We start from the raw sequence: 44,577 nt of genomic DNA, 5'->3' as shown, positions 1-44,577 counted from the left end.
CCGATGCGCCCATCCCGGGCTGGGGCGCGCGCTCCAGCACCACCACGCGGGCACCGCGCCGGGCGCATCCCCAGGCGACCGCGGCGCCGGCGATCCCCGCCCCCACCACGGCGACGTCCCAGCTCGGCATGGGCAGAGCCTAGCCCCGCGTCAGCGCAGAGCGTCCGGGTCGAGGGGGAGGGTGAGCGCGAAGGTGTTGCCGCGGCCGCCGGTGTCCTCCTGGACCAGCCAGACCCGGCCGCCCATCCGCTCGACCAGCTGGCGGGTGAGGTAGAGGCCGACCCCGCAGCCGCCGCGCTGGCGCTGGAGCGGCGCCTCCACCTGGTAGAAGGAGGCGAAGATCCGCTCCGCCTGGTCGGCGGGGATGCTGCGTCCCTGGTCGACGCACTCGATGTGCATCAGCGTCCCCTCTCGCCGGGCGTCGAGCCGCACCGGCGTGCCCTCCGGTGAGAACTTCAGCGCGTTGTCGACAAGGCAGGCCAGAACCAGCACGAGGCGGTCGCGGTCGGCGAGCACGTCGCGTTCGGAGGCGTCGGGGACGCAGCTGAGCCGTCCCCGCTCACGGGGGTCACCGAAGAGCGTTGCGACCTGCACGAACACCTCGTCGAGCCGCACCGGCGCGGTCTTCAGCCGGATCTCGCCGGCCTCGAGCTGGGCGATGCAGAGCAGGTTGTCGGTGAGCCGGGCCAGGTGCTCGGTCTCGCTGCGCAGCACCTCGATGCCCTCGCGCTGCGCCTCCGGCGGCAGCCGGTCACCGGCGTCCTGCATCAGCGCCAGCCAGCCCTTCACCTTGGCGAGGGGGGTGCGCAGCTCGTGCGAGGCGAGCATGATGAACTCGGTCTTGACCCGGTCGACCTCGCGCAGCTCGAGGAGCGCGGCGTGCTCGAGCTTCAGGGTGTGGGCCATCTGCCGGGCCCGGGCGCTGACCAGCTCGCTGCTCACCATCGTGCTGGTGACCGCGACGAGCAGGCAGAGCAGCAGGTGGGAGAGGAAGAGGTCGATGGTCGCGGGGGTGACCGAGCCCGCGGCGGCGGCCCCGGCGCCGAGGAAGAGGCTGCTGACCACCCCGGCGCAGAGCAGCGAGCCCCACAGCCCGAAGCGGAGGCTGCCGGCGATCACCACGGCGTAGAAGGTCAGCCCGAAGCCGGAGCTCACCCCGCCGTCGAGGTAGACGAGCGCGGTGGCCACGGTCATGTCCACCGCGGTCATCGCGTACTGGGTGCGCCGCCCCGGGAGATGGCGCGCGACCAGGCACACGGTGAGCGCGAGGTTGAAGAGCGCCCAGGCGCCCAGGATGAGGTTGACGGCCCCGGCATCCCGTGAGGGCGAGGGGAAGTTGAAGCTGGCGGCGGCGAGGATGAGAACCAGCCAGCGGCCGAGCTCGATGACCCGCTCCACCGCCGCGCGGCGGTCGTGCTCGACCGCCGAACGGAGCTCGACGGGCATGGCCCGGAGCGTGGTCGCAGGCGACGACCCGTCCTCGGGCCCCCGAAAGGCAGCCAGCACGCGCGATCTCCCCAGCAGCACCGGGGTCAGGCTACGGCCCCCGGCGCGCGGTGCCGCAGACGCTTGTGCAACGGCAGGGTCGCAGAGCTCCGCCCTGCCTATACTGCCCGCCGAGGGGAGGGCCGTCACCGCTGCCGCGGTGGTGGCCCGGGGGAGTCCTCTCGCGCCGGGGGGCGCGTCTGCGCCCACAGGAGAAACGACGTGCCACGCGCCCTGATCCTCGGCAACGGCAGCCTGCAGGTCAACCTCGACGAGGGCTGCCGGCTCCGCGACCTCTACTACCCCTGGGTGGGCCACGAGTCGCACGCGGGCGCGCCCAGCCTGCTGGGCTTCTGGGTCGACGGCACCTTCGCCTGGTTCGACGCCTTCGAGCGCCGCACCGCCTACGAGGACGAGACCCTGGTGGGCGACACCACGGGTCACCACGGCGGGCTCGGTGTCGAGGTGCGCATCCGCGACGCCGTCGACCTCGAGAGCGACGTCCTGGTCCGTCAGATCGAGGTGAGCGACCTCGCCGGCCGCGCCCGCGAGGCGCGCATCTTCCTCCACCACGATCTCAGCATCGGCGGCGGCGAGGGTGGCGACACCGTGTACTACGACCCCGAGCTGCACTGCATCGTCCAGTACCGGGGCAACCGCTGGTTCCTCGTCGACGGCCGGGTCGAGGGCCGCAGCGGGGTGCACATGTTCACCTGCGGGCGCGCCGGCTTCCACGGCTTCGCCGGCACCTGGGCCGACGCCGAGGACGGCGAGCTCGGCGGCCAGCCGATCGAGCAGGGAGCCGTCGACTCCTGCGCCGGCTTCAACCTCACCCTCCCCGCGGGTCGGTCGGCGACCCTTCACGCCTGGCTGTGCGCGGGGACCGACCAGCGCTCGGTGGTCGCGCTCGACGCCATGGTCCGGCAGACCGGCCCGGAGCGGCTGCTGGAGCGCACCCGCCGCTACTGGCGCAGCTGGGCGGCCACCGCCGCCCCCGCCGCCGCCGCGCTGCCGGTGCCGCTGCGCCGGCTCTTCATCCGCAGCCTGCTCACCGCGCGAGCGCTCTGCGACCGCGGCGGCGGGGTGATCGCCTCCACCGACCGCGACATCCTCGAGCACGCCCGCGACACCTACTGCTACGTCTGGCCGCGCGACGCCGCGCTCACCGTCGGCGCGCTCGCCCGCGCCGGCTATCCCGAGCCGCTGCGCGGCCTCCTCGACTTCTGCGCCGGGCGGCTCGACGGCGCCCGCGGGTTCCTGCTCCACAAGTACCTCCCCGACGGCGCTCTGGGCTCCTCCTGGCATCCCTGGTACAGCGACGGCGAGGCCCAGCTGCCGATCCAGGAGGACGAGACCGCGCTGGTGGTCTGGGCCCTGGGCGAGCACCACCGCCGCGCCGGCGACCGCGAGCTGCTCCGCGAGATGTACCGCCGGGTGGTCGAGCCCGCCGCCGATTTCATGGCGTCGTTCCGCGACTGGCGCACCGGGCTGCCGCTGCCCGGGTGGGACCTCTGGGAGGAGCGCCGCGGCGTCCACGCCTTCACCGTCGCCGCGGTCTGGGGCGCGCTCGACGCCGCCGCGCGGATGGCGGCCGAGTTCGGCGACGACACCAAGGGCACCCTGTACGCCGGCGCCGCCGCCGAGGTGCGCCGGGGCGCCGACGAGCACCTCTGGGACCCCACCGCCGGCCGCTTCGCGCGCCGGCTCGCCCCCCGCCCCGACCGCTCCGGCTACGACCGCGACCTCACCCTCGACGCCAGCGTCTGGGGGCTGTTCGCCTTCGGGATGTACCGCGCCGGCGACCCCCGGGTGGCGGCCACCATGGAGGCGGTCCGGGAGCGGCTCTGGGTGCGCGCCGGGGACGGCGGCCTCGCCCGCTACCAGCGCGATTACTACCACTGCGTCGAGCTGTCCGACGACGTCCCCGGCAACCCGTGGGTGATCTGCACCCTGTGGCTCGCCGACTGGCGGGTGCGCACCGCCGGCAGCGTCGCCGAGCTCGAGGAGACGGTGCTGCCGCTGCTGGAGTGGGTCGAGCGCCACGCCTCCGCCGCCGGCCTGCTCCCCGAGCAGGTCAACCCGTTCACCGGCACCCCGCTGTCGGTGGCGCCGCTGAGCTGGAGCCACGCCGCCTACGTCGACGTCTGCCTCGGCTACTGCCAGGCCCTGGCAGCGCTGAGGACAGACGCCGGCGCGACGGCGGAGCCCCGTTCGGCGCTCGGCTAACCGCCGAGGAGGCTGGAGAGGCCCAGGCCGCCGAGGGGCAGGCCCCCGGTGAGGCCGCCGACCGGGAGGCCGTTGAGCAGGCCGCCGATGGGCAGGCCGCCGGCGAGGCCGGTGAGGCTTCCGATGGGCAGGCCGCCGGCGAGGCCGGTGAGGCTCCCGATGGGCAGGCCGCCGGCGAGGCCGGTGAGCCCGCCGAGCCCGCCGCCACCGACGATGGGGAGGCCCCCGGTGAGTCCGCCGAGGCCGCTGGTGGGCAGCCCGCCGGCGATGCCGCCGACCACGGGCAGCCCGCTCACCACCGGCAGGCCGCCGGCGCAGGTGGGCATCGAGGGCGCGGTGTGCTTGGTCTTCTTCGTCTTGCTCTTCCTGGTGGCCGTGGCCGGGTGCTGGAGCACCGGCACGTTGGCCATCACGCCGCAGTTGAGGACGTAGCCGGGCAGCCCGGTGACCGACCCGAGGACGCCGCTGATCGGGTCGCTCGACCCGCTGAGGCCGGGCAGGCTGCCGACCACGGGCAGGCCGCTGCCCCCGCCGACGATGGGCAGCGGAAGCCCGGCGGCGTGGCTGGTGGTGACGATCGCGGTGGCGCCGATCCCGGCGGCGGCGAGCATGGCGGCGGCGATGCCGATACGGCGCATGTTTCTCTCCCGTGGGCCCGGTCTCGGGCGGTTGCACGGTTCCCTACGTTCGGGAGGTGCAGAACCCTGCGGGAGCTCCCCAACTACCGGTGCGGCCGCGCTGGCGGCGGCGCGGGCGGGGGGGTCACGGTGGGCGGGAGGCCCTTCTGGGTGAACCCCCAGTCGAGGAGGAGGCGCATGTCGCTGTAGAGGTGGGGGGCGCCGAGGAGGACGGCGACGAGGCGGTGGTTCTCGCGGACCGCCTCGGCCACCAGGCAGGGGCCGGCGTTGCCGGTGTAGCCGGGCTTGACCCCGACCGTGGGCGGGTAGAGCGACAGCAGCCGGTTGAGGTTGTGCAGCTGGAAGCCCGGGTGGCCGCTGCCCGCCGGCAGCTGCATGTCGATTGTGGACACGAGCCGCTGAAACTGGGGGAACATCTCGCCGGTCACGGTCGCCACCGCGGCGAGGTCGTAGGCGGAGGACAGCTGGGCGGGATCGTCGAGCCCCACCGGCGTGGTGAAGTGGGAGTCGTGCAGCCCCAGCGCCCCCATCTGCGCGTTCATGGCGGCGACGAAGCCGTCCATGCCGACGGTGTCGACCGCCATCGCGGTGGCGGCGTCGTTGCCGCTGATCAACAGCATGCCGGCGAGCAGGTCGCTGACCGTGTAGGTCTCGCCGGCGTGGATCCCCATCACCGTCTCGTCGCCGGCCTGGTGGAGGGCGTCGGGGGTGATCGTCACCTGCCGGTCGGGGCCGAAGTTCTCGAGCGCGACCAGGGTGCTGACCAGCTTGGTGGTGCTGGCGGGGGCGTGGGAGGTGTGGGGGTTGCGCTCCCAGAGGATGGTGCGGGTGTCGAGGTCGACGAGGATGCCGGTGTCGGCGGCCACCGCCGGGGCACCGGGGTGCGATGCCGAACCGTCGGCGAACTCGATGCGGCGCTGCAGGGTGCGCATCGGCGCCGGCGCGCTGCGGCGGTCGGTGCGGATGGTGGAGGCCGCCGACGCCGACTGGGGGTGGGTCAGCACCTCGTCGTGCGGCTGGTTCGAGACGACCACGGTGATCAGCACGGCGGCGCCCGCCGTCAGGGCGGCGGGACGCGACCGGAGCATGTCGGCAAGACGCGGATGGAGGAAACGCATGCTCGATCGGCGCCCATGGTAGCGGCGGCCGAGAGGATTGGCCAGCACCAGTGTCGGGTATCACTCGAGTGTCCCATCAGCCCACCGAAGGTATCGATCGCGCCGTGAGACTCGACCGCTTCACCGAGCGCTCGCAGGAGGCGCTCGAGGCCGCTCAGCAGGCGGCCCAGTCCCTGCAGCATCCGTCCGTCGACCCCGAGCACCTGCTCCTCGCCCTGCTCGAGCAGCCCGAGGGCCTGGTGCCCGGCGTGCTCCGCCGGCTCGAGGTACAGCCCGAGCCGCTCGCCGCCCGGCTGCACTCCACCCTCGACGCGCGCCCCAAGCAGATCGGCGCCGCCGAGCCGGGGGTCGGCCCGCCGCTGCGCGCCGTGCTGATGGCCGCCTTCGACGAGATGGGCCGGCTCAAGGACGAGTACGTCTCCACCGAGCACCTGCTCCTCGCCCTCGCCGGTCAGGACAAGGGCGAGGCGGCGCGGATGCTCACGGCCGCTGGCGTCACCCGTGAGCGCATCTACGGCATCCTCGAGGCGGTGCGCGGCTCGCAGCGGGTCACCGACCCCAACCCCGAGGCCAAGTACGAGGCGCTCGCCAAGTACGGCCGCGACCTCACCGACGCCGCCCGCGCCGGCAGGCTCGACCCGGTGATCGGCCGCGACAGCGAGATCCGGCGGGTGGTGCAGGTGCTCTCGCGCCGCACCAAGAACAACCCGGTGCTCATCGGCGAGCCCGGCGTCGGCAAGACCGCCATCGCCGAGGGGCTGGCCCAGCGGATCGCCGCCGGCGACGTCCCCGAGGGGTTGAAGGACCGGCGCGTGGTCGCCCTCGACCTCGGAGCGATGGTGGCCGGCAGCAAGTACCGCGGTGAGTTCGAGGACCGGCTCAAGGCGGTGCTCAAGGAGGTCACCGCCAGCAATGGCGAGGTGATCCTCTTCATCGACGAGATGCACACCCTGGTCGGGGCCGGCGCCGCCGAGGGCGCGATGGACGCGGGCAACATGCTCAAGCCCGCGCTCGCCCGCGGCGAGCTGCGCTGCATCGGCGCAACCACCCTCGACGAGTACCGCAAGCACATCGAGAAGGACGCCGCTCTGGAGCGCCGCTTCCAGCCGGTGATGGTCGAGCCGCCCTCGGTGGAGGACACCATCAGCATCCTCCGCGGGCTGAAGGAGCGCTACGAGGTGCACCACGGGGTGCGGATCACCGACCCCGCGATCGTTGCCGCCGCGGTGCTCAGCAACCGCTACATCACCGACCGCTTCCTGCCCGACAAGGCGATCGACCTCGTCGACGAGGCCGCATCGAGGCTGCGCATCGAGATCGACTCGCTGCCCACCGAGCTCGACACCGTGGAGCGCGAGATCCGCCAGCTGGAGATCGAGCGCGAGGCGCTGCGCAAGGAGAGCGACGCACCCTCGCGGGAGCGGCTCGAGGCGCTCGAGCGCGAGCTCGCCAACCTGCAGGAGGGCGCCACCTCGCTCCGCGAGCGCTGGCAGCAGGAGAAGACGGCGCTGGATGCGATCCGCGGCATCAAGGAGCAGATCGAGCAGCTCCGCCACGACGCCGAGCGCGCCGAGCTGTTGGCCGACTTCGCCCGCGCCGCCGAGCTGCGCTACGGCCGTCTCACCGAGCTGGAGCGGCGGCTCGCCGAGGAGGAGCAGCGGCTCCGCTCCGGTCAGGGCGACCGCCCGCTGCTCAAGGAGGAGGTCGACGAGGAGGACATCGCCGAGGTCGTCGCCACCTGGACCCGGGTGCCGGTTCGCCGCATGCTCGAGGGCGAGATGCACAAGCTGCTGCGCATGGAGCAGGGGCTGCACGAGCGTGTCGTCGGCCAGGACGACGCCATCACCGCGGTCGCCAACGCGGTGCGCCGCGGCCGCGCCGGGCTGAGCGACCCCGACCGTCCCACCGGCTCGTTCATCTTCCTCGGCCCCACCGGGGTGGGGAAGACCGAGCTCGCCCGTGCTCTCGCCGAGTTCCTCTTCGACGACGAGCGCGCCATGGTCCGGCTCGACATGAGCGAGTACATGGAGAAGCACACCGTGGCCCGGCTGATCGGGGCGCCTCCCGGCTACGTCGGCTACGACGAGGGTGGCCAGCTCACCGAGGCGGTGCGCCGGCGTCCCTACGCGGTGCTGCTCCTCGACGAGATCGAGAAGGCGCACCCCGACGTGTTCAACGTGCTCCTGCAGCTGCTCGACGACGGCCGCCTCACCGACGGCCAGGGCAGGGTGGTCGACTTCCGCAACACCCTGGTGATCATGACCAGCAACCTCGGCTCGCACCTCATCGCCGCGCTCCCCGAGAACCCCGACGAGGAGGCGCTGCGGCAGATGCGCGGCGCCGTGCTCGACGAGGTTCGCGGCCACTTCCGTCCCGAGTTCCTCAACCGGGTCGACGAGCTGATCCTCTTCAGCCGCCTCGACCGCACCCAGCTGCGGGAGATCGTCGGCATCCAGCTCCGCTCGCTGCGCGGGCGGCTGGCGGGGCGGAAGCTCCAGCTGGAGATCTCCGACGCCGCCATGGACCTGCTCGCCCGCGAGGGCTACGACCCGGTGTACGGCGCCCGGCCGCTGAAGCGGCTGATCCAGCGCCGTCTCCAGGACCCGATCGCCATGGCGATCCTCGAGGGCCGGTTTCGCGAGGGCGACACTGTCCGCGTCGACGCCGAGGGCGAGAACCTGGTCATCGGCGGCGGCCGGGTCGCCCCGGCGACCGGCGGCGAGGTGATCGACGCCGAGGTGGTCGAGGCGTAGGTCAGCCGCGCGGCGGCAGCACCGCCTGGGTCTGCACCACCTGGGCGACGCGCCTCCCGGCGCCGTCGCTCAGGTCGGTCTGGACCACGATCACGGTGCGGCCGACGTGCAGCGGAAAGCTGCCTACACCACGGCGTCGTGATCGTCGGTGGGCGCGGCCTCGCCGGCAAGCTCGGCCTCGGCACGCGCCGCCTCCGCCTCGACCTGCGCCTGCACCCCGCTGGCGCCGAGCAGGAAGCTGTCGTCGGCGGGCTCGTCGACGTCGTCGGGCCCATCGTCGAGGGCGTCGTCGAAGTCCTCGTCGGTGGGGTCGGTGGGGTCGCCGGTCATCGGGGATCCTCCTGTGATCGGTCCGCGCGCGGAGGCGGCTACGACGGCCCCGAGAGTACCCGGGCCAGGTCGTAGCGGACCGGCTCCTCGAGCTGGGTGTAGGTGCAGGACCCTGGCTCGCGGTCGGGGCGCCAGCGCCGGAACTGGGCGACGTGGCGGAAGCGGGTGCCCTCCATGTGGTCGTAGCCGACCTCGCAGACCAGCTCGGGCCGCAGCGGCACCCAGGAGAGGTTCTTGTCGGCGTTCCAGCGGCTGGTCGCGCCGGGCAGCCTGCCCGCCTGGTGCGCCTCGGCCTCCGCCCACTCTCGCCAGGGGTGGTCGGAGAGGTCGTCGACGGCGTAGGGGGCGAGCTCCTCGACCAGCTCGGCGCGGCGCTTCATCGAGAAGGCGGCGGCGACCCCGACGTGCTGCAGCCTCCCCTCCCCGTCGAAGAGGCCGAGGAGGAGCGAGCCGACCACCGGGCCCGACTTGTGCCTGCGGTAGCCGGCGACCACGCAGTCGGCGGTGCGCTCGTGCTTGATCTTGAACATCACTCGCTGGTCCTGCCGGTAGGCGATGTCGAAGGGCTTCGCGACCACGCCGTCGAGCCCCGCCCCCTCGAACTCCCGGAACCAGCTCTCGGCCACCTCCACGGAGGTGGTCGCGGCGGCCACGTGCACCGGCGGCGCCGCCGGTGCCAGGGCCTCCACCAGCCGCTCGCGGCGCACCCGGAAGGGCTGCTCGAGGAGGGAGTCGTCGCCGAGGGCGAGCAGGTCGAACGCGATGAAGGACGCCGGGGTCTCGCGGGCCAGCATGTTCACCCGCGAGGCGGCGGGGTGGATGCGGTTGAGCAGCGCCTCGAAGTCGAGCCGGTCGCGCCGCACGATCACGATCTCGCCGTCGACCACGCAGCGCTCCGGCAGGTTGGCGCGCAGCGCCTCGACCACCTCGGGGAAGTAGCGGGTCATCGGCTTCTCGTTGCGGCTGCCCAGCTCGACCTCGTCGCCGTCGCGGAAGGCGATGCAGCGGAAGCCGTCCCACTTGCCCTCGTAGGACATCCCCGGGGGGATCCGCGGCACCGACTTCGCCAGCATCGGCTTGACCGGAGGCATGACCGGGAGTCGCATGCCCGCATGATGCCAACAAACAGCCCCGCCCCCGGCGAGCGGGGACGGGGCTGGTGCAGGAGGGGAGATGTCAGGCTGCTAGGCGGCGGTCTCCGCCTCCTTCCGCGCGGGGGCGGGCAGGGTGCGGGGGGCGTCGGGGCTGACCCGCAGCAGCCGGGCCAGCCAGCCGGGGATGTACCAGTTCCAGCTGCCGAGCATGCTGATCAGGGCGGGGACGAGCAGGGCCCGGACCACGGTGGCGTCGAGCAGGATGCCGGCGCCGAGACCGGTGGCGAGCACCTTGATGTCGGTGTTCGGCGCCGAGGCGAGCGAGGCGAAGGAGAAGAAGAGGATGAGCGCCGCGCTGGTGACGAGGCGGCCGGTGCGGCCGATGCCCTCGATGACCGCGGTGTCGGTCGAGCCGGTGCGGTCGTACTCCTCACGGACACGGGCGAGGATGAAGACCTCGTAGTCCATGGAGAGGCCGAAGAGGAAGGCGAACACCATCAGCGGAAGCCAGAAGGTGATCGCGCCGGTGGCGGGGATGCCGAAGAGGGCGTTCGATCCGTGGCCGTCCTGCCAGAACCAGGTGAGCAGGCCGAAGGTGGCGGCGAGCGAGATCAGGTTCATGGCCACGGCCTTCACGGCCAGGACCAGCGAGCGGAACGCCCGGGTGAGCAGCAGCAGGGTGGCCAGCGCCACCAGGCTGAACATCAGCGGGAAGTTGCCGAAGACCGCGTGGCTGTAGTCGAGCTCGATGGCGCCGATGCCGCTGACCCCGACCACGCCCGGCTGGGAGGCCATGGCGTCGCGCACCGCGGTGACCGCGGCCAGGGTCGAGGAGTTGACGGTCTCGTCCCTGGGCAGGGCGATGAGGTCGACGAGCCCGTTGTGCGAGGACCCGGTGGGGAGGTCGGCGGTGACGATGCCGGGCACCCGGGTGAGGGTGTCGAGCGCCGCCGACGCCCGGTCGGCCTTCACCAGGACCTCGATCGGGGTGAGCACGCCGCCGGGCACGCCGCCGTCGAGCAGGGTCTGGTAGGCGGCGTGGGCGGGGCCGGTCTGGGAGAGGGCGCTGGCGCTGGTGGCGCCGACCTGGAGGTGGAAGACGGGGACGATGAGGAGGGCCAGGATGGCCACGCCGACGGTCGCCGCGATCGAGCGGTGGCGGACGATCAGGCGGGCCCAGGCGGTCCAGGCGCGGCTGGCGTGGGCCTCCTTGCGGACTCGCGGCCAGTCGACCCTGGGGCCGATGCCGCCGAGCAGGGCGGGGAGCAGGGTGAGGCTGACGGCGACGGAGACAACCGGGATGAGCATCCCGCCGATGCCCACGCTGCGCAGCCCGGGCACGGGCAGCACCACCAGGGCGATCAGGCCGATGCCGACGGTGAGGCCGCTGAGCGCGATCGCCCGGCCGGCGGTGGCCACGGCGATGGTCACGGCGGTGTGGTTGTCGGCGCCCTTGGCCCGCTCCTCGCGCCAGCGGGTGACCAGCAGCAGCGAGTAGTCGATGGCGACGCCGAGGCCGACCAGCGAGACCAGGAACTGGACGATGAAGGAGACCTCGGTCAGGGTGGTGAGGCCGAGGATGAGCAGCAGGGTGGCGAGGATGGAGACCGCGGCCACGGCCAGCGGCACCAGGGCGAGGAAGGAGGCGAACACGAGGGCGAGGACCACGAGCGCGCCGGCGCCGGCGACGAGGGTCTCCAGGAGCACGCCCGGCCCGCTGGTGTCGCCACCGGACTCGAGCGCCTGCAGGCCGGTGGTGGTGACGTGGTAGCCGGGGAGCGCGGTCGTCAGCGCGGCCTCGATCGAGGTGGCCGCGGTGTCGCCGCCGAACGAGGTGGCGGTGGGCTCGAAGAGCAGGGCGAAGGTCGAGCGGCCGTCGGAGCTGATGAAGCGCTGGTCGCCGGTGGAGGCGAGGTCGACCACGCGCACCTTCGGCTGCGCCCTGCGGGCGGCGTCGAAGCCGGCGGCGATGCTCGAGGCGTCACCCGCCACGGTCTGACCCGCGGGGACGGTGACCACCTCGATGGCGGGGGCCTGGTCTCCACCGCTGCCGAAGGTTGCGATGGTCTGCTTGGCGGTCTCGAAGCCGGGCTGGCCGGGGAGCGAGAAGTCGAAGCTGAGCCGGTTCGAGACCGCCCCGGAGGCGATCATGCCGGCGATGAAGATCACGCCCCACGCGGCCATCACCCGCTTGCGGTGATGGAGGACGAACCCGGCGAGCCGGGTCATGAACGAGGCCGCGGGGTCCGGTGCCCGTCCTCGAAGCTGGTTCTTCGCTGCCACGTCTCATCCCCTGTTCGCTAATAGTTACAGACTGGAACGATGTATAGCAGAAAGATTCCGCCCTGGTAGTATCAGTCCTGTGACGGAAGCGCCAAGCGGAGCCGACGATCCGGGGTGCGTCACCCCGGGCGCGGGGGTGGGATTCCTCATCTCCCAGCTCGGCTATGTGATCAGCGGCCGGTTCAAGGATCTCCTCGCCCCCCTCGGGCTGGAGCCCCGCCAGTTCCTGGTGCTCCGCCACGTCGCCCAGGCCCAGGGCAGCTCCCAGCAGGCTCTCGGCCAGGCGCTGCGCATCCCCCCGAGCCGGATGGTGTCGATCGTCGACTCCCTGGAGCAGCGGGGGCTGGTCGAGCGCCGGGCCAACCCCAACGACCGCCGCGCCCGCGCCCTGCACCTGACCCCCGAGGGCCGGAGCATGCTCGCCCGCACCTTCAAGGTCGCCGTCGAGCATGAGCGGGCGATCTGCGGCGACCTCTCGCCCGAGGAGCGGGAGATGCTGCTCGGGATGCTGCGCCGGCTCACCCTCGCCCGCACGCTGGTCCCGGGCGTCCATCCCGCGCTGACCAGGGAGGAGGCGGAGGCCTCGTAGCTTCCGGGTTCTGCCAGACTGCCCGGCCATGGAACCGCCCGCCGCCCCCCGCCGCCCCGTCGAGGTGGAGCGTGGTCGCGTCGACGAGTGGCACTGGCTGCGCGACCGCAAGGATCCCGCCACCATCGCCCACCTCGAGGCGGAGAACGCGCACACCGCCGCCGCCATGGCCCACACCGGGGAGCTGCAGCAGCGGCTCTACGAGGAGATCGTGGGACGGGTCGAGGAGACCGACCAGTCGGCCCCGGTGCCCTGGGCCGGCCACCTCTACTACCACCGGACCGTGGCCGGCCAGCAGTATCCGATCCACTGCCGCCGGGCGGCAGCGGACGGCGCGCCCGAGCAGGTGATCCTCGACGAGAACGCGCTCGCCGAGGGGCACGACTACCTCTCGGTGGGGTCGATGGCGCTCAGCCCCGACCACCGCCTGCTCGCCTACGCCGTCGACCACGACGGCGGCGAGGTCCACACCGTGCGGATCCGCGACCTGGAGACCGGCCACGAGCTGTCCGACGTCCTCGCGCGGACCTACTACGGGCTCGCCTTCGCCTCCGACAACCGCACCCTCTTCTACACCCGTCCCGACGAGTCGATGCGCCCGTTCCAGGTGTGGCGCCACCGTCTCGGCACCCCGGTCGAGGACGACGTCCTCGTCCTCACCGAGCCCGACGAGCGCTTCTTCGTCTCGGTGGGGCGGAGCAAGACCGGGCGCTTCATCGTGGTCCAGCTCGGCAGCCAGATCACCAGCGAGGTCCACCTCCTCGACGCCGCCGACCCCGAGGGGGCGCTGCGGGTGGTCGAGCCGCGGCGCCAGGGCATCGAGTACATGGTTGCCGACCACGGCGACCGCCTGTTCGTCGTCACCAACGACGGCGCCGAGAACTTCCGGCTGATGGAGGCCCCGGTGGCATCCCCCGGCCGCGCCGCCTGGCGCGAGCTGATCGGCGGCAGCGACGACGTCAAGCTCGACGGCGTCGACGTCTTCGCCGGCCACCTCGCCCTCTTCGAGCGCAGCGCGGGCCTGCGCCGGATCCGGGTGATGGACCTCGACGGCGGCGCGATCCACGAGATCGAGCACGACGAACCGGTGTACAGCGCCTGGGGTGGCGAGAACCCGGAGCACGACACCTCGGTGCTGCGCTTCGAGTTCTCCTCGCCGGTGACGCCGCGCTCGACCTACGACTACGACATGCGCACCCGCGAGCGGGTGCTGCGCAAGCGGGTCACCGTCCACGGCCACGACCCGGCCCGCTACCGCACCCAGCGGGTCTGGGCCACCGCCCCCGACGGGGTGCGGGTGCCGGTCTCGGTGGTCCACCGTGCCGACCTCGCCCTCGACGGCAGCGCCCCCTGCCTCCTCTACGGGTACGGGGCGTACGAGATCCCGTCCGACCCGGTGTTCTCGTCCTCGGTGATCAGCCTGCTCGACCGCGGCTTCGTCAGCGCCACCGCCCACGTGCGCGGCGGCGGCGAGATGGGCCGGCGCTGGTACGAGGACGGCAAGCTGCTGCACAAGCGCAACTCGTTCACCGACCTGTGCGCCGCCGCCGAGCACCTGGTGGCGGAGGGCTACACCCGGCCCTCCCGGCTGGCGATCCGCGGCGGCAGCGCCGGCGGCCTGCTTGTCGGCGCCGCGGCCACGATGCGCCCCGACCTCTTCGCCGCGGTGGTCGCCGAGGTGCCCTTCGTCGACGTGGTCACCACCATGCTCGACGAGTCGCTGCCGCTCACCGTGATCGAGTGGGAGGAGTGGGGCGACCCCCACCAGGACGAGTTCTACGAGTACATGCTCTCCTACTCCCCGTACGACAACATCACCGCGCGCGACTACCCGGCGATGCTGGTGACCGGCGGCCTCAACGACCCCCGGGTGGGCTTCTGGGAGCCGGCCAAGTTCGTCGCCAAGCTCCGGGCGCTGCGCACCGACGACCACCGGCTGCTCCTGAAGATGGAGATGGGCGCCGGCCACGGCGGCCCCTCCGGCCGCTACCAGCGCTGGCGTGACGAGGCCTTCGTCCAGGCCTTCCTCCTCGATACCGTGGCCCCGTCCGGGGACTGAGCACCCGCGGGTACGACCAGCCAAGCCGGGGGCGGTCCGGTTGGTGCATCCCGCCTCACTGGTCGGGTCGGTCTTTGACATCGTCCCGGCCGGGACGCCCTCCCCCGGTGGGACGTCCGGTGACGCGTGCTCCCCCCACGCATACGGTGGACGGCGTCGGTCATTGCAGGAGGTGGTCTCACCATGGGCGGAACTCGGCGCCGTCTCGTCGTCATCGGCAACGGCATGGTCGCCGCCACCCTCCTCGAGGAGCTGGCCGGCGCTGACGGGGAGAGCTTCGAGGTCACCGTCTTCGGCGCCGAGCCGCACCCGGCCTACGACCGGATCAAGCTGAGCACCGTGCTCGCCGGCACCTGCGAGCCCGAGTCGCTCACGATGCTGGACGAGGACTGGTACACCGACCACGGGGTCACCCTGCACGCCGGCTGCGAGGTGGTCGCCCTCGATCGCGAGCGGCGGTTGGTCCGCGACGCCACCGGTCGCGAGACTCCCTACGACGTCTGCGTGCTGGCGACCGGCTCCGACCCGGTCATGCCCCCGATCGAGGGCCGCCACCGTGGCGGCGTCCACACCTTCCGCACCCTCCGCGACGTCGACGACATCATCGAGGGCGGGACGAGGTCGCAGGGCGCGGTGGTCATCGGCGGCGGGCTGCTCGGCCTCGAGGCCGCCTACGGGCTCCGTCAGCGCGGCGTCGAGGTGAGCGTGATCCACCTCATGGACCGGCTGATGGAGCGGCAGCTCGACGGCGTGGGCGCCCGGGTGCTCCGCCACAAGCTGGAGCAGATGGGGATGCGGGTGGTGATGCCCGCGGAGACCGCCTCGATCATGGGCAACGGCCGGGTCGAGGCGATCGCGCTGCGCGACGGCCGGGTCCTCGACGCCGACCTGGTCGTGGTCGCCTGCGGCATCCGCCCGTCGACCGCCCTGGCCCGCGAGTCCGGGCTCACCGTGGGCCGCGGCATCGCCGTCGACGACCAGCTCCGCACCAGCGACCCGAACGTGTTCGCGGTCGGCGAGTGCACCGAGCACCGCGGGCTGCTCTACGGCATCGTCGCCCCCCTCAACCTCCAGGCCCGGGTGCTCGCCGCCCACCTCCGCGGCGACGTGACCGCGGCCTTCCTCGGCGGCATCCCGGCCACCACCCTGAAGGTCGCCGGCGTCGAGGTGTTCAGCGCCGGCGCCGTCGACGCCGACGAGCTCGACGACCTGCTCACCCTCGAGGACACCGCCGCCGGGGTCTACAAGCGGGTGCTGCTCCGCGACGACCAGCTCCGCGGCGCCATCCTGGTCGGCGACCTCAGCACCGCCCCCCAGATCACCGCGGTGATCGCCGGCGGCTCGACCCTGAACGGCAACCGGCTCTCGCTGGTCGCCGCGCCCACCGGCGAGCCGCCCACCAGCGTCGCCGCCGGCCTCGCCGACGAGGCGGTGGTCTGCGGCTGCAACGGGGTCACCAAGGCGGCGATCGTCGGCGCGATCCGCGGTCAGGGCTGCACCACCCGGGCCGAGGTGACCAGGTGCACCCGGGCGGCGGGCTCCTGCGGCTCCTGCGGCTCGATCGTCGACGCCCTGCTCGCCGGCTGCGGGGTGGAGGCCTCGGCGTCCTCCGCCGAGCCTCACGTCTGCGCCTGCGTGCCCCTCGGGCTGCACGCGCTGCGCGCCGAGATCTGGGCGCAGAACCTGCGCTCGGTGCAGGCGGTGCTCGAGACCCTCGGCAACGGCACCGGCTGCGCCAAGTGCAAGATCGCGCTCTCGTACCACCTCGACGCGTGGTGGTGCGGCGACTACGAGGAGGACCGCAGCGCCCGCTTCATCAACGACCGGGTGCACGCGAACATCCAGCGCGACGGCACCTTCTCCGTGGTCCCACGGATGTTCGGCGGCATCACCACCCCGGCCGAGCTGCGACGGATCGCGGACGTGGCCGACCGCTACGCCGTGCCCATGGTCAAGGTCACCGGCGGCCAGCGCCTCGACCTGCTGGGGGTTCGCAAGGAGGACCTCCCCGCGATCTGGCGGGACCTCGGGATCGTCTCCGGCCACGCCTACGGCAAGGCGGTGCGCACCGTGAAGACCTGCGTCGGCACCGACTTCTGCCGCTTCGGGGTCGGTGACTCGACCGCGCTGGGGATCGCATTCGAGCGGATGATCTGGGGGCTCTACACCCCCCACAAACTGAAGAGCGGTGTCACCGGCTGCCCCCGCAACTGCGCCGAGGTGACCGTCAAGGACGTCGGCCTGGTGGGCATCGCCACCGGCTGGGAGGTCTACGTCGGCGGCGCCGCCGGGATGTCGGTGCGCAAGGGCGACCTCCTCTCCACGGTGGCGACCCCGGAGGAGGCGCTGCGCCACGTCGCCCTCTTCGTGCAGCACTACCGCGAGGAGGCGCGCTACCTGGAGCGCACCTACCACTACCTCCAGCGGGTCGGCGTCGAGGCGGTCCGCGCCGCCACCATCGATGCTCCTGCGGCGGAGCAGGAGGCGCTGCTGGCGCGCTTCGCCCGGGCCAAGTCGAGGGTTCGCGAGCCCTGGTCGACGGAGGGCGCGGTGCCGCGCACCCCGCTGCAGTTCGGCGCCCTTCCCGCCGCCGGGGCGCCCGAGGAGCGCGAGCTGGTCGGCCGTGCCGCCACCCCCGCCCACCGCTCGCTCGAGGCGATGGACCGCGGCGACGCGATGCTCGCCGCCGCCGGGGTGGGCGTGCAGTGATCAGCCCCAACCCGACCCGCGTGCGCCTGGGCGCCCTCGAGGACCTGCCCCCGCGCGAGGGCAGGGCGGTGACCGTGGACGGCGAGCGGATCGCCGTCTTCCGCTGCGACGGCGGGGTGCGGGCGGTGTCCAACGCCTGCCCCCACGCCGGCGGCCCGCTCGCCGACGGCGTGGTCGCCGGCGACACCGTCACCTGCCCGCTGCACATGCGCGTCGTCGACCTGCGCACCGGCGAGGTCACCGACTGCGCCGATCGGGTGCGTGTCCACGACGTCGTGGTCGAGGGCGGCGTCATCTACCTGGTGGCGCCCGAGCCCGGGAGGCCGGCGCACGAGGCGTAGCCCGCCCGCGCACAACCCGGCGGCCGCCGCGTCTGTGCGCACCGGACGGGAGCTCGTCGGCCTCCGTCGTTTGTCCAGGGCGGCGGTGCACGGGCTGTGGCGGCGTCTGGTGACCCCGCCACATCCGCCTCGCTAGCCTGACAGCTGCGTGTGTCAGCAATCAGGCGGGAGGCGTGTCATGCCCATTCCCATTCCCGAGGCGGTCGACGAGAACGCGGCGCTGGCCCGAGCGAAGGGCGATCAGCTGCGCAAGCGGCCGATCGCCTACCTGCTCAGCGCCGTCCTCGCCGGCGGTTTCATCGGGGTCGGCGTCGTGCTCCTGGCCGCGGCCGTGGGGCCGCTGCTGGTGGGGGGCTCGATCGCCGTCAAGCTCACCTCCGGCGCGATCTTCGGCGTCGCCCTGACCCTCGTGGTGTTCGCAGGCACGAGCCTGTTCACCGGCGAGGTCATGTTCATGATCCAGGGGCTGGTCGCCGGCACCTGCAAGGTCTATGAGCTGGTCGCGGTCTGGATCGCCGCCCTGGTCGGCAACTTCATCGGCTCGTTCGCCTTCTCCTGGATGGTCTACCAGAGCGGGGTGCTCGCCACCAGGCCGAAGCCGGGCGCGGTCGCCCCGGGCTTCGCCTGGGTCACCTCGACGGTGGCCGGAAAGATCGCCGCCACCAACGGGCAGCTCTTCTGGCGCGCGGTGCTCTGCAACATGCTGGTCTGCCTGGCGCTCTGGATGGCGTCGCGGACCAAGAGCGATCCCGCCAAGCTGGTGCTGATCTGGTGGGCGCTCTTCGCCTTCATCGCCGCCGGGTTCGAGCACTCGATCGTCAACATGACCGCGTTCAGCCTGGCGATCCTCAACCACACCGCCGACTGGTCCCAGCTCGGCCGCAACCTGGCGCTCACCGTCCCCGGCAACATCGTCGGCGGCGGGATCATCGTGGGGCTCGCGTACGCCTACCTGGGGCGGACCAGGTCCGCGACGGTGAGCCTCGCCGGAGAGGCTGCGCCGCCGACCCAGGCCCCGGCGCCCGAGCCCGCCTACGCCGGCTCGAGCTGGTCGGGGGCCCGCTGACCGTCGTCTCCTGAAGCCTGGGGGCCCGGGTCGCACGGCGCGACCCGGGCCTCGCCGGGCTCGGACCGGCCGGTCCGGACGCACAACTCGCCGGGCGGCGGGCTTGTGCGTGAGCGTGCATGCCAGCTCCGACCCTGGGACCCTACGCTCACCCCTGTGAGTGAGCCTGGGAGCCGGTTCGGGCAGGCGACCCTCTGCCCGCCGGTGGCCTCCGTGGCCCACTGCCTGCGTCTGCCCGCCCTGCGGGAGGGCGAGGTGCTCAGCGGGCACGAGGGTCTCGGTGCCTCGGTCCGCTGGGTCTCGACCGCGGCGCTGACCCGGGGGTGTGCCCCCGGCGAGTTCCGCCTCCTCGCCCGCCTGCTCGGCGGCGAGGCGGTGCATGCCGCCCGCGACGGCGGTGCGGCGGCGCTGGCCGCCCCGCTGGTGTCGCCGGAGGCGGTGGCCGCGGGTGGCGTGCTCGGCCTGCCGGTGATCGGCCTCGCGCCCGGCATCGACCTCGACGAGGTGGCCGGGGCCCTGCTCGACTTCGTCATCGGCTCGCTCGACGGCGCCCTCACCCGCCTCGGCGAGGTGACCGCCCGGCTGGCCGGCACCGCCTCGAACGACCTGCGCATCCAGACCGTGGCCGACACCCTGGCCGGCGCCACCGGCACCGCGGTGCTGGTCGAGGACGCCGAGTTCCACATGCTCTGCTCCGCCGGCGACGCCGTCATCGACGACAACCGCCAGGAGACCATCCGCGCGGGCGGCACCCCGCCGGGCTTCCGGGCCTCGCCGGAGATGCGCGCGTGCTACGCCGAGATGGCGAGGACGGGCCTTCCGGTGCGCCTCCAGCCGGATCCGTCGATCGGGGTGATGCTGCCCCGGCTGGTGGCACCGGTGGTCGCCGCCGGCGAGCTGCTCGGCTACTGCAACGTCATCCTCCCCGACGACGACCTCGGCCAGCAGGTGACGGCGGTCGCCCTCGAGCAGGCCGCCCACCTCTTCGCCCTCGCCCTCGTCCACCAGCGTGCCCGCGACCTCGGCGGGCGGATGGCGCGGGTGGGGGTGCTGGTCGACGTGCTCGACGGCCGCATCCCCACCGAGCTGCTCCGGGCCCGGGCCGACCAGGTCGGCGTCGACCTCTCCGGCACCCACACCGTCGCCCTCTTCGGCGGCCCCGCCGAGCAGCGGTCCGACGCCTGGCTCCGGCACGCGCAGGGCCTGCTCCCGCCCCGCTCCGGGGAGCTGGCCGACGTGATCGCGGGCACGGTGGTGGCGCTGCTCGGCGGCCCCGACCGCGATCGGGGGGTGCGCTGGCTCACCGATCTCCGAGCCGCATGCGGCGGCGGCAGCGCGGTGCTCGGCCGCTCCGCCGACGCCGCGGGGGTGTCCGGCGCCTACCGCGAGGCTCGCCGCACCTTCGACCTGGTGGCGCGCTCGGGCGGCGCCCAGAGCGGCGTCGTCGACGTCGAGGACCTCGGCCTCCTCGGCATGCTCATCGAGGCCTCGGCCGACGGCAGCATCGACCGCTTCTGGCGGCACCGCCTGGGGCCGCTCCGCGAGTACGACGCCCGCGAGGGCACCGACCTCTGCGGCTCGGTGGCCGCCTTCCTCGAGGAGGGCGGGCTCCGCCGCGCCGCCCGCCGGCTCGGCGTCCACGCCAACTCGCTCGCCTACCGGCTGAAGCGCGCCGAGGAGATCGGCGGCTTCTCGCTGAGCAGCTCCGACGCCCGCCTCGAGCTCCAGATGGCGCTGCGGTGCCGGAGGCTGCTCGGTCCCTGACCCGGAGCGGCCGGCAGTGCAAGGGTCGGCCTGCCCCAATCGTTGATAGGGCATTCGCGGCTCCCCAGCAGGTCCCGCGAGCACAGTCCTCTGGGCTGTGGCGATTGAAGGATTCGGCCTTCGGTGGAGATGGGATCGGTTGCGCCGTCGGGCGACTCGGGTTAAGGTTGCATTAAGGCTCTCGGGGGCGGCGGCGGTGGGCCGGGGCTGATGGATCCAACAGGGAAGGGGACGGGACACTGGATGCGCAGCCCAGGATTCGGACGCTCGCGAACACTGCTGCTGACCCTGCTCGCGGCCACGCTGGCCGGCGGCTGCGGCTTCCAGGAGCCGGCGCTCCAGCCCATCACCCGTGAGTCGCTGACCCGGGTGGAGATCCCGCCGATCCACAGCCTCACCGCATCGCTCGACGAGATGGCCGTCGACCCCACCACCCAGACCCTCTACGTCGCCGAGCAGACCGATGCCAACCACCAGGGCATCGACGTCTTCGACATCTCCGCCTCGCCGGGCCGCTACGTGAAGACCATCAGGACCGGCACGACCTTCCCGAACGGGATGGTGCTCGCCGCCGACGTGAGGCGCCTCTACACCGGCAACGACGACGGCACCGTCGGGGTGGTCGACCTCGACCCCAGCTCGCCCACCTACCAGACGATGGTGACCAGCGTCCCCACCGGCGGCAGGCTCGCCGCCGACCTCATCACCTACGACACCCGCGACCACAGGGTGTACGTCGCCAATCCCGACGACGGTTTCCTCACCGCCGTCGACACCCGCACCAACAGGATCGTGGGCAGGGTCGACGGCCTCGGCCTGATCGCCCAGCCGCGCTACGACTCCGCGGACGGGATGATCTACGTCGGCGCGATCGACGACAACCTGATCATCCAGATCGACCCGCGCACCAACACGGTGGTGCGCCGCCGCAGCATCGACGTCCCCTGCATCCCCCACGGCATCGCCATCAACCCCACCACCAACCAGGGGATCATCGGCTGCGCCGACAAGGACGAGCCGGTGACCGTCGCCTGGGACTTCAAGCGCTTCGCGCCGATCCGCACCTTCGACCTCGCCGGCGCCGGCGACCTGGTCGTCTACGAGCCCACCACCGACCACTTCTACTTCGCGGCCTCGAGCTTCGCGCCCGCGGAGATGGCGATCTTCAGCGGCTCGCCGATCAGCTACCTCACCTCGGTGCCCACCAGCCACAAGAGCCACGTGGTCGCCTACGACACCGTCCACCACATGATCTACACCTACGACGGACGGCTGCGGGAGGCCGCGCTCTGGGTGTTCCCCGACCCGACCGCGTTCTGCGACGCCCAGCTCAAGCACTGCAGGGTGCCCGCATGAGGATCACCCTGATCACCGACCGGCCCGAGCACCCGGTGCTGGCGGCGATGCTCGACGAGCTGGACGCCCGCCATCAGGTCGCCGTGATCAGCGCCGAGGGCGCCGACCCCGCCGCGCTGGCGGCGCAGGAGGCACGCGCCCTCGCCGGCGTGTACCTGCTCGAGTCGCACTCCCCCGCGGCCCTCGACCTCGCCGGGCGGCTCGAGGTCTGCGGCGGCACGGTGGTGAACGGCTCGGCGGCGACCCGTGCCTGCCAGGACCGGGTGCTGATGGCCCGGCGGCTGACCGCGGCCGGTCTGCCCTGCCCGCGCACCTGGAGCGTCCCCACCCTGGGGCGGGCGCGGCGACTGCTCGCCGCGCTGCACTTCCCGCTGGTCGTCAAGAGCAGGTTCAGCCGTCCCGGCGACCTGGTCACCCAGGTGCGGAGCGCCGACGAGATGGAGGCGCTGATGCCGCGGTGGGGCGGCGAGCCCGTGATCCTCCAGCAGTACGAGGACAACGACGGCTGGGACGTGAAGCTCTGGGTGGTCGGCGGCCACGCCTTCGCCGCCCGCCGGCCCACCCCGCTGCTCGCCGGCGCCAGCCGGGAGAGCGTCCCCATCGTCGACGGCGAGCTCTCGCCCGCCTGGGTCGGGGCCACGCTGCGGGCCGGCCGCGAGTTCGACCTCAGCCTCTACGGCGTCGACCTGCTGGTGACCGCCCGCGGCCCCGCGATCGTCGATGTCAACGCGTTCCCGGGGTATCGCGGCGTGCCCGGCGCCGCAGCCGCCCTCGCGGCCTTCATCGAGGGACTGTCGATGGAGGCCAGCGCCACCGCATGACCGATCAGGGCGTGGCCTAGCCATGTGGCGCTTCCTCTACCGCAACCTCCGTGGCTACCGGGCGGTGGTCGCCGTCGCCGTCTCCATGACCTTCGTGCAGGTCGGCGCCGACATCCTCACCGCCTTCCCGCTGAAGTTCATCCTCGACAAGATCGTCCACCACGCCGACCCGGCGGTGCCGCTGATGGGCGGCCTGATCTCGAAGCTCGACCCGATCGGCACCCGCAACGGCCTCAACGACAGCGAGATCCACACCCAGATGGGGGTGGTCGCGTTCTCGACGCTGATGCTGCTGGCGCTCTCGCTGATCAGCGCGCTGCTCTCGTACATCCAGGTGCTGATCGCCGCCCGGGTGGGCTCGAGCCTGTCGGCGCGGCTGCGCACCCGGCTCTTCGAGCACCTCCAGCGCCTCTCGCTCGACTGGCACGGGCGGCAGCGCACCGGCGACCTGGTGCAGCGCATCACCGGCAACATCCTGGACGTCGAGAAGCTGGTCACCGACGGCCTCGTCGACCTGCTCGCCGGGGTGCTGACCCTGGTCGGCATCCTCATCGTCATGGTGCTGCTCAACTGGCAGTTCACCGTCCTCTGCATGGTCATCGTGCCGGCGCTCTTCCTCACCGTGCTGCGCTACACGCTGGCGATCAAGCGGGCCAACAAGGTGAAGGCCAAGGCCGCGGGGCAGGTCGCCGAGGTGGCCACCGAGGACATCGGTGCGATCACCGAGGTGAAGGCGTTCACCCTCGAGGACCGAGAGGCCGCCCACTTCCGCCGCTACAGCACCCGGCTGTGGGCGGCGAGCTGGAGGGCGGGACGGCTGCAGGCGGAGTTCACCCCGATCGTGGCGGTGCTGATCGCGATCAGCTCGGCGACGATCATCAGCGTCGGCGGCTGGATCGCCTCGGGGCACGGCCACACCTTCGGGATCGGGCCCTTCCTCATCGCCGACGGCACCCTGACCACGGGCTCGCTGACCATCTTCCTCACCTATTCGAAGCAGCTCTACCAGCCGATGCGCAACCTCTCGAAGCTGATGAACCTGGCCTCCGGCGCCTCCGCCGGCGCGGCGCGCATCGAGGAGGTGCTCGGCCAGGCGCCGGAGATCAAGGATGCGCCGGTCGCCTACACCGGCCCCGACCGGGTCCGGGGCGACATCATCTTCCGCGACGTGGTCTTCGGCTACAGCGAGGGCCAGCCGGTGCTCACCGGCATCGACCTGCGCGTGCCCCCGGGTCGCAGGGTCGCCCTGGTCGGCCTCAGCGGCAGCGGCAAGACCACCCTGGTGAAGCTGATCCCGCGCTTCTACGAGGTCTGGAGCGGCGCCATCACCATCGACGGCGTCGACGCGCGCAACTACCCGCTGGAGACGCTGCGGCGCAACGTCAGCCTGGTGCTCCAGGACTCGGTGCTCTTCGAGGGCACCATCCGCGAGAACATCGCGCTCGGCCGGGAGGACGCCTCCGACGAGGAGATCATCACCGCCGCGCGTCTCGCCCACATCCACGAGCAGATCGCCGCCCTGCCCAACGGCTACGCCTCGCAGGTGCGCGAGCAGGGCAAGAACTTCTCCAGCGGCCAGCGGCAGCGGCTCGCCATCGCCCGCGCCATCCTCCGCGACGCCCCCATCCTCATCCTCGACGAGCCCACCGCCAACCTCGACGTCGAGGCCGAGGCGGAGGTGATGCGGGCGATCGACCGGCTGGTGGTGGGTCGCACCGTGCTGATGATCTCCCACCGCCTCAGCACCCTCGGGAACGTCGACGAGATCGTGGTGCTGCAGAGGGGCCGGATCGTCGAGCGCGGGAGCTACACCTCGCTCAAGCGGGCCGGCGGCGTCTTCGCCGGGATGCTCGAGGAGCAGAGCCGGTACAGCGCCGAGCGCCTCGAACAGGGCCGGGGCCGGCTGGTGGTGGCGGCGCCGGCCCTGGCCCGGGCCGTGATCGACGCGCCCCGGCCGCCGGTGCCGGCGCCGCCCTCGCCGGACGACCAGCTCGACTCCATCCTCGGCGACCTCCGCGCCACCCTCGACCTGGCCTTCCGCCCGGGCAACGGCCACGGGAGCGGCAGGGGCAACGGTCACGGGAACGGCAGGGGCAGGGGGAACGGGAACGGGCACGGCGGCGACGACGGCCAGACCGCGGCGCGGGGCCGGCGCGGCGTGGGGCGGATCGCCGCCGAGGTCGCCGACGCCTTCAACGGTGAGGACGATCCGCCGGCCCGGATCCTTCGCGGCCGGCGTCAGCGCTGAGGGCTCAGAGCCGCCGCAGCCGCCCGTCGAGCACCTCGCAGGCGAGGAACAGCCGGGCGGTCTTGAGCGTCCGCCAGCTGTGCGCCGCCATCTGCACCAGGCTGGCGATCGCATAGGCCTCGACGCGCTCCGTCGCCACCTCGGCCCCGCCCGCGGCCGCATATGCGGCCAGCAGCCGCCCGGCGTGGCCGTCGCCGTCGGGGTCGCCCACCTTGGCCAGCCCCGTCCACAGGTAGGCGAGAAAGCGGCCGAGGTCGAAGGCCGGCTCGGCCTGGCAGACGCCGTCGAAGTCGATCACCCCGACCCCGCCGGGGTCGAGCAGCAGCTGCGAGGGAGTGAGGTCGCCGTGGGCGAGTGCCAGCGGCGCCTCCGGGCTGCGGCCGGCGGCGGCCCGTGCCCCCCGCAGCGCTCCCTCCAGCCATGCCGCCACCTCGGGAATGTAGACGGCGATCGCCGCCACCGCCGCCGCCGCCCGGGCGAGCTCGTCGCCGAGGGTGTGGGCGGGGCCGGCCGCGATCGCCGAGCTGTGCAGCGCCACCCCCACCCGGCCGGCGGCCCCCACCGCGGCCTCGCGGTCGGCGGCCACCCGCAGGTCGGGGCGGCGTCCCGGGACCCGTGAGATCAGGGTGAGGTCGAGCTCGGCGGAGCGGCCGAGGACCCGGGGGTGGGCGACCCCGCCCTCGCCGCCGCCAGGCAGCGCCTCCAGCACCGCGGTCACCAGCTCGGCGGAGGCGGCGTAGCCGGCCTTGCCGAAGACGTCGCCACCCCCGGCGCGGCGGTAGAGGAGCACCGCGCCGCCGGAGCGCCGGAGGCGGACCAGGTCGGCGGTCTCGACCGGCGAGCCCAGCACCGCGGCCACCCGAGCGGGGTCGGTGGCGGCCACCAGCGCGGGCACCTCCCCGGTCACCGGGAAGACGCTCACCGCCATCCCCAGCGTCTCCACGGCGGCGGTGGCCCGGGGGGCGGGGCACTGGGGCGCCCAGCCGGCCGCCACCGGGGCGAGCACCTCTCGCTCGTAGGCGGCGGCGGCACCCGGGGCGGGGAGCATCGTCCCGAGCACGAGCAGCTCGCGCCGGTCGCCGCCGGGATCGCGCACCCCCAGCCGGTACTGGAACGAGCAGGCGTCGCCGTCGAGCTCGGCCCGCGGCCGGCCGCAGACCTCGGCCTCGAAGCCGGTGCCGTCGAGCAGCGCACGCTGGAGGTGGGCGCCCATCGCCTCGGTGTCGAAGGCCTCGACGAGGTGGGGAAAGCGGTGGCGGAGGGGCACGCTCGGCAGCGGGTCGAAGGCCGCGCGGACGGGGCTGATCACGCGGCGCCGCTGCGGTGGTCGAAGAGCGCGGCGAGCCGGAGCGCGGCGGCCCTGCCATCGAAACGCAGGGCGCTGCGCGCCGCCGCCTCGCCGAGCCGCCGCCGCCGCCCGGCGTCGTCGAGCAGCTCCTCCAGGCCGGCGGCGATGGCGGCGACGTCGCCGGCGGGGGCGAGCAGGCCATCGGCGCCCCCGGTCACCAGCTCCGCGACCCCGCCCACCCGGGTGGCGAGCACCGGGATGCCGCAGGCCATCGCCTCGACGAGCACGTTGGGGACGCCGTCACGGTCGCCGTCGGCGGTCACCCGCGGGGTGAGCGCGACGAGGTCGGCTCGCTGGTACGCGCCGAGCAGCTCCGCCTGGGTCCGCGCCCCCAGGAAGCGCACCACCCCGGCGAGGCCGAGGCGGTCGCGCAGCGCCTCGAGCTCATCCCGGCAGGGGCCGTCGCCGTAGATCTCGCAGGCGAAGCGCCGCCCCCGGCCGGCGGCCACCGCGCAGGCGCGGAGCAGGTCGTCGAATCCCTTCTTCTCCACCAGCCGGCCCACCGAGACCAGCAGCGGCAGGTCGCGCTCGGGACGCTCCGGAAGGGGGCGGAACACACCCAGGTCGACGCCGTGGTAGACGAGCTCGACCGGGGGCCCGGCGGCGCCGACCACGGCGGCGATGTGGTCGGCGTTGGTGCGGCAGCAGGTGACCACCGCCGAGGCCTCGCGGACCCGTCCGCGAAGTGCCGCCCCGGGAATCTGGTAGAGGTCGCGGGCGTGGGCGGTGAAGCTGAAGGGCAGGCCGGTGAGGCGGTGCACGAGCAGCCCGATCAGCGCCGGGTCGTGGGCGAAGTGGGCGTGGATGTGGGTGTGGGGGGCGCCCGGCTCGGCGGCGAGGCGGGCGGCGACGAGCGCGGCGCGGTGGAAGGAGCGGGCGGCGCCGCCCTGGGTGTAGCCGCCCAGCAACCCGCGCCGGCTGAGCGCGAAACCGAGGGTGGCGAGGTAGCGGCCGGGCGAGCGCGCCGCCAGCCGGAGGTGGGCGCCGATCCCCGCCACCGGACCGGGGTCGAGGTGGTGCACCGCCGCCGCCAGCTCGGCGAGCTGAGGCTGCACCACGCTCTCGCCGGCTCGGGCCATGGCGAAGATCGTGATCCCCACCCCCAGCCGCTCCAGGGCCAGGACCTCGTTGAGGACGAAGGTCTGGGAGAGCCGCGGCCAGCTCCGCACCACGTAGGCCACCCTCACCCCGGGCACCGCAGCCCCTCCCCGAGGATCAGCCCCAGCTGCCGCTCGCGCTCGGCGCCGGCCGGCGCCGGGGCGGGTCCCCGTCCGCGGACCAGCTGGCGGGCGATCTTCAGGCAGGTGTACGCGTGGCACCAGCGGTGGCGCCGGTCGGGCGCGTACCCGGTGCGGGCGGCGTAGGCGTCGAGGAAGGCGGCCTCGAGCCCGCCGTCCGCCGTGCCCTCGCGCAGCTCGAGGAGGCGCAGGTTGGCGGCGAAGTGGGCGGCGTCGAAGGCGGGGTCGCCGGCGCGCGCCTCGTCGAGGTCGATCACCACCACGCCGGCCTCGCCGAAGCGGGTGTGCTGGTGGTGGAAGTCCTTGTGGAGCGGGGTGGCGGTCGCCAGGCGGAGGTCGCCGGCGAGGCCGTCGAGCCGCTCGAGCAGCCGCTCGACGGCGATGGCGGTGGAGGGATGGAGGGCCGCCACCTGCCGCCCCCAGCTGACCAGGTTGCGGCTCTCGCTGGCGAGGTCGAAGGTGCGGTCGAGCTCGAGGCCCGAGCCGTGCAGGGCGGCCAGCCACGCCGCCGCAGCCTCCACCCCGGCGACCCGCTCTGCGCCGCCGAGTGCGTCGAGGGTGCGGCCCGCCACGGCGGTCATCACCACCATGCCCAGCTCGGGGAGGTGGGCGACCGGACGGGGAGCGGCGATGCCGAGCTCCTCGAGGCGGCCGAGCAGCTCGTGGAGCCGGCCGGCGCGCCCCGGGTCGGCGTACACCTTGGCGATCAGCGCCGGGCCGGGGCCGGCGGCGCCGCCGGTGTCGTAGGCCACCACGGCGCGCCGCTCCGGCGCCACCGCCACCACCCGGGCGGCGAGCACCCGCAGCCCCGGGCCGGCGGGCTCGAGGAACGGCGCCAGCCGCCGCGACATCCGGTGGGGGTCGAGCGCCTCGGCGGCGCCCTGCACGAGCAGCGGGCCGCGGGAGCCGCTCATCCCGGGGTCCCGGCGGCGGCGCCGAGCCCGTCGAGCGCCGCCTCCACCAGCCGGGGGAGGTGCTCCCACTCGGCGACGGCGAGCTTCTGGAGGCAGCGCCCGGCGATCTTCAGCGACGAGGCCGCCTGGTGGAGCGCGATCCGGCCGGGGTCGACCGCCGCGCCCCACACCTCGGCGTGGCCCTCGAGCAGCGCGGCACGCACCCCGGCGAGCGAGGCCGCCGCGGCGGGCCGGCGGATCTCGCGCCAGTGGAGGTAGGCGAGCAGGTTGCCGAGGTCGCGGGCAGGCTCGGCCCAGCAGTACGAGTCGAGGTCGATGAGCGCGGGCCCGGCCTCGCCGAGGTGCACCTGGTCGAGGCGCAGCGCACCGTGGGCGGGGGCCGGTGGCTCACCGTCTCCGATCGCGGAGAGGCGGGCGGCGGCGTCGACCCAGGCCGCCGCGCTCGACGGCAGGGCGCTCTCGACGGCGGCGAGCAGCCCGCCGAGCGCGGCGGCGTCGCCGCTCAGGGTGCGGGTCTCGCCGGGCGGCCCGGAGCGGGAGTGGAGGCGGGCGAGCAGCCGTCCCGCGGCGCGCAGCTGCGCCGCCGCGCCCGGGGGCGGCGGGTCGGCGGCGAGGCTGCGCAGGCTGTGGCCGCCGGCGTCGGCCTGGGCGACCAGGCGCCATGCCGGGGCCACCCCGACCAGCGCCGGCGCGAGCTCGCCGCCGAGCGCCGTCGCGGCACCGGCCAGGATCTCGAAGACGCCCTCCGCGACCACCTTGGCGTAGACCGGGCCGGGCCCGGCGCCGAGCCGGTAGCGGAGCACGCAGCGGAGCCCCGGCCGGTAGCTCAACGGGACCACGGTGCAGGTGCCCACCGCGATCCCCAGCCGCTCCGCCAGCCAGTCCCGCATCCGCGCCGGGTCGGCGGCCGCGGCGAGCCCCTCGAGCCCGGGGTCATCCTCGTAGAGGCGGTGGCTGATCCCCTCCGGCCGCACCGTGACCACCCCGAGGGTGGGCACCGGCGACCGCGAGGTGGTGAGCAGGCACACCGCCTCGCATTCGACCCCGGGCGACCAGCGCCGGTGCTGGACGGTGCAGCCGCGGATCGCCGGGGGATCGCCCGGCGCCGGCCAGCGTCGCTGGAAGCGCAGGGCCACCGCATCCGGGTCGAGCGCGGCGCCCAGGCCGGGAAGCGCCGGGTCGAGCCCGGCGGGGAGCCGGGTCATCCGTCGACCGCGGCGGCGGCGGAGGCGAGCAGCGCGGCGGTGCGGGGGGCCCAGTCGGGGCGCCACAGCGGCACCCGCCGGGCCGCCATCCGCACCAGCAGCAGGGCGGCGTAGAGCCGTGCCCTGGCCACTCGCGGCTCCCCGCCGGCGTAGGCGGCGAGCACCGCCCGCTCGGCCCCGGCGGCGGCGGGCGAGCCCGTCACCGCCGCCCAGAAACGCAGGTCGGCGAGCATCTTGCCGAGGTCGTAGGCGGGGTCGCCGAGGGAGCAGCGATCGGTGTCGAGGACCTGGAGGCCCCCCGGGCCCCAGAGCAGGTGGTCCGCCTTCATGTCGCCGTGGAGGGTGGTGGCGGGCTCCTGCTCGAGCGCCGCGATCGCCCGCCAGGCGCGCTCCACGGTGGCCGCGGCGAGGGCGCCCAGGTCCGGCCGGAGCGCCGCCATCGCCTCGCAGGCGCGGCCGACGGTGCGCACCTCGGCGGCGAGCTCGCGACCGGGCAGGCTCGACGGCGGCGCCGGCGTCGCCGCGTGCACGGCGCGGAGCATCAGCCCCACCCGCTCGAGGTGGGCGGGGTCGGGGCGGCAGCCGGCGCCGAGGGAGCGCGAGAGCGCCGCGCCCGCGACCTCGCGGTAGACGAGGGCGTCGCCGTCGCCGAGCACGGCGGCGGGGCGGACGGCGTGGAGCCCCGGCACCCCCGACTCCTCGAGCAGCGCGGCGAGAACGCCCACCGCGCCCGCCACCGGCGCCCCCTCGCCGGGCCGGTAGAGCTTCACGAAGAGGCGGAGCCGCCGGGGGCCGAGATACTCGAGCACGTGGCGCTGCCCGGGGCGGTAGCGGAGCGGGCGGACGCCGCAGCCCGCCGCCGGCACCGCCTCCTCCCCGCACCGGGCCAGCGTCTCCGGCACCGAGGCGGGGTCGGAGAGCCGCGCCAGCGCGGGGAAGGCGGGGTCCAGCGGCGCCGCCAGGACGATCATGCCGGCGGCGCGGTCGACCGCCCAGAGGCGGGGCAGACGGGCGGGCAGGCCGGCGGCGCGCAGCGTCGCCTCGGCGGCGGCGGCGCGCTCCGCGGCCCCCTCGGGCACGCCGCCGGAGTGCCAGGTCACCACCACCGGCACCGGCCGGGGGTCGCCGGCGATGAGCACGTCGTGGTATGCGGTGAGCTTCCTGCCCGGCTTCAGCTGCGCCCGGCGCAGCCGGCAGCCGCGCACCGTGCCGGAGCCACCCGCCATCGAGTCCAGCAGCGCCCGCAGCGGGGCGCGGCCGGCGCCGAGGAGCAGACTCCGCACCGGGCGGTCGCCCCCGCGACCGGACAGCACCCCCTCCACGTCCACGCTACACGACCCGTTCGCCGACCCTGGCCGCGGCGGCCGGATGCTGGTCGGCGGTCACGGTGGCGCGCGCCGCCAGCGCCGCGGCGTGGAGCGACTCGGCGGCGCGGGCGAGGCCGCCGAGGTCGGGGGGCGGCACCGCGGGCGTCGCCGCCCCTCGATCGAGCACCTCGAGCACGGCGGCCGCCAGCCGGCCCGGCTCGAGCTCGTCGGGGTCGAGCTGCGACACCCAGCCGCGGTCGGCGAAGCGCTGCGCCCGCATTCGCTGCTCGGCGCTCGGACCCCGCCGCGGCACCAGCAGCGCCGGGGTGCCGACCCGCAGCACCTCCATCGTCGTGTTGTAGCCGGCCATGGCCACGACCATGTCGGCGGCGGCGAGATAGCGCAGCGGGTCGCCGACCATGGTCCGCAGCCGCACCGGCAGGCCGACGGCGCGGCGTTTGAGGTCGCGGCGCTGGGCGTCGGGCATGAACGGCCCGGTGACGATCACGAAGGTGCAGGCCCGGGCCGCGCAGACCTGGGGCACGGCGTCGACGAGGGTGCTCATCAGGGTGTGGGCGTCGGCGCCGCCGCCGGCCATCGCCACCACCATGCTGCCCCGCGGCTCCATGCCGATCCGGCGGGCGGGGAGGCGCCGCTGGGCCACCGGGGCGGGGGTGCAGACGTAGCCGCAGAAGCGCACCATCCGGGCCAGCTCGGCCGGCCACCCGTACTGCTCGGGAAGGTCGAAGACCTCCGACGAGCCGTACACCAGGACCTGGTCGTAGTGTTCGGCGAGGGCGTCGAAGGCGCCCTCGGCGCGCCAGCGGGCATGCACCACCGCGGGGTCGTCGATGATGTCACGCACCCCGAGCACCACCCGCGTGGGGGTGTGGCGCAGCGCCGCCAGGGTGGGCAGGAGCTCGCCGAGGGCGCCGTGGGGCATGTGGTCGACGAGCAGCACGTCGGGGCGGAACGCGGTGGCCGCCTCGAGGATCAGCCGGCTCCGCAGCCGGCGCACCTCGCCGATCTCCAGCGGCAGCGAGTGCGGCCGCCAGTCGCCCGGCCCCGCCTTCACGATCGAGGGCAGCTTGAGGTAGTCGTGGTGTGGGACATCGCGGATCAGCGAGCCCAGCGGCGAGTCGGAGATGGTGAGCACCGAGCCCTCGGCCTCACCGCGCAGGAACTCCGCCGCCACCGAGCTGGCCCGGCGCAGGTGGCCGAGCCCGAGCCCGTCCTGGGTGTAGATGAGGAGCCGGACGCCGCTCCGCCGCGCCAGCATCGCCGCGCTGACCCTGCGACCGCGGACGCGCCGCCCGGTCAGCGGCACCTCCACCTCGCCGGGGCTCTCGATGAGCGCGTGCCACCCCGGTTGTGGCTCCGCACCCTCGTCCGGCGCCGGCATCACCCTGACAGCCATCTCCCTTCCCTTTCCCTTCCTGTGGCGTCACCGCCACGCGAGGTCGCGGCCGACTCTCAGCCCGCGACGATCCTCGGCACTCCGCCGCACAGCGGAGGAGGAACGCGGCGCGGGACACCCGGCGTGGCCACCGTCAGCACTTCCTGACCCCTGTGCGGATCCGCGACGCCCGGGAATGGTCCCCGGCGCGCGACCCGCACCGCGTCCTGGACCCCTGCGACCTCCGCCCAGGACGCCCCCGACCTCATCAGCTCCTAACCCTTCCTTGTCCGAATCATAAACGAATCCTGACGCGGCTGAATGGGTTGTGAACGCCCGGTCCGAAGCCGGCCTCAGGGCCGCTCGTGAGGGACCACGAACGCCACGACGAAGGCGTAGAAGAGGCAGCTGGCGGCGATCACCAGGAGGTGGAAGGCCTCGTGGTAGCCGAACACCCGCGGCCAGAGCCGGGGGCGGCGGAGCGCGTAGATCACCGCGCCCACCGAGTAGAGGGCGCCCCCGCCGGCGAGCAGCAGCACCCCGGCGCCGACCCGGCCGGCGACCTGGGGCATCACCACCAGGCCGACCCACCCCATCAGCAGGTAGACGCAGGTGAGCGCCCAGCGGGGGATCTGCAGCGCCGGTGCCACCGCGACGGCGCCGCAGAGGGCGGCCCCCCAGAGGGTCACCAGCACCGCGATCCGCCAGCCCTCGTCGAGCACGTTCACCGCCACCGGGGTGTAGGTGCCGGCGATGAACACGAAGATGTTGGCGTGGTCGAGGCGGCGCAGCAGCGCCCGCCGGGCGGGGCTCCACGTGCCCATGTGATAGAGGGCGCTCACCCCGAAGAGCGCCACCAGGCTGATCCCGTAGACGAGCACCGAGATCAGCTTGGGCGCGTCGCCGACGGTGCGGGCCAGGAGGAACACGGTCCCGGCGCCTCCCACCACGGCGGCGACGGCGTGGGAGTAGCCGCGGAGGATCGGCTTGGCGGGACTGCTCGCGGGAGCGGGCGTGCTCACCCGTGCAGTGTACGGAGGGCCCGGAGCGGGGCCGGCGCCGGGGGGAAAAATAAGAGCCCGGGGGTGGCGGGCTCCCCGGGCTCATTCACTTCAACGAACCGGCGCTCAAACTCTTGCGCCATCCGGACTCCTACCATCGGGTCCATGCGGATCGAGGGCTGCGTCGCGGTGGTCACCGGCGGGGGGCGGGGGATCGGCCGGGCGCTGAGCCGGCGTCTCGCTGCAGAGGGGGCCCGCGCCGTGGTCGTCGCCGACCTCGACGCCGCCGCCGCGGAGGGGGTCGCCGCGGAGTTCGGCGGCCTCGGCATCGGCTGCGACGTCTCGGTGGAGGCCGAGGTCGTGGCGCTGGTGGAGCGGGCGGAGGCGGCCCACGGGGCGATCGATCTCTGGTGCTCCAACGCGGGCATCGCGGTGCGGGGCGGCCCCGAGGTGGCCGACGCCGACTGGGAGCGGATCTGGCGGGTCAACGTGATGGCCCACGTCTACGCCGCCCGGGCGGTGATCCCGGGGATGCTGGCCCGGGGCCGCGGCCACCTGCTCGGCACCGTCTCCGCCGCCGGGCTCGTCAACCACGTCTTCGCCGCCCCCTACGCGGTGACCAAGAGCGCCGCGCTCTCGCTCTTCGAGTGGCTCGCCATCGCCCACGGGGAGGAGATCGGGGTGTCGGTGCTCTGCCCCCAGGGGGTGCGCACCGACATGGCCGCGGCCGAGGGCGCCGCCGCCGCCATCCTCGGCGACCTGCTCGAGCCCGACCAGGTCGCGGAGATCGCGCTCGACGGGGTGCGCCGGGAGCGCTTCCTCATCCTCCCCCATCCCGAGGTGGCGGGCTACGCGCAGCGCCGCGCCGCCGACCACGACCGCTGGCTGCGCGGCATGCGGCGGCTGCGCCACCGGGTGGCCGAGGCCGCGGAGGGAGACCCAGCATGATCCAGGTGGCGCCGCTCGCCGGGTACCAGAACCGCATCTACCTCGACGGACTGGCGGGGCGGCTGCCGGGGCTGCCGCTCACCTACGAGGCGCTCGAGCAGCGGGCCGAGCGGCAGCTGACCCGCGGCGCCTTCGGCTACGTCGCCGGCGGCGCCGGCGCCGAGGACACGATGCGGGCCAACCGCCAGGCCTTCCGGCGCTGGCGGATCGTGCCGCGGATGCTCCGGGACGTCAGCCATCGCGATCTCGCCACCACCGTGCTCGGCACCTCGATGCCGGCGCCGGTGATGCTCGCGCCGGTCGGGGTCCAGTCGATCGTGCACCCCGAGGCGGAGGTGGCGGTCGCCCGTGCCGCCGCCGCCACCGGGGTGCCGATGGTGCTGAGCACCGCCTCCTCGCGCAGCCTCGAGGAGGTGGCCGAGGCCCAGGGCGACGCCCCGCGCTGGTTTCAGCTCTACTGGCCGCGCGACCCCGACCTCGCCGCCAGCCTGCTCGGCCGCGCCGAGCGCGCCGGCTACGGCGCCATCGTCGTCACCCTCGACACCTGGATGCTGGCCTGGCGGCCGCGCGACCTCGAGCTCGCCTACCTGCCCTTCCTCCAGGGCGAGGGCATCGCCAACTACCTCTCCGACCCGGTCTTCCGCGCCGCCCTGCCCACCCCTCCGGAGGAGGACATGGCCGGCGCCGTCCGGCACTTCCTCGGGATCTTCTCCGACCCTTCGGTGACCTGGGCGGGGCTCTCCTTCCTCCGCGAGAACACCTCGCTGCCGATCGTGCTCAAGGGCATCCTCCACCCCGACGACGCCCGCCGCGCCGCCGACCTCGGCGTCGACGGCATCCTCGTCTCCAACCACGGCGGCCGCCAGGTCGACGGCTCCATCGCCGCCCTCGACGCCCTCCCCGGGGTGGTCGACGCCGTCCCCGAGAGCCTGCCGGTGCTCTTCGACAGCGGTGTCCGCACCGCCGCCGACGCCTTCGTCGCCCTCGCGCTCGGGGCCCGCGCCGTGCTCCTCGGCCGTCCGTACATCTGGGCGCTGGCGGTGGCCGGCGAGGAGGGCGTGGCCGAGCTGCTGCGCGGTTTCCTCGCCGAGCTCGACCTCACCTTCGCCCTCAGCGGCCACACCGGGCTCGACCGGCTCGGCCGCGACGCGCTGGTGCGCGCCGGCTAGATCCACGCCCGTGAGCGCCGCCGGCGGACCATAGATAGTGACATACCTTGACAATACCGCGGGCCCGGCGTACAAGGGACGGGGGGCGCTGCCGTCGGTCTCGGACGTGGATGGCGGAGAGGGAAGGACATGCCGGGATGGGACGTCACGGTCCGGCCTGGGAAGGAGGAGAAGAAGAAGGACGACAGCACGTGGGTGATCGTCGTCGTCCTCCTGGCGCTGCTGCTCCTCCTCCTGTACGGCGGCCAGCACGGCGTGCGGGGCTGGGGCACGTCGCCCGGCTGCGTCCAGAACGACACCTCGCGCTGCGACCACCGCTGGGACGGCCGGGGTTCCGGCCACGATGGTGAGGATCGCCCTCCGCCGCCCGATCGCCGGGGGCCCTGAGCGGCGCCTGCAGGCGGCGGCGACCGCGGCTCATACTGGAGGCCACCAGGGAGGTTTCAGGCAGAGTTGGCCGGAGAAGGTGGCAAGAAGAACGACCCCACCGTGCCGATCGTGCTCGGCATCGGGGCTCTTCTCCTGCTCGTGCTCTTCGGCGGATGCGGCGGCATCAACCTGCCGACCATCAACACCGGCTCGGGCAACTCGGGCTCGTCACATTCGTACTCCTGCGACTCGCGTCGGTACGACTGCCGCGGCCACTACGACGGCAGCGGCCGCTGGGTCCCCGACCAGAGCACCGGCCGGGACGGGCGCCACGGTTCCGGTCACGAGCGGAGGAAGCCCCGGCCCACCGACGACCCCGACCCGCCCGGGGAGCACTGAGGCCGGCTCACCGCACCACCGAGACCGCCAGGCCGTCGCCCACGGGGATGACCGTGGAGGTGAGCCGCGGGTCGGAGGCGATCCGCGCGTTGTAGTCACGGATGCCGCGAACGTCCGCGTCCCCGTCGCCCCCACCGGTCACCCGGCCGTTCCAGAAGACGTTGTCGGCGAGGATCAGCCCGCCGGGGCGCACCAGCCGCAGCGCCTGGTCGAGGTAGTCGCAGTACTCCGACTTGGCGGCGTCGAAGAACGCGAGGTCGTAGGTGCCGGTGAGCCCGGGCAGCACCTCGAGGGCCGGGCCCTCGTGCACGGTGACCCGTTCGGCGAGCCCGGCGCGCTCGACCCAGCCTCGCGCCGCCTCGGCGTGCACCGGCGAGAACTCCACGGTGTCGAGGTGGCCGGCCGGCCCCATCGCCCGGGCCATCCAGACCGCGGAGTAGCCGAAGAGGGTCCCCACCTCGAGCACCCGCCGGGCCCCGGTCAGGGTGACGAGCATGCCCAGCAACCGCCCCTCGTCGGCCGAGACCTGGATCTGCGGGCCGCGCTCGGCGAGGTCGCGGGCGAGGTCCTGGAGCAGGCTGTCCTCGGGCCAGAACAGGGGCGCGAGGTACGCCTGGAGCTCCGGGGTCACGGTGGTCGCGGTGGTGCTCATGGGTCTGGCTGGCCTCCCGTCGTTGGCCCGGTCAGCAGCTGGCTCCGGCTCGCTGCAGGGTATACGGGCGGCCCGCCGCGAGGACCAGGCTGAGGCCGGCAGGGACGCGCTGGGCGGCGACCGGGTGGCCGCCGGGGTCGCGCACCACCACCCCGGCGGGGGCGCGCAGCGGCAGCGCGATCCGGCCGCCGGCGGTGGCCAGCGCGGTGCCGCAGCCGGCGCTGCGCCAGACCACCAGCCCGGTGCCGCCGCCGAAGCTGCGCGCCTGCCGGGCCGAGCCGGTGACGTACTCCCAGTCGCCGCCACCCAGCCAGCGGGGCCGGCCCTGCCCCTTGTCGGGGCTGAGCGCGACCAGGGTGCCCACCTCGGCGGCGAGCGCCGGCGGGATCGCCCGGCCGTCCATCAGCCGGGTGGCGAAGTACACCGCGGGGGTGCCGTAGACGGTGCTGGAGACGGCGTGGGCGACGAGGTTCGCCGCCGTCGTCTGGAAGCCGTCGCCGTCGATGAGGGTGTCCGGGACGGCGGCGCTCACCACCCCGGCGCGGCGGTTCCAGTCGGCCTCGCTCCAGGCGTCGTAGAGGCGCACCGCGTCGGTGACGGCGGCGAACTGCGGGGCGGCCGCGCTGGCGTCGACGAGGGCGTCGGGCCGCACCGCGTGGGCGGCCGAGTGGATCGTCGCGAGGTAGCGGTAGAGCGCGGCGGCTCCCCAGCCCAGCCCCGCGTCGGCGAGGGAGAGCGGGATGTCGTAGCACCAGTCGAGCTTGAGCCCGTCGGCTCCGAGCTGACCCGGGCCGGTGCCCAGCAGGGTGGCCATCGCCGCGCGGGTGGTCTCCTCGAAGCCGGGGCCGGTGGGGTCGACGACCTGCTCCGGGGGCGCGCCGCTGCGGAAGGCGCTGGTGGTCGGCGGGAAGCGCACCAGGTTGCGTGCCCACATCGGCCACCAGAGCACCACCCGGTCTCCCTGGGCATGGAGCTCGTCGACCAGCTGGCGCATCCCCGCGGCCCCGCCGAAGCGCACCGGGTCGGGCTCGGGGTCGCCGATCCGCGCCTGCCAGCGGGAGTCGATGATCACCGTGACCGGGCCGGGGCCGAAGTGCCGCCGCCACTCGGTGACGAACTGGCGCACCCAGTCCGCGGTGTAGCGGGGGCTGGTCCGCGCCGAGCCGGTCGCCATCTGCTCGCCCCAGGTGTCGACCAGCGGGCGCGACCACCACCCCGGCCGGCTCCCCGGCGGGGCCGCGGAGGCGGACAGCCCCTGCCCGCTGAGAGCGTCGTGGTAGGCGCGGAGGCCGCTCAGCGGGTCGGCCGCGAGGGTCACCACGAACGCGGGGAAGCGCACCAGCCCGTTCACCGCGGGGCCGGCGCCGAGGTCGCCCCCCCGGCTCACCAGGGCCGGCGGGTAGTCGACGTCGATCCCGCCGCCGGCGGTCAGCCGCATGGTGGTGGCGGAGGGAACCTCGACGAGGCCGAACCCCACCCAGCCCGGCGTGGTGCCCAGCTGGATCTGGTAGGGCGGAGGGGCGAAGGGCGTGCGTCCGGCGATGCCGGTCACCGGCAGGGCGGACCCGGCCGGCCGGGTCGGGTCGGGGGTGTAGCCGGCGGTGACCGCGGCGAGGTCGATTCCGCCGGCGCCGTCGTGGAAGAAGCGCGGCGACCCGCCGCCGAGCAGCTCCGGACGGGCGGCGAAGCGCACCGTGAAGCTGTCCCGTGAGGGCTCCAGCAGCGCCTCCTCGAGCACCCGCCCGTCGGCGGCGAGCAGGCGGCTCTCGAACTGCGCCGCGAAGCGGCGGCCCACCAGCCGGCTGTGCGGCGGCGGACGCAGCCCCGCCGCCGTCATCGCCAGCGGGAAGTCGACGTACTCGCGGCCGGCGAGCGTGGCCACCGTGACCCGGCCGCCGTGGGGCTCGTAGGCGAGCCGGTAGCCGGGCTCGGTCAGGTGGAGGGCGCCGTCGTCGGGGGTCAGCAGCCGCTCGACCGAGGCGAGGCTGCCGCCGTGGCGGAGGCCGGGCAGCGGCGAGAGGTGGGCGGCCACGGGCACGGGCACGGCCATTCCCACGGCGAGCAGCACCAGGAGCGCCCGCCGGTGACGCCGCGACTTCCGGAGAACCGCGCCCACCGCGGCCCCATCATGGCATCTGCCGGGGCGCCGTGTCGGGCAGATCGCTGCGAATCCACACCGCGTCGGGAAAGTCGGCGAACACCTGCCGGTAGCGGCGCTCCAGCAGCGTGGAGACCTCCGGGAACACGACCAGGTCGAAGTCCTGGCTGAGGATGACCTCGGGGTCGAGGGCGGCGACCTGCGCCACCAGCGCCTGGTGCGAGCCGGCGAGGACGATGTCGTTGTAGATCGGCGCCGTGGGGAGGAGCAGGGGGAGGTCGGCGAGGATGTACGGCCAGGCGTCCGAGCTCCACAGCACCGCCCGGTGGCCCGACCAGCCGTGGGCGCGGATCCAGGCGCTGGAGCGGGCGTCGGCGAGCACCTTGTCGTCGAAGTCGGTGGTCCAGGTGACCCGGTCCTCCCGGCCCAGCAGGGTGCGCAGCCCGCCCATGTAGTAGGTCCCCAGGGTGGGCGCCGGGCTCTGGACCCCGGCGAGCCCCAGCGGGTCCCAGTCGAGCCCGGTCACGCTCGCCTGCGCCCCGGCGAGCACCGCCCCCGCGGCGAGCGGGGCGAAGCGCGCCGCCGCGCCCGAGCGCAGCCGCCGCACCGAGGGCAGGCGCAGCCCGGCGGCGAGGGCGAGCATCAGCGGCGGGATCGAGGGGGTGAGCAGGTGGGCGTAGGGCTGGTGGGCGGCGGCGGGGACGAGCAGGGTCGCGCCCGCCCAGAGCCAGAGCATCCACAGGGGACGCGCGGAGCGCCGGCTGAGCCAGGCGCCGGCGGTGAGCAGCCCGGGCGCGAGCGCCAGCAGCACCGCGTGGAGGACCCGCTCGGCGGTGGTGGTGGGCAGCGCGTCGGCGCTGTACTGGCCGTAGAAGCCGAGCAGGGCGAAGCCGAGGCGGTGGGGCCCGGCCAGCGCCGCGTAGGCCGCCACCCACGCCCCGGTGAGCGCCACCACGGTGGCGCAGTAGACCAGCAGGTCACGGCGGCCGGCGCGCGGGCTGAGCAGGATCATCAGCCCGAACACGGCGGCGTCGGCCACCGCGGTCTGCTGGAAGGCGATCCCGATCGCCGCCAGGACCCCCACCACCACCGGCCAGGAGCGGGCGGCCGCCGCCGGGGTCACCCCGGCGAGCCGGGGGATGAGCAGCGCGCCCGCCCAGGTGGTGGCGGCGCAGAGCAGGCTGTCGGGGACGGCCAGCTGGGCGCCGGTGATCGGCACCCCGAGCAGGAGCGCGGTGCCGAGCACCGCCGCCAGCGCCCGCCTCGGGGAGGTCAGCCGCCGGGCGGCGTGGGCGACGGCAGCGACGGTGAGCGCCCCGGCGATCAGCGTGAGGGTGTGCAGCGCAGCCTCCGAGGTGCCCAGCAGGCGGACGGTGAGCGCCACCGTCCAGGTCTGCAGCGGCGGCTTGTTCGACCAGATCTCCGAGTACAGCGACCGCCCCTGCAGCAGGCTGCGGGCCGCCGTGGTGTACCCCGCCTCGTCGGTGTACCAGGGGGGCTCGAAGAACGAGGGGAGCCGGAGCAGGACGAGCAGCCCCAGCCCCCAGGCGAGGGGGCCGGTCCGGCGGTGAGGTGCCATGGGCCACCTATCATCCAGGGCTGCATGGCGGTGACGGCGGTCCTCCCCGACCTCCAGAGGCTGAGCAGCCTCACCCTGGTGATGCCCGCCCACAACGAGGCGGAGAGCCTGCGCCGGCTGCTCCCCCGCGCCGCCGAGGTGCTCCCCGGCATCGCCCGGCGGGTCGAGGTGGTGCTGGTCGACGACGGCAGCACCGACGGCGGCGGCGAGCTCGCCGAGCGCCTCGGCGGCGAGATCGGGCTCGAGGTGCGGGTCATCCGCCACCCCCGCAAGAGCGGCTACGGCATCAGCGTGGCCGACGGGCTGCGCGCCGCCCGGATGGAGTACACCGCCTTCACCGACGCCGACGGGCAGTTCGACGTCGCCGACCTCGCCCTCCTGGTGCCCGACCTGCTCGGCGGCGCCGCCCTGGTGGCCGGCTGGCGTCGCCAGCGCCAGGACGCGGCGGTGCGCTCGGTGGTGAGCGGGGTCTTCAACGTCGCCCTGCGGCTGCTCTACGGGTTGCGGGTGCGCGACGTCGACTGCGCCCTCAAGCTGATGCGCACCGACTTCCTCCGCTCCATCGACCTCGAGTCGCACAGCGCGCTGATCAACGCCGAGCTCTTCTGCAAGGCCCGGCGCGACGGGTGGCGGACCGCCCAGGTGCCGGTGCCGCATCATCCCCGCGAGCTCGGCCGCCGCTCCGGGGCGCGTCCGCGAGCGGTGCTCCGGGCGATCCGCGAGCTCATGCGTTACCGTCAGCGCTGGCGGTAACCCGCCTACCGGGCGGCCACTCGCGCAGTGGCCTGGCGGTGGCTGGTGTGGCGGCCGACGAGGCCGCGGGCGCTGCGCCCGGCGCTGAGGTGGCCGGCCTCGCTGAACGCCTGCTCGCGCGCCCGCCAGTCGACCCGCGGCGCGAACAGCCCCGGACGCACCCGTGAGCGCATCCGCTCGACCCGGGTGATCACGGTGTCGATCAGCGTCTGCTCCAGCAGGTGGGGCTCGAGCCCGAGGTCGACGAGCTTCTGGTGACGGGCGTTGTAGTAGTGCTCCTCGAGCTCGGTGCGCGGGTTGGGGAGGTGGGCGACGGTGGTGTCGAGCCCGTGGGCCTGGCGGGCCGCCTGCACCCGGTGGGCGAGGTCGAGGATGCTGAACTGCTCGGTGAACTGGTTGAACACCCGGAACTCGCCGGGCGCCGCCGGGTTGAGCGCGGCCAGCTCGACGCAGCGCACCGTGTCGCGGATGTCGATGAAGCCACGGGTCTGGCCGCCGCGCCCGTACACCGTGATGGGATGGCCGATCGCCGCCTGGGTGCAGAAGCGGTTGAGCGCCGTGCCCCAGATGTCGTCGTAGTCGAAGCGGGTCGCCAGGGTCGGGTGGAGGTCGCTCTCCGGCGTGGACAGGCCGTAGACCACGCCCTGGTTGAGGTCGGTGGCGCGCAGCCCCCAGGCCCGGCAGGTGAACTCGATGTTGTGGCTGTCGTGCACCTTGGAGAGGTGGTAGAACGACCCCGGCCGCTTCGGGAAGGGCAGCCGGTCGCGCCGGCCGTTGTGCTCGATGTCGATGAACCCCTCCTCGATGTCGATGTTCGGGGTGCCGTACTCGCCCATGGTGCCGAGCTTCACCAGGTGGCAGTCGGGGGCGACGTCGCGGAGCGCGAACAGGAGGTTGAGGGTGCCGACCACGTTGTTGACCTGGGTCTCGATCGCGTGGCTCGCGCTGATCATCGAGTAGGGGGCGGAGCGCTGCTCGGCGAAGTGCACCACCGCCTCGGGGGCCTCGGCGGCGATCAGCGAGCGCAGCGCCTGGAGGTCGCAGACGTCGAGCCGCTGCCAGCGGATGCGGCGCCCGCTCTCCGCCTCCCAGCGCTCGACCCGCCGGGGCATGGTCGACACCGGCACCAGGCTGTGGGTGCCGCAGGCCCGGTCCCAGCGACGCCGGACGAGGCTGTCGGCCGCCACCACGTCGTGGCCGCGGGCGGAGAGATGCAGGGCGGTGGGCCACCCCAGGTAGCCGTCGGCTCCGAGGACGAGGATGCGCATCCCCGGCAGGGTACAGGCTGCCCGCCGCGCTTGTGAACTGACCGAGTGGACTGAACGCAGGATGAACGCCGGATGGATGCCGGCGCGGGGTGGGGAGGTCGGGCTCGCCCCCGCGCCCCGCCGGGTGGGCTAGGCGGCCCGCTGCAGCAGCAGCAGGGCGGACTCCAGGCGCTGGGCGACGACGGCGCGGCGCTCGGCGTCCCCGATCAGCCGCCAGAGGGTGACGCCGGTCGAGTAGCGGCGGATCTCGTCGTCCTCGTTGACGTTGACGAGCCACTGGGCGAGCGTGGTGGAGGGGGCGCCGGGAGCGGTTCCGGCCCCGTCGGTGACGGTCACTGTGGTGCGGCGTTGTGGCGCTGCCATGTCGTTCCCCAAGCCCCTGTGTGCTGAGCCGCACCCCGCCGGGCGGTCGGGCGGCGCTGCCCGTGTAGAGAGAACGGAAGGTGGCGGACGAGACTTGCGCCGATTCGAACCCCATGGGCATGGCGCCCAGAGGTGGCCGCGTGCGACTGTGTCCCGATGCCCAATCAGCCCCCCGAGACCCTCCTCGGGCTCGATGTCGGCACCACCCGGATCAAGGCGGTGCTCATCGACGCGGCCGGGGTGGAGCGGGCGTCCGCGGCCGGCCCGACCCCGTTCGCCACCTCCTCCGAGGGGTCGGAGATGGCGGTTCTCGAGCTGCTCGACGCGGTCGCGGCGGTGCTCGGGCGGCTGGGGCCGCTGCGGGCCACGGCGGCGGCGGTGGGGGTCGCCGGGATGGCGGAGTGCGGCGCCCCCCTCGACGCCGCCGGCCGGCCGCTGGGGCCGGTGATCGCCTGGTACGACCCCCGCGGCGAGGACGTGGTCGAGCGGCTGATCCGCAGCGGCGGCGAGGCGCTGGCGGAGCGCACCGGCCGCCGCCTGCGGACGGTCTCGTCGGTGGCCAAGCTGGGCTGGTGGGTGGAGCGGGCGGGACACCCCCCCGGCGGCTGGCTGGGGGTCCCCGAGCTCTGCGTCCACGCCCTCGGCGGCGCCGCGGTCACCGACCCGAGCCTGGCCAGCCGCACCGGCTGGTACGACGTCGCCGCCCGCGCCTACCTGCCCGAGGTCGCCGCCGCCATCGGCGTGCCCGCCGTGGCGCTGCCCAGGGTGGTCGCCGCGGGCAGCGTCGCCGGCCGGGTGACCGCCGCCGCCGCCGCCTGGTCGGGGCTCGTGATCGGCGTCCCGGTGACCCCGGCGGGGCACGACCACCTCGCCGCCGCCGCCGGCTGCGGGGCCGGCGCCGCCGACCTCGTCGACTCGGTGGGCACCGCCGAGTCGCTGGTTCGGCGCCTGCCCGGCGCCTCCCGGCTCGACCCCGGCATCCTGGCGCGGGCGCTCGAGCTGGGCGCGGCGGTGTCGGCGCGCCCCGACGGCGACGGCTGGGCGGTGCTGGCCCGGGGACCGCGGTCGGGGACGGTGCTCGCCGCCGTCGCCGCCGCCCTCGGCTCGCCGCCGCTGCAGGAGCTCGACGCCGCCGCGGTCGAGGGCGCCACCCTTGCGGTCGCGGACCTCGTCGACGCCGTCCTCACCGGCGCGGAGCCCGCGCTCCCCCCGGCGCCCCGGGGCGAGCTGTGGGGGGCCGTGCTCGAGGAGCTGGCCGGTCGCACCGCCGCCGCCGCCGCCCTCTGCGAGCGGCTGGCCGGGCCGGCCGAGCGGGTGCTGGTGGTCGGCGGCGGCGCCCGCAGCCTGCCCTGGCTGCGGGCCAAGGCGCGGCGGCTGCCGGCGCCGCTGTGGCGCGCCGGCACCGGCGAGGCGGCGGCGCGCGGCGCGGCGGTGGCCGCCGGGGTGGCGGCGGGCTGGTGGCCCGACGCCGGTGCGGCGCCCCCGCCGGTGCTCGAGCCGGTCGCCTCCTAATGGGTGTGGAGCAGCCGCGGAACCTGGCAGGCTGACCCCGAGCCACCGGCGGGTGAGCACTGTGACCTCCCGGGCGTTGAGCCCTAGAGCTAGATGTAATGGGCCGGGACGTTGTTGACGCGCGAGATGGGCGCCTGGAGGCCGAGCGCGGTGTGGGCCCGATGATGGTTGTACAGGT

36 protein-coding genes and 1 pseudogene are annotated in these 44,577 nt (G+C 74.4%); 17 read left to right on the top strand and 20 right to left on the bottom strand.

Annotated features, from left to right (window positions below; genetic code table 11):
• Both VGL20_10870 and VGL20_10865 read right to left on the bottom strand, forming a co-directional pair.
• Nucleotides 1-130: FAD-dependent oxidoreductase (locus VGL20_10870; protein ID HEY2704181.1), on the bottom strand; the 130-nt coding region annotated here is incomplete at its 3' end.
• A gap of 20 nt (nucleotides 131-150) precedes the next feature.
• Nucleotides 151-1,446, bottom strand: a complete 1,296-nt coding sequence (locus tag VGL20_10865; protein ID HEY2704180.1) for an ATP-binding protein — start codon at nucleotides 1,444-1,446, stop codon at nucleotides 151-153.
• Nucleotides 1,447-1,707: 261 nt separating this feature from the next.
• On the opposite strand from VGL20_10865, the gene VGL20_10860 reads away from it, so the two are divergent.
• Complete coding sequence (locus VGL20_10860; protein ID HEY2704179.1) at nucleotides 1,708-3,711, top strand: glycoside hydrolase family 15 protein; 2,004 nt, start codon at nucleotides 1,708-1,710, stop codon at nucleotides 3,709-3,711.
• On the opposite strand, the gene VGL20_10855 is transcribed toward VGL20_10860, so the two are convergent.
• The gene (locus VGL20_10855; GenBank protein HEY2704178.1) at nucleotides 3,708-4,349 is read right to left on the bottom strand and encodes a hypothetical protein; all 642 of its coding nucleotides are present in this window, start codon (nucleotides 4,347-4,349) and stop codon (nucleotides 3,708-3,710) included. The two genes, VGL20_10860 and VGL20_10855, sit on opposite strands and share 4 nt — an antisense overlap.
• Before the next feature lie 83 nt (nucleotides 4,350-4,432).
• Complete coding sequence (locus VGL20_10850) at nucleotides 4,433-5,437, bottom strand: serine hydrolase (protein HEY2704177.1); 1,005 nt, start codon at nucleotides 5,435-5,437, stop codon at nucleotides 4,433-4,435.
• 134 nt (nucleotides 5,438-5,571) lie between these two features.
• Between VGL20_10850 and clpB the strand changes: the two genes are divergently transcribed.
• On the top strand, nucleotides 5,572-8,220 hold the full coding sequence (gene clpB / locus VGL20_10845; protein ID HEY2704176.1) for an ATP-dependent chaperone ClpB: 2,649 nt from the start codon (nucleotides 5,572-5,574) through the stop codon (nucleotides 8,218-8,220).
• Between the two features lies 1 nt (nucleotide 8,221).
• On the opposite strand, the pseudogene VGL20_10840 reads toward clpB, so the two are convergent.
• From VGL20_10840 to VGL20_10825, 4 genes and pseudogenes are all read right to left on the bottom strand, one after another.
• A pseudogene (locus VGL20_10840) lies at nucleotides 8,222-8,335 on the bottom strand (PaaI family thioesterase).
• 8 nt (nucleotides 8,336-8,343) lie between these two features.
• Nucleotides 8,344-8,550, bottom strand: coding sequence for a hypothetical protein (locus VGL20_10835; protein HEY2704175.1), 207 nt, complete (start codon nucleotides 8,548-8,550; stop codon nucleotides 8,344-8,346).
• Nucleotides 8,551-8,588: 38 nt separating this feature from the next.
• Complete coding sequence (locus tag VGL20_10830) at nucleotides 8,589-9,656, bottom strand: ATP-dependent DNA ligase (GenBank protein ID HEY2704174.1); 1,068 nt, start codon at nucleotides 9,654-9,656, stop codon at nucleotides 8,589-8,591.
• Between the two features lie 78 nt (nucleotides 9,657-9,734).
• On the bottom strand, nucleotides 9,735-11,927 hold the full coding sequence (locus tag VGL20_10825; protein HEY2704173.1) for an MMPL family transporter: 2,193 nt from the start codon (nucleotides 11,925-11,927) through the stop codon (nucleotides 9,735-9,737).
• 79 nt (nucleotides 11,928-12,006) lie between these two features.
• Between VGL20_10825 and VGL20_10820 the strand changes: the two genes are divergently transcribed.
• From VGL20_10820 to VGL20_10780, 9 genes are all read left to right on the top strand, one after another.
• The gene (locus VGL20_10820; protein HEY2704172.1) at nucleotides 12,007-12,516 is read left to right on the top strand and encodes a MarR family winged helix-turn-helix transcriptional regulator; all 510 of its coding nucleotides are present in this window, start codon (nucleotides 12,007-12,009) and stop codon (nucleotides 12,514-12,516) included.
• Between the two features lie 28 nt (nucleotides 12,517-12,544).
• Nucleotides 12,545-14,575: a S9 family peptidase gene (locus VGL20_10815; protein ID HEY2704171.1), complete on the top strand. Its 2,031-nt coding sequence runs from the start codon at nucleotides 12,545-12,547 to the stop codon at nucleotides 14,573-14,575.
• 183 nt (nucleotides 14,576-14,758) lie between these two features.
• Nucleotides 14,759-17,284, top strand: a complete 2,526-nt coding sequence (nirB, locus tag VGL20_10810) for a nitrite reductase large subunit NirB (GenBank protein ID HEY2704170.1) — start codon at nucleotides 14,759-14,761, stop codon at nucleotides 17,282-17,284.
• Nucleotides 17,281-17,625, top strand: a complete 345-nt coding sequence (locus VGL20_10805; protein ID HEY2704169.1) for a Rieske 2Fe-2S domain-containing protein — start codon at nucleotides 17,281-17,283, stop codon at nucleotides 17,623-17,625. Before nirB ends, VGL20_10805 begins: the two co-directional genes overlap by 4 nt.
• A 178-nt stretch (nucleotides 17,626-17,803) precedes the next feature.
• Nucleotides 17,804-18,691 carry a formate/nitrite transporter family protein gene (locus VGL20_10800; protein ID HEY2704168.1) on the top strand — a complete coding sequence of 296 codons (888 nt, stop codon included), beginning with the start codon at nucleotides 17,804-17,806 and terminating at the stop codon, nucleotides 18,689-18,691.
• A gap of 156 nt (nucleotides 18,692-18,847) precedes the next feature.
• Nucleotides 18,848-20,455, top strand: a complete 1,608-nt coding sequence (locus VGL20_10795) for a helix-turn-helix domain-containing protein (GenBank protein ID HEY2704167.1) — start codon at nucleotides 18,848-18,850, stop codon at nucleotides 20,453-20,455.
• 243 nt (nucleotides 20,456-20,698) lie between these two features.
• Nucleotides 20,699-21,811 (top strand): hypothetical protein, encoded by a 1,113-nt coding sequence (locus VGL20_10790; protein ID HEY2704166.1) that lies wholly within the window; start codon nucleotides 20,699-20,701, stop codon nucleotides 21,809-21,811.
• Nucleotides 21,808-22,632, top strand: a complete 825-nt coding sequence (locus tag VGL20_10785) for an alpha-L-glutamate ligase (GenBank protein HEY2704165.1) — start codon at nucleotides 21,808-21,810, stop codon at nucleotides 22,630-22,632. Before VGL20_10790 ends, VGL20_10785 begins: the two co-directional genes overlap by 4 nt.
• A gap of 22 nt (nucleotides 22,633-22,654) precedes the next feature.
• On the top strand, nucleotides 22,655-24,880 hold the full coding sequence (locus VGL20_10780) for an ABC transporter ATP-binding protein (GenBank protein HEY2704164.1): 2,226 nt from the start codon (nucleotides 22,655-22,657) through the stop codon (nucleotides 24,878-24,880).
• 4 nt (nucleotides 24,881-24,884) lie between these two features.
• Here VGL20_10780 and VGL20_10775 read toward each other — a convergent pair whose 3' ends face one another.
• The 7 genes from VGL20_10775 to VGL20_10745 form a co-directional block, all read right to left on the bottom strand.
• Nucleotides 24,885-26,189, bottom strand: a complete 1,305-nt coding sequence (locus tag VGL20_10775) for a phosphotransferase (GenBank protein ID HEY2704163.1) — start codon at nucleotides 26,187-26,189, stop codon at nucleotides 24,885-24,887.
• Nucleotides 26,186-27,424 carry a glycosyltransferase gene (locus VGL20_10770; protein ID HEY2704162.1) on the bottom strand — a complete coding sequence of 413 codons (1,239 nt, stop codon included), beginning with the start codon at nucleotides 27,422-27,424 and terminating at the stop codon, nucleotides 26,186-26,188. Before VGL20_10770 ends, VGL20_10775 begins: the two co-directional genes overlap by 4 nt.
• Nucleotides 27,412-28,380, bottom strand: coding sequence for a phosphotransferase (locus VGL20_10765; protein ID HEY2704161.1), 969 nt, complete (start codon nucleotides 28,378-28,380; stop codon nucleotides 27,412-27,414). The genes VGL20_10770 and VGL20_10765 overlap by 13 nt, the downstream gene beginning before the upstream one ends.
• Complete coding sequence (locus VGL20_10760; protein ID HEY2704160.1) at nucleotides 28,377-29,585, bottom strand: phosphotransferase; 1,209 nt, start codon at nucleotides 29,583-29,585, stop codon at nucleotides 28,377-28,379. Before VGL20_10760 ends, VGL20_10765 begins: the two co-directional genes overlap by 4 nt.
• Nucleotides 29,582-30,868: an aminoglycoside phosphotransferase family protein gene (locus VGL20_10755; protein ID HEY2704159.1), complete on the bottom strand. Its 1,287-nt coding sequence runs from the start codon at nucleotides 30,866-30,868 to the stop codon at nucleotides 29,582-29,584. The genes VGL20_10760 and VGL20_10755 overlap by 4 nt, the downstream gene beginning before the upstream one ends.
• Nucleotides 30,869-30,914: 46 nt before the next feature.
• Nucleotides 30,915-32,309, bottom strand: coding sequence for a glycosyltransferase (locus tag VGL20_10750; GenBank protein ID HEY2704158.1), 1,395 nt, complete (start codon nucleotides 32,307-32,309; stop codon nucleotides 30,915-30,917).
• A 332-nt stretch (nucleotides 32,310-32,641) separates the two neighbouring features.
• A complete protein-coding gene (locus VGL20_10745) occupies nucleotides 32,642-33,310 on the bottom strand; it encodes a hemolysin III family protein (GenBank protein ID HEY2704157.1) in 669 nt (222 codons plus the stop codon).
• Between the two features lie 144 nt (nucleotides 33,311-33,454).
• Between VGL20_10745 and VGL20_10740 the strand changes: the two genes are divergently transcribed.
• The 4 genes from VGL20_10740 to VGL20_10725 all read left to right on the top strand — a co-directional run bounded on the left by VGL20_10740 (nucleotide 33,455) and on the right by VGL20_10725 (nucleotide 36,174).
• The gene (locus VGL20_10740; protein ID HEY2704156.1) at nucleotides 33,455-34,237 is read left to right on the top strand and encodes an SDR family oxidoreductase; all 783 of its coding nucleotides are present in this window, start codon (nucleotides 33,455-33,457) and stop codon (nucleotides 34,235-34,237) included.
• Entirely contained in the window at nucleotides 34,234-35,406 is a 1,173-nt protein-coding gene (locus VGL20_10735) for a lactate 2-monooxygenase (protein ID HEY2704155.1), read from the top strand. The genes VGL20_10740 and VGL20_10735 overlap by 4 nt, the downstream gene beginning before the upstream one ends.
• A 129-nt stretch (nucleotides 35,407-35,535) precedes the next feature.
• Nucleotides 35,536-35,793: a hypothetical protein gene (locus VGL20_10730; GenBank protein ID HEY2704154.1), complete on the top strand. Its 258-nt coding sequence runs from the start codon at nucleotides 35,536-35,538 to the stop codon at nucleotides 35,791-35,793.
• Between the two features lie 66 nt (nucleotides 35,794-35,859).
• Nucleotides 35,860-36,174: a hypothetical protein gene (locus VGL20_10725; protein HEY2704153.1), complete on the top strand. Its 315-nt coding sequence runs from the start codon at nucleotides 35,860-35,862 to the stop codon at nucleotides 36,172-36,174.
• Nucleotides 36,175-36,181: 7 nt separating this feature from the next.
• Here VGL20_10725 and VGL20_10720 read toward each other — a convergent pair whose 3' ends face one another.
• Genes VGL20_10720 through VGL20_10710 form a run of 3 tightly spaced genes read right to left on the bottom strand, consistent with a single transcriptional unit; the run spans nucleotide 36,182 to nucleotide 40,503 of the window.
• The gene (locus tag VGL20_10720; GenBank protein HEY2704152.1) at nucleotides 36,182-36,826 is read right to left on the bottom strand and encodes an O-methyltransferase; all 645 of its coding nucleotides are present in this window, start codon (nucleotides 36,824-36,826) and stop codon (nucleotides 36,182-36,184) included.
• 31 nt (nucleotides 36,827-36,857) lie between these two features.
• The gene (locus VGL20_10715) at nucleotides 36,858-38,942 is read right to left on the bottom strand and encodes a hypothetical protein (protein HEY2704151.1); all 2,085 of its coding nucleotides are present in this window, start codon (nucleotides 38,940-38,942) and stop codon (nucleotides 36,858-36,860) included.
• A gap of 10 nt (nucleotides 38,943-38,952) precedes the next feature.
• Nucleotides 38,953-40,503, bottom strand: a complete 1,551-nt coding sequence (locus VGL20_10710) for a glycosyltransferase family 39 protein (GenBank protein ID HEY2704150.1) — start codon at nucleotides 40,501-40,503, stop codon at nucleotides 38,953-38,955.
• 24 nt (nucleotides 40,504-40,527) lie between these two features.
• Between VGL20_10710 and VGL20_10705 the strand changes: the two genes are divergently transcribed.
• Entirely contained in the window at nucleotides 40,528-41,256 is a 729-nt protein-coding gene (locus VGL20_10705) for a glycosyltransferase family 2 protein (GenBank protein HEY2704149.1), read from the top strand.
• A 5-nt stretch (nucleotides 41,257-41,261) separates the two neighbouring features.
• Here VGL20_10705 and VGL20_10700 read toward each other — a convergent pair whose 3' ends face one another.
• Nucleotides 41,262-42,524: an NAD-dependent epimerase/dehydratase family protein gene (locus VGL20_10700; GenBank protein HEY2704148.1), complete on the bottom strand. Its 1,263-nt coding sequence runs from the start codon at nucleotides 42,522-42,524 to the stop codon at nucleotides 41,262-41,264.
• A 129-nt stretch (nucleotides 42,525-42,653) separates the two neighbouring features.
• The gene (locus tag VGL20_10695) at nucleotides 42,654-42,887 is read right to left on the bottom strand and encodes a hypothetical protein (GenBank protein HEY2704147.1); all 234 of its coding nucleotides are present in this window, start codon (nucleotides 42,885-42,887) and stop codon (nucleotides 42,654-42,656) included.
• A gap of 156 nt (nucleotides 42,888-43,043) precedes the next feature.
• Between VGL20_10695 and VGL20_10690 the strand changes: the two genes are divergently transcribed.
• On the top strand, nucleotides 43,044-44,399 hold the full coding sequence (locus VGL20_10690; GenBank protein ID HEY2704146.1) for an FGGY family carbohydrate kinase: 1,356 nt from the start codon (nucleotides 43,044-43,046) through the stop codon (nucleotides 44,397-44,399).
• Nucleotides 44,400-44,577 lie beyond the last annotated feature (178 nt).

The sequence above is a fragment of the Candidatus Dormiibacterota bacterium genome, assembly GCA_036495095.1.
GTDB lineage: Bacteria > Chloroflexota > Dormibacteria > Aeolococcales > Aeolococcaceae > CF-96.
Note: the sequence above shows the minus strand (reverse complement) of the source record. Positions and strands in the feature narration are given on the sequence as shown.

Coding starts and splice junctions, on each gene's coding strand:
- VGL20_10735 (HEY2704155.1), top strand. CDS start 34,234: ATGATCCAGGTGGCGCCGCTCGCCGGGTACCAGAACCGCATCTACCTC.
- VGL20_10780 (HEY2704164.1), top strand. CDS start 22,655: ATGTGGCGCTTCCTCTACCGCAACCTCCGTGGCTACCGGGCGGTGGTC.
- nirB (HEY2704170.1), top strand. CDS start 14,759: ATGGGCGGAACTCGGCGCCGTCTCGTCGTCATCGGCAACGGCATGGTC.
- VGL20_10790 (HEY2704166.1), top strand. CDS start 20,699: ATGCGCAGCCCAGGATTCGGACGCTCGCGAACACTGCTGCTGACCCTG.
- VGL20_10705 (HEY2704149.1), top strand. CDS start 40,528: ATGGCGGTGACGGCGGTCCTCCCCGACCTCCAGAGGCTGAGCAGCCTC.
- VGL20_10835 (HEY2704175.1), bottom strand. CDS start 8,550: ATGACCGGCGACCCCACCGACCCCACCGACGAGGACTTCGACGACGCC.
- VGL20_10720 (HEY2704152.1), bottom strand. CDS start 36,826: ATGAGCACCACCGCGACCACCGTGACCCCGGAGCTCCAGGCGTACCTC.
- VGL20_10750 (HEY2704158.1), bottom strand. CDS start 32,309: ATGGCTGTCAGGGTGATGCCGGCGCCGGACGAGGGTGCGGAGCCACAA.
- VGL20_10855 (HEY2704178.1), bottom strand. CDS start 4,349: ATGCGCCGTATCGGCATCGCCGCCGCCATGCTCGCCGCCGCCGGGATC.
- VGL20_10865 (HEY2704180.1), bottom strand. CDS start 1,446: ATGCCCGTCGAGCTCCGTTCGGCGGTCGAGCACGACCGCCGCGCGGCG.
- VGL20_10785 (HEY2704165.1), top strand. CDS start 21,808: ATGAGGATCACCCTGATCACCGACCGGCCCGAGCACCCGGTGCTGGCG.
- VGL20_10830 (HEY2704174.1), bottom strand. CDS start 9,656: ATGCGACTCCCGGTCATGCCTCCGGTCAAGCCGATGCTGGCGAAGTCG.
- VGL20_10815 (HEY2704171.1), top strand. CDS start 12,545: ATGGAACCGCCCGCCGCCCCCCGCCGCCCCGTCGAGGTGGAGCGTGGT.
- VGL20_10765 (HEY2704161.1), bottom strand. CDS start 28,380: ATGAGCGGCTCCCGCGGCCCGCTGCTCGTGCAGGGCGCCGCCGAGGCG.
- VGL20_10740 (HEY2704156.1), top strand. CDS start 33,455: ATGCGGATCGAGGGCTGCGTCGCGGTGGTCACCGGCGGGGGGCGGGGG.
- VGL20_10690 (HEY2704146.1), top strand. CDS start 43,044: ATGCCCAATCAGCCCCCCGAGACCCTCCTCGGGCTCGATGTCGGCACC.
- VGL20_10760 (HEY2704160.1), bottom strand. CDS start 29,585: ATGACCCGGCTCCCCGCCGGGCTCGACCCGGCGCTTCCCGGCCTGGGC.
- VGL20_10700 (HEY2704148.1), bottom strand. CDS start 42,524: ATGCGCATCCTCGTCCTCGGAGCCGACGGCTACCTGGGGTGGCCCACC.
- VGL20_10850 (HEY2704177.1), bottom strand. CDS start 5,437: ATGCTCCGGTCGCGTCCCGCCGCCCTGACGGCGGGCGCCGCCGTGCTG.
- VGL20_10800 (HEY2704168.1), top strand. CDS start 17,804: ATGCCCATTCCCATTCCCGAGGCGGTCGACGAGAACGCGGCGCTGGCC.
- VGL20_10710 (HEY2704150.1), bottom strand. CDS start 40,503: ATGGCACCTCACCGCCGGACCGGCCCCCTCGCCTGGGGGCTGGGGCTG.
- VGL20_10730 (HEY2704154.1), top strand. CDS start 35,536: ATGCCGGGATGGGACGTCACGGTCCGGCCTGGGAAGGAGGAGAAGAAG.
- VGL20_10695 (HEY2704147.1), bottom strand. CDS start 42,887: ATGGCAGCGCCACAACGCCGCACCACAGTGACCGTCACCGACGGGGCC.